The sequence below is a fragment of the Kitasatospora sp. NPDC056731 genome, from assembly GCF_040687675.1.
Lineage (GTDB): Bacteria > Actinomycetota > Actinomycetes > Streptomycetales > Streptomycetaceae > Kitasatospora.
The window spans coordinates 1-57,671 of sequence record NZ_JBFBNR010000035.1 but is presented as its reverse complement, the minus strand read 5'-3'; the positions used below and the strand labels follow the sequence as shown (position 1 = coordinate 57,671).

Here is a 57,671-nt window from a genome sequence, read left to right as displayed (position 1 = left end):
CACCGGCGCCGCCTCCGGCATCGGCCGGGCCACCGCCGCACTGCTGGCCGAACTCGGCGCGGCCGTCGTCCTCGCCGACCTCGACGCCGACCGCGGCGAGCAGGCCGCCAAGGAGACCGGCGGCACCTTCGTCCGCTGCGACGTCTCCCAACGCGCCGACTGCGAACGGGCCGTGCGCACCGCCGTCGACCTGCACGGCGGCGTCGACGTGCTGTTCAACAACGCCGGGATCATCCGTCGGTCCACCGTCTGCGACATCACCGACGACGACTGGGACCTGGTGATGGCCGTCAACGTCCGCTCCGTCATGCTGCTCAGCGGGCTGGTCGTGCCGCTGATGGCCGCGAACGGCGGCGGCAGCATCATCAACACCGGCTCCGGCTGGGGCATCCGGGGCGGCGGCCGGGCCGTCTCCTACTGCGCCTCCAAGGGCGCCGTCGTCAACATGACCCGGGCCATGGCCATCGACCACGGCCCCGACAACATCCGCGTCAACTGCGTGTGCCCCGGCGACACCAACACCGGTATGCTCGCCGAGGAGGCCCGCCAGCTCGGCGAGAGCCCGGACGCCTTCTACGCCGACGCCGCCGACCGACCGCTCGGCCGCATCGGCCAGCCTCGGGACATCGCCCAGACGGTCGCCTTCCTCGCCAGTGACGCCTCCACGTTCGTCAGCGGCGCGATCATCGCCGTGGACGGCGCCGGGACCGCCTGACCAGTCGCCCGGCCGGTACGCTACGGACCGAGGAAGAAGGGAAAGCCCGATGGCGATCGAGCGGCGTCCGCTGCGCGAACAGGTGAAGGACGAACTCCTGGAGCGGCTGGGCCACGGCCGGTTCACCCCCGGCGAGTCGATCAACGAGGTCCACCTCGCGGAGGAACTGGGCGTCAGCCGCACCCCGTTGCGCGAGGCGCTGATCAGTCTGGAGCGCGAGGGCATCATCACCAGCGAGCGCGGCAAGGGCTTTCGCTTCGCACCCACCGGCCGACAGGAGTTCCTCGACCTCACGGCCATCCTGATCGCCCTGGAGTCGCTGGCGCTGCGGACCTCCGACCGCGCGCACCTCTCGGCCATCGCGCCCCGGCTGCTGGCGGAGGCCCGCGCCTTCTCCGCACCCCAGGCCCCGCACGGCACCATAGAGCGCTACGACGACGCCTGGCACGCGCTGTTGCTCTCCGGCTGCTCCAACGCCCGGCTGCGCGAGCTGATCGACTCGCTCAAACTCACCCTCCACCGCTACGAGCGGGTGGTCGTCGGCGACCACGAGATCCTCGAACGCGCCGCCGAGGAGCACGAGCGGATCGCCCAGTGCCTCCTCGACGACGACATGGAGCAGGCCGTCGCCGCCCTGGAGGCGAACTGGACCAGTGGCATGGAACGGATCATGGAGCGCCTGCCGGCCCTCGGCGTCCGCTGACGCGCGCTCCCCCGCGGCCGGGACGTCACTCCTCGTCGGACCGGCCGCGGACGCAGGTCAGCACTCCGGCCACGGCCGCGAGCTGCGCGGTGAGCCCACCGGCGTCGCCCTGCCCCTGCACCGACAGGGCGACCTCGACGGGCTTCTCGGAGACCTCGCCGGGGAGTTCCCCGTCCGTGCCGGACAGCGTGCGCAGCTCGAAGACGGCGAATCCGGCCCGGGTGCACTGGTCCAGCACGTCCCGCAGCACCCCCCTGCCGGGACGGTAGACGATGCGGTACGAGACCGCGGGCCGGTGCAGCGCGGGCAGGCGGTTGAGCAACGGCCTGATCGCGTAGGACGCGAGGAAGTACGCCGCGACGGTCAGCGCCGCGAGCAGCGGCAGGCCCGCGGCCGCGGCGGAGCCCACCGCCGCGGTGAGCCAGATCGTGGCCGCCGTCGTCAGCCCCTGCACCCAGCCCCGGTGCACGAAGATCACCCCGGCGCCGATGAAGCCCAGCCCCGACACGATCTGCGCGGCCATCCGCGACGGGTCCAGCACGACGGTGCCCTCGCGCATCACGTCGGCGAAACCGTACTTGCTCACCAGGGTGAACAGCGCCGCGCCGCTGCCCACCGTCGTGTACGTCCGCAGGCCCGCGGACTTCTGGCGGATCTGCCGCTCGACCCCGATCAGGCCGGAGAGCAGGAAGGCGAACAGGAACTCCAGTACCTGGACCGACCCCTGACCGGACGGCCCGACCGCCCATTGAACCGCTGCCATAGCCCTGACGCCTCTTCTCCGCCGCACCGCCGGCCCCGGACGTGGTGAACCATGCTAGGGCCCGGTGCCCGGCGGCGTGGCCTCCTCCCGGAAGGCGCGGGGTCGATTCCACGTCAATTCCCGCCGGTTCCCCACCCGTCGGCGCGCGCGGACGGCCTGGGCCGGACCGAGGCGAGCAGGGCGGCCGGGTCGGGGTTCTTCTGGAGGCCCGGCAGCAACAGTTCCCACAGGTCGCACAGGCGCTCCTCGATGGTGCGCCGTCCGTCGATCGCGTCGGAGACGGTGTGCAGCCCGAAGAAGGCGCAGATCACGCCGTGGGCCGTGGTCGACGGGTCGACCCGGGCGGCGAGCTCGCCCTCGCTGCCCGCCCGTTCGAGCAGGACGCGGACGGTGTCGATCCACCCCACGAACGGCACCGGGAGGTCGGCGTCGATGGCCGCGCGCTCGGACCAGAGCCGGGCGCCGGCCCTGACCACGACGTCGTCGCGGAAGGCCCGCGCCACCGCGAAGCTCAGCCGGACGAGTTGCTCCAGCGCCGGCACCGGCGTGCGGGTGTGGCGCGCGACGAGCTCCGGCCAGGTGGCGAAGTGCGCTTCGATCACGGCGCGGGCCAGGTTCTCCTTGCTGGTGTAGTGGAAGTAGATGGCCCCGCTCGTCCTGCCGGAGGCCGCGCTGATGTCGCTGATGCTGGTGCCCGCGTACCCGCGTTCGTCGAACAATCGCGCAGCTGATTCGAGGACTGACCTCCGTGTCGTCTCCGCCCGATTCTGCACGCGCCTCTGCCTTTTCAAGATCACCCCGGCTTTTCGCACGCACTGTAGTGATCTGCGGGCCGGAGCGCCAACTGACGACATGCGAAACCAAGGAGATTGATATTTTCTGTAAATATGAAGATGCTGGATTTCCTCCCCTCCTCGGCGGCCCGGCATCCTGCCCGACCGCTCAGCTGGTCCCGCACGGTCCCCCGTGAACTGGTCCACCGCGCCGCCGTGGCGGAGGTGCTGCTGACCGACGTCCGGGCCCGAGGCGGCGACCGCTTCGAGGCGGCGGCCCAGTGGCCCCGCTCCCACCCCACCTTCCCGCGCGGACGCGGGGAGCGGCACGACCCGCTGATCGCCGTGGAGACCGCCCGCCAGCTGGGCATCTACCTGCCGCTGCGCCACTACGGGGTGCCGGCCGACACGCACCTGCTGATCACCGACGTGTCCTGCCGGGTCGACCCGGCGGCCGAGCCGCGCGGCGACGGCCCGGCGGCGGTCCTCTGCCGGGCCCAGGTGCACGGCCTGCGGACCTCGGCCGAAAACCACCGGCCCACCGGCATGCGGCTGCGGGTCGACTGCTCCGCGCGGGGAGTGGTGTTCGCCCGGATCGAGGGCGGCACACGCTTCGTCGAACGGCCTGCCTACCCGGCCCTGCGCGGCACCGCGCTGGCCGGGGATCCCGCGGATTCCGGCCCGCCCCCCGACCCCCCGTCACCGGCGGAGGTCGGCGTCGCCCTGCCCTCCGACGTGCTGGTGACGCGCGCGGGCAGCGGTTCGCGGGCGAGTGATGGTTCGCGGGCGGACGACGCGCTCCTGATCTGCCCGGCCGACCCGGCGCACCCGTTCTTCTTCGACCACTCGTCCGATCACATGCCCGGCATGGTGCTGCTGGAGGCGGCCCGACAGGCCGCGGCACTGCGGAGCGCGGGGCGGCTGTCGCACCCCGTCGACTACCGGATGAAGGCGGTGCGGTTCACCGAGTTCGCCCCCCTCCCGGAAGTCGACATCACCGAGTACGAGCATTTGTGCGTTTTTCATATTCGTCAGAACGGTCATATCACCGCCGTGGGGTCGCTGGGCTATTGAAGTAAAGACCCGGCAAATCTAGGGCCGCCAAGTTTGACCGCGAAACATATCGATCGTAACGTTGCGATCGTTATGTTCCGGGTCGTTTTCTCCGATCCGGACGCCGAGGCGCGTCGTTCCGCCGCACTCCAGATTCCGGCCCCGGACAGGTCGGCAAAAGCGGCCACGGCCCAGGTCATGGTCGGCCCCCCTCGTCCCGACGCGCACTCCGGCGAATCCCACAGAGCCAATCCCACCTGAAGGGCGTAGGCATGACCGTGGAGAGAATCAACGACTGGACCCCTGCAGCGGTCGTCTTCGACTGCGACGGCACGCTGATGGACAGCGAGTCGCACTGGCACCAGGCCCGTGCGGAGGTGCTGCGAGGCTACGGACTCACGGCCGGACCGGAGTTCACGGCGCGCGCGGCCGGGTTGCACTACTCGGACTGCGGGCGGCTGATGGCCGAGACCGCCGGCGACCCCTCGCTGGCGCCGGAGCTGACCGACCGGCTGCTGGTGAGCTTCCGGGCGCTCGTCGACGCCGACCCGGTCCCGATGCCGGGCGCGGCCGAACTGGTCGGCCGGCTCAGCGGGTTCGTCCCGCTGGCGGTCGCCAGCAACTGCCCGCGCGACGTGATCGAGGCCGGACTCGGCGGCGCCGGACTGCTCGAACACTTCGAGCACATCGTGGTCCCGGCCGAGGGGATCGGGCCCAAGCCGGCGCCGGACGTCTACCTGACCGCCGCCCGGCTCTGCGGCGCCGAGCCCACCGACTGCCTCGCCGTGGAGGACACCTTCTGCGGCATCCGCTCGGCCGTCCTGGCGGGGCTGCGGGTGATCGGTGTCGGGCCGAACCCGTCGGCCGAGGCGCGGGAGGCGGTCGACCTGTGGGTCGCCACCCTGGGCGAGCCGGGACTGCTCGACTGGGTCCGGCGCCGGAGCGCTCTCGCCCTCACCAGCTGAGCAGCCCCCGGCGGGGCGGCCCCTGACCGAACAGCCCCCGGCCGAACAACCCCTGGCCGAGCAGCGCCCGGCGGAGCGCAAGCCGGCTGGGGAGCCGGCTGGGCGCCGCCCGGCCGGGGCCGGGCGGTCACGGGCCGGCGGGGGCCGGCTCGGGGCCGCACAGCGGATCGGGCCCGCCGAACGCGGTGTCGGTGGACGCGGTGTCGGTCGGCGCGGTGTCGGCGGACGCACTGTCAGCAGCGCTGTCGTCGAGCAGCACGCCGTCCAGCGTCCGCGGCACCGCGTGCGCGGAGGCGAACAGCAGCGCGATGCCCACGGCGCCCGGGTCGGGCACTCCCGAGGCCCGTTCGCCGAGGTAGCTGGCCCGGCCGCGGCGGGCCCGCAGGGCCCTGGTCCGGCGGACGCCCGCCGCGGCGGCGGCGGCGGCCGCGGCGAGGCAGTCGTCCGGGCGGGCATCGGGAGTGCAGCCGCGCAGGGCCAGTGCGGCCGGGTGCAGGGCGTCGACGAGCGTCTTGTCACCCGGCCGCGCCTCCCCCACCCGCTGGACGGCCTCCAGCGCCGCCGTCGCTCCCCGGGCGAGGGCCGGGCCGGTCAGCGGGCCGGCGCCGACGGCCGCCGCCAGCTCCTGGAGCACCAGGCCGAAGAGCGGCCCGCTCGTCCCGCCGACCTCGTCCAGGAAAGCGCCCGCCGCCGCGCCCAGCGGTACCGCCGCGGCCTGGCGCCCCGGCGGCAGCCGGTCCAGCGCGGCCAGGGCGCACCGCACGCCGGTGAGCAGGTTGACGCCGAAGTCGCCGTCCCCGGCGGCCTGGTCGAGCCGGGTGAGCTCCTCCTCGGTGGCCGCGACGGTCTCGGCGAACCGTCGCATCCAGCCCGCCGTGAAGAGGCCGTCGAAGGCCTTCGTGCCCGTCATCTCCTGACCTCCTGGTGACCGGGGGCCGGCGCCGATTGCGCGACCGGCCAGGCCGCCGTGTACGCGGGGGCGTCGAGCAGCGCGAGCGTCTGCTCGTCGGCGGCGAGCAGGGTGATCGAGAACCCCCGCATGTCGAGGGCGGTGACGTAGTCGCCGACCAGGCTGCGCGCCAGGCGGCGCCCGCCGGCGTCCAGGACGGCGGCCAGTTCGTACAGGACCGCGTACAGCTCCAGGCCGGTGGTCGCGCCCAGCCCGTTGACCAGCGCGACCAGGGGGGCGCGGGCCGGGCGCAGCGCCTCCAGCAGGCGCAGCGCCATCCGGCCCACCAGGACGGCCAGCGGTTCGCACTCCAGGGAGAGTTCGGCCCGTTCGCCGTGGATGCCGACCCCGAACTCGACCGTCCGGTCCGACACCTCGAAGGCCGGCCGGCCGGTGGCCGGGGAGGTGTGTGCGGCGCCGGCCACCGCGATGCTGCGGCAGCGCCCGGCCAACTCGGCTCCCAGCAGGGAGAGTTCCGCCAGTCCGAGCCCGAGGTCGGCGGCCGCTCCGAGGATCTTCTGCACCAGGACGGTGGCCGCCGTCCCGCGCCGGCCGGCGGCGACGGACTCGGACTCGGAGGCGAGGTCGTCGTCCACCAGGACCCTGGCGCACGGTATGCCCTGGCGGTGCAGCCGTTCGGCCGCGATGCCGAAGTTGATCCGGTCGCCGGTGTAGTTCTTCACGATGTGCAGGACGCCGTCCTCGCCGGCGACCGCGCGCGAGGCCTCGAAGATCTGCCGGTTGTGCGGTGAGGCGAAGATCCGGCCCGGGCAGGCGGCGTCGAGCATGCCCCGGCCGACGAATCCGACGTGCAGGGGCTCGTGCCCGGAGCCGCCGCCGGAGAGCAGTCCGACCCGACGCCCGGGGGCCCGGTCACGGGCGCGGACGAATCCGAGGTCGGGGTCGTGGACGACGAGCGATGGGTGGGCCCGGGCGAATCCGGCGAGTGCGCTCGCCACCAGGGCGTCCTGATCGGTTTCGAGGTAAGGGGCCACGTCCGGCTCCGCTCGGTAGGGCGGCCGCGCTGCGCGCGATCGCCGATCACGTTCACCCATGCTTGGGCAGGCGCCCGCGCGCGGCAACCCGCAGACGGAAGTGCGCGAGGGCCCGGGACGGCCGCCCGGCGGGCGGTTCGGGGCCTTCGGGGCGCCGGCGCTTCGCAGGGGCGCGGCACCCACTCGGGTGATGTCGCGCCCGCCGGTCCGGCGGGCCCGGGCCCCGGGTTTCCCCCCGCTTCCGCACGGTCTCCCGGTGTCCGGGCCGTAATCCGTTCCCGGAGTTCCGGTGGCGGCCGGATGGTATCCGGAGTTTTGACATTCCGCTTAAAGTCATACAGTCTTCTCGGCATGTCTGACCGTCACCCGATCGAGTGCGCCGCCATCGAGCTGGCGCTGATCGGCGTGGCCGCGCACTGCGTTTCCGACAATCTCTGTCGCTGAATCCGCCTGTCCCGACGCGTAGCGGTGATCGCCGCCCCGGGACGTCGCCCCTCCCTGCGGGCGCGGTGCCGCTCACTCTCCTCACGGCCTCACTGTCGCCCGCCTTCCTCCGTACACCATCGGTAGCGAAAGGCCCCCTTTCCGATGTCTCGAACCACCTTCACCCCCCGCCGCCTCGCCGCGGCGACCGTCACCGTCGCCCTGGCCGTCGGAGTCGCGGCGTGCGGACCGAAGGGCGACGGCGGTGGAAGCACCGGCAAGGACGCCGCGCCGCAGCAGGGCGGCACCCTCACCGTCCTCAACCAGAACCCGCAGGACCAGTTCGACCCCGCACGGCTCTACACCTCCGGCGGCGGCAACGTGCCCTCCCTGGTCTTCCGCACCCTCACCACCCGCAACCGGGCCGACGGCGCGGCCGGCACCAAGGTCGTCCCCGACCTCGCCACCGACACCGGCACCCCCTCGGACGGCGCGACGGTGTGGACGTACCACCTCAAGGACGGCCTGAAGTACGAGGACGGCTCGGCGATCACCACCGCCGATATCAAGTACGGCATCGAAAGGTCATTCGCCCCCGAACTCTCCGGCGGGGCGCCATTCCTGAGGGACTGGCTGGTCGGCGCCGCCGACTACCAGGGCCCGTACAAGGACGGCCGCGCTCTGGACGCGATCGAGACCCCGGACGAGAAGACCATCACCTTCCGCCTCAACAAGCCCGAGGGCGACTTCCCGTACCTGGCCACCCAGACGCAGTTCGCCCCCGTCCCGAAGGCCAAGGACACCGGCACGAAGTACCAGGAACACCCCGTCTCCTCCGGCCCCTACCAGGTCGTCAAGAACGAGAACGACGGCGCGCACCTCGTCCTCAAGCGCAACCCCAACTGGTCCGCGGCCAACGACGAGCAGCGCAAGGCGTACCCGGACACCGTCGACGTGCAGTCCGGGCTCGACCCGGCGGTGATCAACCAGCGGCTCTCCGCCGGCACCGGCGCCGACGCGGCCGCCGTCACCACCGACACCAACCTCGGCCCCTCCGAGCTCGCCCAGGTGAAGGACGACAAGGCCCTCGCCGCCCGCGTCGGCACCGGCCACTTCGGCTACGTCAACTACCTGGCGTTCAACCCCAAGGTCAAGCCCTTCGACAACCCCAAGGTCCGGCAGGCCGTCGCCTACGCGCTCAACCGCACCTCGGTCGTCAACGCCGCCGGCGGCTCCTCGCTCGCCGAGGCCGCCACCACCTACCTGCCCACCCAGGAGACCTTCGGGTACACGCCGTACGACCCGTTCCCGGCCGGCGCCACCGGCAACCCGGAGAAGGCCAAGGAGCTGCTGAAGGAGGCCGGCTACCCGGACGGCCTGACCATCACGCTCACCCACTCCACCGAATCGGGCAAGGGCTACGGCCCGAACCTGGCCACCGCCGTCCAGGACGGCCTGAAGGCGGCCGGGATCACCGTCCAGCTCGACGCCCTGGACTCCACCAGGTACTCCAAGACGATCCACACCGTCAGCACCGAACCCGGCCTGTTCCTCTCCGGCTGGGGCGCCGACTGGCCCTCCGGCGGCCCGTTCCTCGCGCCGATCTTCGACGGCCGGCAGATCGTCACCGACGGCTACAACTTCAACTCCGCGCAGCTGGACGACCCGTCGGTGAACGACGAGATCGACCAGATCAACAAGATCACCGACCACGCCGAGGCCGCCAAGCGCTGGGGCGCCCTGGACAAGCGGATCGGCGACCAGGCCCTCACCGTCCCGCTGTTCCACCCCGTCTACAAGCGGCTGTCGGGCAAGGACGTCCGCAACATCGTCATCAGCGACTGGACCGGCGTGCTCGACATCTCCCAGGTCGCGGTCAAGTAGCGGGCGGGATCGGACGGATCGGTCAGACAACCATGGCTCCACAGGAACCCCAGGCCGGGGAGGCCCTCGCGGCCTCCCCGGCCGCCGGGGGCCGGACGGTGTGGCGGCGGCTGCTCGCGCGGCGCGCCGTCCTCGCCGCCGGCCTCGTCATCGCCCTGCTCGCCCTGATCGCGGCAGCGGCACCGCTGCTCAGCGCGATCGAGGGCCAGGACCCCACCAGCTACCACAACGACCTGCTCGACTCGGCGGCCGGCGGGGTGCCCACCGGCTCCTTCGGCGGCGTCAGCGCCGAGCACTGGCTCGGCGTCGAACCCGGCACCGGGCGCGACGTGTTCGCCCGACTGGTCCACGGCGCCCGGATCTCACTGCTCGTCGCCGTCGGCGCCACCCTCGTCCAGGTCACCATCGGCGTCCTGCTCGGCCTCGCCGCGGGCCTCGGCAGCCGGCTGCTCGACCAGCTGATCGGCAACACCACCGAGGTCATGCTCGCGCTGCCCTCGCTGGTCTTCGCCATCTCGCTGATGGCCGTCGTGCCCTCCGACTTCCCCCGCCCGCTCCTGCTGACCCTGGTCATCGGGCTGCTCGGCTGGGCCGGCACCGCCCGGCTGGTCCGGGCGCAGACGCTCAGCCTCCGCCAGCTCGACTACGTGGCCGCGGCCCGGCTCGCCGGCGCCACCCGCTGGCGGATCGCCCGCCGGGAGCTGCTGCCGTCCCTGGCCGCGCCCGTCATCACCTACGCCGCGGTGCTGCTGCCGTCCAACGTGATCGCCGAGGCCGGGCTGTCCTTCCTCGGCGTGGGCGTCAAGCCGCCGACCTCGTCGTGGGGCCAGATGCTCTCCGGCGCGACCACCTGGTTCCGCGCCGACCCGATGTACGTGCTGCTCCCGTCCGCGCTGCTGTTCGCCACGGTGCTCGCCTTCACCGTGCTCGGCGACGCCGTCCGCACCGAGCTCGACCCCCGCGCGGCCTCCCGGCTGCGGGTCGGAACGGCGCGCGACGCCGGCTCGTCGGGCAGCGGTTCGTCGGGCAGCGGTTCGTCGGACCCCGCCCGCCCCGGACCGTCGGCCGCCGCCGCCGAGGAGGCCACCGCATGACCCGCTTCCTGTTCCGCAGGGCCATCGGCATGGTCGGCGTCCTGCTCGCCATCTCGCTGATCGTCTACGCGGTCTTCTACATCGCCCCCGGCGACCCCGCCCAGCTGGCCTGCGGCGAGAAGTGCAGCCCCGCCCAGGTCCTCCAGGTGCGCGAACGCCTCGGCCTCGACGCACCGGTCTACCTCCAGTACGCCCACTTCCTCCAGGGCGTCGTCGCCGGCCGCGACTTCAGCGCCGGAACGGGCCTGCTGCACTGCCCGGCGCCGTGCCTGGGCGTCTCCTACCGCAGCGGCGAGCAGGTCACCGACATGATCGCCGCCCGGCTCCCGGTGACGGCCTCACTCGCGCTCGGCGCGATGGTGCTCTGGCTGGCCCTCGGGGTCGGCACCGGGCTGCTCTCCGCGCTGCGCCGGGGCCGCCTCAGCGAGCGGCTGCTGACCGCGCTGACGCTGGCCGGCAACTCCATCCCGGTCTTCGTCATCGGCCTGGTGCTGCTCATCGTCCTGTGCGCCCAGCTCCAGTGGCTGCCGTTCCCGAGCTACGTACCGCTCACCGAGGACCCGCAGCAGTGGTTCTGGGGCCTGCTGCTGCCCTGGGTCTCGCTCGCGCTCATCGAGTCCGCCAAGTACGCCCGGCTGACCCGCTCGTCCATGCTGGAGACCCTCGCCGACGACCACATCCGGACCTTCCGGGCGTACGGCGTCAGCGAGCGGCGCCTGGTGACCAGGCATGCGCTGCGCGGCGCGCTCACCCCGGTGATCGCGCTCACCGCCATGGACCTCGGGACGATGTTCGGGTCCGCCGTGCTGACGGAGTCGCTGTTCGGGCTCCCGGGGCTCGGCAAGCTGCTGGTCAGCTCGGTCAGCCTGATCGACCTGCCGACCGTCGTCGGCCTCACCCTCGTCACCGGGTTCGCCGTGGTCCTCGCCAACGTCGTCGCGGACGTGCTCTACGCGGTGACCGATCGAAGGGTGGTCCTGACGTGAGCGCCGAACCCCTGGCTCCTCCCCTGGTTTCCCCCCTGGTCGACGTCCGGGACCTGGTCGTCGACTTCCCGGTCGGCGACGGGCACGTCCGCGCCGTCGACGGCGTGGGCTTCACCCTGGAGGCCGGGCAGGCGCTCGGCATCGTCGGCGAGTCCGGGTCCGGCAAGAGCACCGTCGCCTACGGGCTGCTCGGCCTGCACCGCGGCACCGGCGCCCGGGTCGGCGGCTCCGTCCGGGTCGCCGGCGTCGACGCCGTCACCGCCGAGGGCGACGAACTGCGGCGGCTGCGCGGCGGGTTGGCGGCCATGGTGTTCCAGGACCCGCTCTCCGCCCTCGACCCGTACTACGCGGTGGGCGACCAGATCGCCGAGGTCGTACGCGTCCACCGGGCCGTCTCCCGCCGGGCCGCCAGGGCCCGGGCCGTCGAGGTGCTCGGCCGCGTCGGCATCCCCGATCCGGCGCGGCGCTCGCGGTCGCGCCCGCACGAGTTCAGCGGCGGCATGCGCCAGCGGGTGCTGATCGCGATGGCGCTGGCCTGCGAGCCGCGGCTGCTGGTCGCCGACGAGCCCACGACCGCGCTGGACGTCACCGTCCAGGCCCAGATCCTCGACCTGCTGCACGAGTTGCGGGCCGAGACCGGGGCCGGGCTGGTCCTGGTCACCCACGACCTCGGGGTGGTCGCCGGGAGCGTCGACCGGGTGCTGGTGATGAAGGACGGCCGGGCGGTGGAACACGGCCCGGTCACCGAGGTGCTGGGCGCGCCGCGCGAGCCGTACACCCGCGCGCTGCTGTCGGCGGTGCCCCGGGTCGACGCTCCGGGCGTTCCTGGCGCTGCTGGCGCTGCACACACCGGGCCTGCCGGGCCTGCCGGAGGCGCCGCCGACGACGGAGCCGCCGGGCGCACCGGGGGCGACGTCCTGCTCGAAGCCACCGACCTGCGCCGGGAGTTCGCCACCCGCGGCGGCCTCACCCGGCGCGCGGCCCCCGTGGCCGCCGTGGACGGCGTCTCGCTCACCGTGCGCGCGGGCGAGACGCTGGGCATCGTCGGCGAGTCCGGCTCCGGCAAGACCACACTCGGGCGGATGCTGGTCCGGCTGCTGGAGCCGACCGGCGGCCGGCTCCACTACCGCGGCCGGGACATCGGAGCGCTCGGGGAGAAGGAACTGCGCCCGCTCCGGCGGGAGTTGCAGATGGTCTTCCAGGACCCGGTGTCCTCGCTCAACCCGCGCCGCAGCATCGGGGAGTCCATCGCCGACCCGCTGCGCATCGCCGGTGAGAGCGACGAGCGCCGCATCCGCGCCCGGGTCGGCGAGCTCCTCGAACGCGTGGGCCTCGACGCCGACTGGTACCACCGCTACCCGCACGAGTTCTCCGGCGGACAGCGCCAGCGGGTCGGCATCGCGCGGGCGCTCGCGCCGCAGCCGCGACTGATCGTCTGCGACGAACCGGTCTCCGCACTGGACGTCACCACCCAGGCCCAGGTGGTCGCGTTGCTGGGTGAGTTGCAGCGCGACCTCGGCCTCGCGCTGGTCTTCATCGCCCACGACCTGGCCGTGGTCCGGCAGGTGAGCGACCGGGTCGCGGTGATGCGGGCCGGGCGGATCGTCGAGCAGGGCGACGCCGACGCCGTGTACGACTCCCCCCAGCACGCGTACACCAAGGGCCTGCTGGCGGCCGTGCCGGTGCTGGACCCCGTCGAGGCGACCGCCCGGCGCACCGCCCGGCTGGCATCCGCCGGGGCCTGACCGGCCTCCCTGACCGATCCCCTGACCGGCTCCCGGCCGGGGCCCGCACCTCACCGGTGCGGGCCCCGGCCGGAGTGCTCAGCTCAGGCAGCCGACGTGCGCCAGGGCCCGCTTGAGCAGCGCCCCCTGACCGCCGGGCATGTCCTGCTGCACCAGCGGGGAGGCGGCCTCCTGCGGGCTGAACCAGACCAGGTCGAGCGCGTCCTGGCGCGGCCGGCAGTCGCCGACCACCGGCACGACGTACGCCAGCGACACCGCGTGCTGGCGCGGGTCGTGGAACTCGGTGATCCCCAGGGTCGGGAAGTACTCGGCGACCGTGAACGGTTGCAGCGAGGCGGGGATCCGGGGCAGCGCCACCGGGCCGAGGTCCTTCTCCAGGTGCCGCAGCAGGGCGTCGCGGATCCGCTCGTGGTGCAGCACCCGGCCGGAGACCAGCGTGCGGCTGACCGTCCCGTCCGGTCCGATCCGCAGCAGGAGACCGACCTGGGTGACCTCGCCGGCGTCGTCGACGCGGACCGGCACGGCCTCGACGTACAGGATCGGCATCTTGGCGCGGGTGGTCTCCAGCTCCTCGGGGGCGAGCCAGCCTGGCGTGGTTTCCGTCATGTCAGCCATTCGCCGATGGTACGTTCCCGGGCCCCGTCCGCGCCGGGCGCCCCGCCCGTCACACCGTCGAGCGCCGACCCGCCTCGCCGACCCGCCGCGTCGCTCTGCCGCACCGGTCTGCCCGGAGGCCCCACCAGAGCGCCCGGAACCGCGCTCGACGGGCACTTGAGGAATCCGGCCCCCGCCCCTCGGCCCAACTAGGGTGCGACGCGTCCGCCCCACCATTCCGTCGACCCGAACAAGCAGCCGAATGACGCCCACCCGAGCGGACGCTCCGCGCCCGAGAGGAGAACCGCCATGCACCTCAAGGTCCTCGGCCCCCTCACCGCCGACCTCAACGGCATCTCCGTCGTCCCCACCGCCGCCAAGCAGCGCCAGATCCTGGCCCTCCTCGCGCTCTACCCGAACCGCATCCTGCCCACCGCCACCCTGATCGAGGAGATCTGGGGCGACGACCCGCCCAGACAGGCGCTCACCACCATGCAGACGTACATCCTGCAACTGCGCCGCCGGATCACCCACGGCCTCGGGCCGACCCCGCACATCACCGCCAAGGACATCCTGACCACCCGGCACGGCGGCTACCAGCTCACCACCCACCCGGACAACCTCGACGTCCACACCTACAGCCTGCTCACCACCCAGGGGCAGCACGCCTTCAACCACGGCCACGACCACCAGGCCGCCACCCACTTCCGGCAGGCCCTCGCGCTCTGGCACGGCCCGGCCCTGGTCGACGTGCGGCCCGGGCCGATCCTCGCCATCGAGATCATGCGCCTGGAGGAGAGCCGCCTGATCACCCTGGAACGCCGCATCGACACCGACCTGCGGCTCGGCCGGCACAACGAGCTCATCCCCGAACTCACCCACCTCACCCACCAGCACCCGCACCACGAGGGCCTGCACGCCCAGGCCATGGTCGCGCTCTACCGGGCCGGCCGGCAGACCACCGCCCTCGCCACCTACCACCACCTGCGGCACCGTCTCACCACCGAGCTCGGCATCCAACCCTCCCCGCACCTGCAACACGTGCACCACGCGATCCTCACCCTCGACCCCACCCTCAACACCCCGACCACGGCCCACCCGACCACCTACAACCTCTACCCGGCCTGAGCTCCCGCCCCGACCACCCCACCGACCCCCGACCACCGACCACCCACCACCGGCCCGAGCTCCCAGCCCGCCCTCACCCCCAGGACCCGCCATGACCACCGCACCCGAGCAACCCCTCGCCCTGATCACCGGCGGCACCCGCGGGATCGGCCTCGCCATCGCCCGCGAGCTCGGCAGCCGCGGCCACCGCCTCTTCATCTGCGCCCGCACCGGCCCGCACATCACCGAGGCGCTGGCCACCCTGCGCGGCGAGGGCCACCAGGCCGACGGCACCACCTGCGACGTGCGCGACCCCACCCAGGTCAGCGCGCTGATCCGGCACGTGGTGGCCGAGCACGGTCCGATCACCGTGCTGGTCAACAACGCCGGCCGCACCGGCGGCGGGCCGATCGCCACCACCACGGACGACCTCTGGTACGACGTCATCGACACCAACCTCAACGCCGTCTTCCTCGTCACCCGGGAGACCCTCAAACACGGCCACCTCACCGGCACCGCGCACCCGCGGATCATCAACATCGCCTCCACCGCCGGGAAGCAGGCCGTCACCCTCGGCGCCCCGTACACCGCGAGCAAGCACGCCGTGATCGGCTTCACCCGGGCACTCGCCAAGGAACTGGCCCCGACCGGCACCACCGTCAACGCCATCTGCCCGGGCTACGTGAACACCCCGCACACCACCCGGATCCACCACGAGTACGCCACCGCCTACAACACCACCCCCGAGACCATCCACCAGCACTTCCAGACGCACATCCCGCTCGGCCGCTACACCACCCCGGAGGAGGTCGCCTCGCTGGCCGGCTACCTCACCTCCCCGACCGCCGCCAGCATCACCGCCCAGGCGCTGAACGTCTGCGGCGGCCTCGCCACCCAGTAACCCCGGCGCAACCCTGGCCGGCCCACGGGAAGGAACCGGGCTCCGGTGCCCGCTGATCAGCGATGACGAACCGTCACTTCTCCAGCGCACCCGTCACCCTGCTGGTGGCCGGCGCCCCGTCGCCCGAGCCCTGCCTGCCCGCCACCCGCCCGCCGAGACGGCTCGACACCAGCGCGGTCAACGCCGCGCTGGCCCGCACCGCCACCCGCCGGTGGCGGCCGCCACAGCCGCGCGGGGCCGGCCGGCCCCCGGAGTTCCTGCTGGTCGAACTGCAGCAGACGTACGAGGCCGACGTGCTGCGCGCCGCCCTGCGCGCCGTCGCACCGGAAGGCCGGGCAGCAGACGGGGCCCGTCCCACGCCCCAGGGCCGGTCGGACGCGCTCTGGGAGCGCACGGTGGACGGCCCCGACGGGCTCGACCGGGTCCTGGCCGACCTCGGACGCGCCCTCGCCGGCGGGGCACGGCTGCGCGCCGTCCTGGTCGAGGACCGCCAGGGCGGCCTCCGGCGCCTGTTCGTCGGCATCGCCGCCGGACCGTCCGCGCGCGCCGCCGCACTCGTCGAGCGGCTGCGGGAGGCGCTGGCGCACCCGCCGGAGCCCGTCACGGTGCCGACCAGCGCGCTGCAACGGGAGATGCTGCGCCAGGTGATCGGGCGCGCCGACCACGGCGGGCGGCACGTCGAACAGCTGTCCTGGAACTGGCACGGGCCGCTGGACACCGACCGGTTCACCGCCGCCTGGCAGTCCGTGTTCGACCACGAGACGGTGCTGCGCGCCGCCTTCGACTGGGACGACACCGCCGGCGACCCCTGGATGGTGCTGCACGAACGCGCCGTCCCCGACGTCACCCGGCACCCGCACGGCGCGATCGGCTGGGACGACCTGCTGGAAGCCGACCGGCACCGCGGCTTCGACCTGCGCCGCCCCGCCCTGCTGCGCGCCACCCTGCTCGACTCCGGCCCGCAGGACCAGGACGACGGACCGGCCACCCGGGTCCTGCTCACCTACCACCACGCGATGCTCGACGGCTGGAGCGTGCGGCTGCTCCTCCAGGCCTTCTACCGCGCCTACCTGACCGGCGGCGTCCTGCCCGGCGGCGAGCGCCGCCCCGACGTCCGCGACCACGCCCGCTGGCTCGACGCCCAGGAAAGCGACGCCGCCCGGCAGTTCTGGGCCACCCGGACCGCCGCCAGCGCCGTCCTCCCGCTCGCCCCCGACCCGACCCGGCGCGGCAGCGGACGCGCCCGGCGCCGGCTCACCCCGTACGAGGCGGTCCGGCTGCGCGGCTGGGCGGCCGCCTGGGGGGCGGGCGAGAGCAGCGCCCTCCAGGCCGCCTGGGCGCTGCTGCTCTACCGCGCGGCGCAGTCCCACGAGCAGCGCCCACCGGCCCGGGCGGTACGGGTCGGCTTCGCCGTGACGGTCTCCGGGCGGGGCATCCCGCTGGACGGCATCGACCGGCTGCCCGGCGCGCTGCGCAACCCGCTGCCGATCTCCGTCCGGGTCCACCCGAGCACGACGGTGCCGCAACTGCTCGCCGCCCTGCGCGACGACGTGCTCGACCTCGCCGCCTACGAGTGGGTCTCACCCGGACAGGCCCACCGCTGGAGCGCCACCCCGCGCGGGCAGCGGCCGCACAGCCTGGTCGTCCTGGAACACCAGCCGACCGCCCCGCACCACCTGCGGCTGGAGACCGACCTGGCCGCGCACGGCATCCACGTGGAGAACCCCGTACCGGCCAGCACCTTCACCTCGTACCCGATCACCCTCGCCGCCCACTACGACGCCACCGGCGGACTCGTCCTCACCACCACCCACGACCGCGCCCTGCTCGCCGACCGGGACGCCGTCGAACTCCTCAGCCAGAGCGCCCACCTGCTGCGCGCCTTCCCCGACCTGCCGAGCGGCCTCAGCACCTCCGAAGTGCTGCGCTCCACCCTCGCCGGACACCCGGCGCCCCGGCCCGGCGGGCCCGCCGACCACCCGCCGGGCCCGGACACGCCGGCGGACGGCCCGACGGACGGCCCGGCCGTCCGGCTGGAGGTGCTGCGCCGGGCCGCCCGCCCCGGCGCGGGCTGGGTGCTGCTGCTGCCCCCGCCCGACGCCCCGCACACCCGCTACCCCGGCACCGCGCGCGGCTGGCCGGGGCCGCAGGCCCTCGGCGTGCTCCGCCCGGCCGCCGGCCCGCCGTCACCGGCCGCCTACCGCCCGGTCCTCGCCCCGCTGCTGGAGTCCCCGGCCCCGGTCGCCCTGGTCGCCGCGCCCGGCAGCGGCGTCACCGCCTACGAGGTCGCCCGGCTCGGCCCGCCGGCCCGCCCCCCGCTGGTCGTCCTGCTCCCCGACGACGCCGCCCCGTCCGACCTGTTCGCCCTGGCCCCCCTCCTCGCCGGCCCGCCCCCGCCGTGACGCCCTGCCCGCAGTCGTACCGTGAGGCATGGCCCGCTTCGTCCTGACCCGCCGTTCGCCCCTGCCCCCGGCCGTCTGCTGGGAGCGGCTGACCGCCTGGCCCCGGCACGGGGACCGGGTGCCGTTCACCCTGGTCACCGTGGTGCGGGGCGGCGGTGGGCGGGCGGGGGACGCCATCCTGGCCCGGACGGTCATCGGGCCGTTCCGGTTCGACGACCCGATGGAGATCGTCGGCCTGACCGCCCCCTCGGCCGGGCGCGACGGGCTGTGCCGGCTGGAGAAGCGGGGCCGACTGGTGCTCGGCTGGGCCGAACTGCGCGTGCGGGCCCCCGGCCAGGGCGCCGGACAGGCCGGGGAGACCGGGGAGGCCGCCTGGTCCGAGGTGACCTGGACGGAGGAACTCCGGGTCGCGCGCCTGCCCGCGCTGCTCGACCCGCTCGTGGCCCGCGCCGGGCGCCTGGTCTTCGGCCGGGTGCTGGACCAGCTGCTGGAGCCGGGGGCGGCGGCTACGGCCTGACGTCCCGCCAGAGCCGGTCCTGCCAGCGTACGTACCCGCGCGGGTCGTCGTCGACCGTGACGCGGTCGTGCTCCGCCGGCGTTCAGTGCCGGGCCCGGCCAGTGGCGTCGGGTCGGCCGGTGGCGTCGGGTCGGCCAGTGGCGTCGGGCCTGCCGCCTACGCCGACAGGATCCGCCGCAGGACCTCCCGCAACTCGGCGTCGCCGGCGGGCGGGTGGGGCGCCTGCCAGGCGATGTGGCCGTCGGGACGGGTGAGGAGCGCACCGGTGGCGGGGAGGCCGGAGAGGCCGGGCCAGTCGGCGGCGGGCAGTGGCCGCAGCGCGACGGGCAGGCCTGCCGCTGCGGCGGTGTCGGCCTGGCGTTGCCAGGCGGGGTCGCCGCTGGGTGTGAGCAGGGTGAAGCCGGGGCCGACGAGGTCGAGCGTCGACGCCGCCCCGGTGAGTCCGGCCGGGCGCAGGTGCGGGAGGCGGCCGCCGGGCCCGCCGTCGGGGTGCTCGCGGTCCGGGTCCAGCGGCGGGCGGGCGGGTGCGTCGGGGTCGGTGTGGACGGCGGTGGAGCGGTAGGCCGCGGTGAGCAGCAGTTCGTCGTCGATCCGGTAGCCGGTGCGGGCACGGGAGTTGGCGAGGGACAGGTCGATGACCTGGCGGGCGACGGGGCGGCGCTCGGCCTGATAGGTGTCCAGCAGCGCTTCACCGGCCGACCCGGCCACGACCGCGGCGAGCTTCCAGGCCAGGTTGTCGGCGTCGCCGATGCCGGTGTTCATGCCGTGCCCGCCGGTGGGGGGCGTCACATGGGCCGCGTCGCCCGCGATCAGGACCCGTGACCGGCGGTAGGTGTCGGCGAGTCGGGCGTCCAGCCGCCAGGTCTGGGTGTCCCGGACGGTGACGTCGAGGTCGGGCAGTCCGGCGGCGTCACGCACCAGCCGGGCCAGCTGCCGGTGGTCGGCGAGGTCGTCGCGCCCGGGGTCGTAGGGGTGCTGGTAGATCCAGTGCCGGTCGTTGTCCACGGCCAGGAAGCCGCCGCGGCCGGGCTCGGTGAGGAAGTAGGAGGCGCTGGCCCGGTCGGCGACGACCTCGCCGAGCGGCGCCTCGAAGCGGATGCTGAGGAAGTGGCCGAGGCCGGTCGGCCCCGCCATGGCGATCCCGGCGCCGGTGCGGACGGTGCTCGCTGCACCGTCGCAGCCGATCAGCCAGTCGGCGCACACGGTGTGCCGGTCTCCGGTGGCCCGGTCCTCCAGCACCGCGTGCACGCCCTCGCCGCCGCCTGCGGATGCGGATGCGCTGGCAGCGCCAGCAGCGGCGGGTTCGGTGAAGGAGAGCAGCCGGGTGGCGAACCTGGCCCCGTCCGGCGCGAGTTCACGGGCTCGGCGCAGCAGCACGGCCTCCAGGGCGTCCTGCGAGCAGATGAGTCCCGGCGACGGGGTGCGCTCGGCGCCGCCGTCCGGGGCGGCGGCCACGCCGGTGCGTACGAAGTCCGGGTCGACGAGGTCGCGACCGCGGTAGAAGAAGACGTGCGAGGCCGGGAGCCCGGCCTGCCGGATGTCCGCCTCCAGGCCGATCCTGCGGTAGATCTCCATCGAACGCGCGGACACGCCACGGGCCTTGGGGTGGCGGGAGGTGCCCTGGTGCGCCTCGACGAGCAGGTGCGGCACGCCGTGTCCGGACAGCAGGAGCGACATGGTCAGGCCGACCGGGCCTGCGCCGACGATCAGGACGGGCGTCGTTGCCGGGAATCGCATGCCACTCCTTCGTAACGCCTAATCTTTCATTTCGACGTTACCATGGGGGTGCGCAAACGATCGGAAGGGGCGCACCCCATGACCCAGGACCACGACGGCGGCAACCCCCGCGGCCTCCTCTTCGTCACCGAGCTCGCGAACACCGTCCGCGCCGACCCCGAGGCGCGCGCCGCCGACCTGCAAGCCCTCCTGGAACGCCACGGAGGCCCGCCCTTCCGCCTCACCGACGCCGACGCCCGCGAGCTGCGCGAGGCCACCGCCCCGCTGATCGGCATCCTCGCCCTCCACGACGAGGACGAGGCCGCCGAAGCGATCAACACCCTGCTCGACCGCTACCCGGCCCGCCCCCGCCTCGTCCGCCTCCCCGGCCGCCCCTGGTCGATGCACACCCAGGCACCCCCGGCCGCCGGCCTCACCCACTGGCTGCTCTCCACCTCCGCCCTGGCCCTCGGCCTGTGGCTCAGCGAGCGCGGCACCTGCGCCTGGGGCGAGTGCGCCGCCCCCGACTGCGACCGGTTCTTCATCGACACCGGCCGCCGCACCCCGCAGCGCTTCTGCACCCCGCGCTGCGCCACCCGGGTGCGGGTCGCCGCCCACCGGGCCCAGCGCGCCACCGGCTGACGGCCCGCCAGCCCGCCCCTCCCCCACCGTTCAGCCGGCCGGGGCAGCCTCCCAGGCCGCGTAGCCACCGAGCAGGTCGTAGGCCTCGGCGTGGCCGTGGTGGCGCAGCAGGCTCGCAGCGACGGAAGAACGGAGACCACCGGCGCAGTGGAGGACGAGGCGCCGGTCGGCGGGCAGGTCGCCGTGGCGCGCCGGGAGTTCGGCGAGCGGGAGGTGCAGCGAGCCGGGGATGGCTCCGGCCTCGCGTTCGGCGGCTCCCCGGACGTCGATGACGAGCGGCGGCCTCGGCTCGTCCAGGGCCTCGCGCAGGGCGTGGACGGTGAGCCGCCGGGCCCGGCCCATCAGCTCGGGGTGGGCTCGGAAGACCGCCTCCGGGTCGGCGAGGTGGCCGGCGGCGCGGTCGAAGCCGATGCGGGCGAGGCGGGTGACGAGTTCCTCGCCGCGCCCGTCCGGGGCGATGACCAGGATCTCCCGCCCCGGCCCGAACACCGTGCCGGACAGCTCGGCGAACCGGCCGTCGGCGGGGAGGTTGACGGACTCCGCCAGGTGTCCGGCGGCGAACTCCAGCGGGTCACGGGCGTCCAGGACGACGGCGCCCTCGGCGCGGCGGCGCAGGAAGTCGGCAGCGGCGAGGGCCCGGACGGCGGCCGGGTCGAAGAGTCCGCGTTCGCGGCGGTTGAGGTCGGCGTCGTAGCCGAAGTACCCGGGGGCGGAGGGCTGCCCGGCGGAGACCAGGGCGACGAAGGCCACCTGGTCCATGGGCTGGCAGGCGTAGTTGGTAGCGCGCTCGCGGCCGATGGTGGACCGGCGGTCGGACGCGATCCGATGGCGGTGGTGCCGGCAGCTGGATCCGGCCCGGACCGGGCGGTGCCAAGGGAAGCCCTGCCAAAACGATCACCGGTGTGGTTGGCTCATCTCGACATAGGCAGACATAAGAAAAAGGGGCGGGACATGGCAGACCTGGAGCAGGAAACGAAGGCGGCCTTCGCCCAGAACGTGGCGAACCTCATGACGGACCCGCTCACCGTCGAGGATGCCCGGGACCTCCTCGTGGGTATCGCCAAGCAGGCGGGCCACTACAAGCAGGCGGCCTTGGAGGCCCTCAAGGGCGTAGCGGAGCGGGCCGACACGGACGGGGACGGCATGGTCAGCGCTGAGGAACTCAAGCAGGCCATCCTCTCGATGTGACGCACGCCAGCCGCGGCTGGATGGGACAGCAGTCACGGCACGGGGGAGGGGCGGACGGGCCACGACGGCCCGACCGCCCCTTCCTGCTTCCACGTGTCGGCCGTGCGCACGGATTGGAAGCGCCGCGGCCACAGCAGTACCTGATCGTTCACGTAACCACGGTCAGAGCCTGGAATATGGCGCACTTGGAATGACGCTCCCCGCCAGTCCCAAGAGAACTGAGTTCAGGCTCCGGGGTGGGTGAGGGTGTGCCAGGCGTTGTAGCCGCCGAGGAGGTCGGAGACGTCGGTGTGGCCGTGGTGGCGCAGCAGGCTCGCGGCGATGGAGGAGCGGTGGCCGCTGGCGCAATGGACGACCAGGGGGTGGTCGGTGGGGATCTCGTTCAGGCGGCCGGGGAGTTCGGTCAGGGGGATGTGCAGGGATCTTTCGATGGAGCCGGTTTCGCGTTCGCCACAAGTACGGACGTCCAGGACGGTGGGGGGCTGCTCGTCGGCGAGTGCGGTGCGGAGCTGGTCGGCGGTGAGGCGGCTGGCGGGGGTGAGGTCGTCGGCGAGGGCGGGCAGGGCGTTGTCGGGGTTGCTCAGGTAGCCGGCGATGTGATCGAAGCCGATGCGGGCGAGGCGGGTGACGACCTCGCCCTCGCGGTCCTGCGGGGCGATGATCGCGATGGTGCTGTCGGGGGTGAGGACGGTGCCGGCCTGTTCGGCGAAACGGCCGTCGAGGGGGACGTTGAGGGCGCCACGGACGTGTCCCGCGCCGAAGTCCTGGGGGCTGCGGGCGTCGAGGACGACGGCGCCTGCGGTACGGGCCTCCTTGAAGCCTCCGGGGCACAGCGGGCGGGCGGGGTTGGTGCGGTCGAGCAGCGGGTGGTCCTGCCGGTTGAGGGCGGCGTCGTGGCCGAAGTAGGCGGGGGCGGCGGACTGGCCGGCGGTGACGATGCGGACGAAGGTGTCCTGGTCCATGGGCTGGCAGGCGTAGTTGGTGCGGCGCTGGGTGCCGATGGTGGAGCGCTTCTCGGTGGAGAGGTTCTTGCCGCAGGCGGAGCCGGCGCCGTGGGCGGGGAAGACGAGGGTCTCGTCGGGCAGGCCCATCAGCTTGTGGTGGACGCTGTCGTAGAGCATGGCGCCGAGTTCGTCTGCGGTGACGCCGGCGGAGGCGAGCAGGTCGGGGCGGCCGACGTCGCCGACGAACAGGGCGTCGCCGGTGAGCACGCCGTACGGGACGGTGTCGTCGGGCTGCTCGAAGACCAGGATGCTGATCGACTCGGGGGTGTGCCCGGGGGTCTCCATGATCTGGAGGGTGACGTCGCCCAGGACGATCCGTTCGCCGTCGGCGAGTTTGCGGATGGGGTACTCGGTCTCCGCCCGGCGGCCGTAGCCGATCCAGGCGCCGGTGCGGTCGGCCAGTTCGAGGTGGCCGGCCAGGAAGTCGGCATGGAAGTGGGTGTTGATGACCCCGACAACGGTCAGGCCGCGCGCCTCGACGTCGGCAACGTACTCGTCGACGTCGCGGCGGGGGTCGACCACGACGGCGCGGCCGGTGCGCTCGTCGGCGATCAGGTACGAGGCCTGGGAGAGGCAGTCGAGGTAGAACTGGGCGAAGTACACGGGGAACCTCCTGGGCGGCGTCGGGCGCCTTGGCATGATCTCAATACCCCCACCGGTATATGCGCCAGCATACGACCCCACGGTCGATACGGGGCGGGGTATCACCGGGACGAGGTCGATGATACCCCCAGGGGTACTATGGTGGACATTGCGCGGGCCCGGTCGTCGCCACCGGAGACGGGTGGCACCGAGGAGGCGCCCACGCCTTCGCCCTTTCGGCGGCCCGTCCCACACACCACACCAGACCATCGGAGAACCGCATGCCCCCGCTGCCGCCCAACCCCGGGCAGACCACCCCCTCCCAGGCCCACCAGCTCGCCCGCGCCGGCGCAGCCGTTCTGCTCGACGTCCGGGAGCGTGGCGAGTTCACGGCCGGCCACGCCCCCGGCGCCCTCCACCTGCCGCTGATCGCCCTGGCCGCCCGCGAACCGCTGCCGCCCGAGGCGGACGGACGGCTCGTCCTGGCGATCTGCCACTCGGGCAACCGCTCCGCACGAGCGGCGCAGCTGCTCGCCGAGCGCGGCGTCGAGGTACTGAACGTCGTCGGCGGCATGGCCGCCTGGGCGCAGGCCGGGCTGCCGGTCACCACGCCGGGCGGCAGCAGCGGCGGCGGCAGCGGCAGCGGCAGCGGCAGCAGCGATGGCGCCGGGAACTCCAGGGACGCCGGGGACGCGATATGACCGCGCTGCTCCTGGCGCTGGCCGCCGGGGCCGTGGTCGGCCTCGCCCTCGGCGGCCTCGGCGGGGGCGGCAGCATGCTCGCCGTCCCCGCGCTGGTCTACCTGCTCGGCTTCAGCCCGGCCCTGGCCACCACCGCCGCCCTGGTGATCGTCGCCGCGACCTCGCTGACCGGCCTGCTCGCGCACGCCCGGGCGGGCCGGGTCCGGTGGCGCACCGGCGCGCTGTTCGCCGCCGCCGGACTTCCCGCCGCCACGGCCGCCGGGGCGCTCTCCGCGCACCTGCCCGGGGCGCTGCTGACCGGCGCGTTCGCCGTGCTGGCCGGGTTGGCCGCCTGGCGGATGCTGGTGCCGCCGAAGGCCGCCCCGCAGGAACGTTCCGCCGCCGGGTGGGGCCGCTCGACGGCGACCGGCGCCGGACTCGGCGCGGTCACCGGGCTGCTGGGGGTCGGGGGCGGGTTCCTCGCCGTCCCCGCGCTGGTCTCGGTGCTCGCCTTCACCATGGCCGAGGCGGTGGGCACCAGTCTGCTGGTGATCACCGCCAACGCACTGGCCGCGCTGCTGCCCCGCCTCGGCGCGACCGGCGCGATCGACTGGGCCGTGGCTGCCCCCTTCACCGGGGCCGCGATCCTCGGCGCCTGGGACGGCAAGCGGCTCGCCGACCGGCTCAGCGGGCGCACCCTGCAACGGGCCTTCGCGTTCGCCCTGCTCGGCGTGGCCGCGCTGATGCTGGTCACCGCCCTGCGCTGATGCCGGTCACCGCCCTGCACTGATGCCGGTCGCCACCCTGCACTGACGCCGGGCGGGCCCCGGCTCCCGGCGCGCGAACCCGGAGAACGAGCGAGGACGAGCCAGGAGGGCGGCAGCCGACCGTGCGCCGGCCGTTGACGTGGCTCGGATAGGCATGTGACATTGCACATGTCACCCGACGCCGCTCAAGGGATTTGAACGTTCAAACCCCTGCCCGCGCACGCCGCCCCGCCCCTGACGCACCGCCAGCCGTCCGACAGGAGAGCCCCCATGCCCCCCACCCGCGCCCCGCGCCGCCGACCGGTCCGCGCCCTGCCCCCGGGCTCAGCGGTCCTGGCTGCCCTGGCCGTCCTCGCCGTCCAGGCCGTCGGCGCGGGACCGGCCCGAGCCGACGGCGCGGCCCCGCTGGTCGACGGCGGCGGCTACGTCCTCGGCTCCGCCCTGGACGGCAGCTGCCTCGGCCCGCAGTACGCGCAGCCGGCGGCCGGCACGCCCGTCGTCGGCACGGCCTGCCAGGGGCTGCTCAGCCAGCGCTGGCAGCTGCACCGCACCACCGACGGCTACCGGCTGGTCAACGCCGCGAGCGGACGCTGCCTGATCCTCGACGGCACCGGGCGGCACCCCGGCACGGCCGACTGCGGCACCGATCCCGCCGCCGAGACCTTCGCCATCTCCCCGGCGCCGGGCGGGAGTCACACCCTGGCCGCACACGGCGCCTGCCTCACCATGGCAGGCGACCACGAGCAGGACGGCGCAGCCGACCGCGAGCAGAGCAACGCCGCCGACCGCCGCCGTTGCGACGCCCGGCCCGCCCACCGCTGGACCCTCACCCGCAGCGAACCGCTCACCCTCACCGACCCCGGCTTCGAACAGGGCACGGACGGCTGGACGTTCACCGACCACACCGGCGTCGCCACCAACAACCCGCACGGCGGCACCCGCCTCGCCTACCTCGACGCCGGCTCCGGCCACCGGATCGCCCAGCAAGTCACCGCCGTCACCGCGGGCAGCTACGACCTGTCCGTCTGGATCGCCACCGGCGGCGCCGGCGGCACCTTCTCCGTCAGCGTCAACGGCGCCGTGGTCCGCTCGCTGACCCTGCCCGAGCAGCCCGTCTACGCGAAGTACACCCTGCCCCGGGTGCACGTCGCGGCCGGCGATCGGCTCACCCTCGGCATCGGCTCCTCCCCCACCGGCTGGGTCAACGCGGACGACGCCGCCGTCGCCCCGTCCGCCCCCGGCGACCCGAGGATCAGCTCCTCGGACCCGGAGGTCGTCGCCCTGTTCGACTGGGCCAAGACCAAGGCCAACAGCTGGGTGCAGCAGGCCGGCACCACCGGCGTGCTCAACCAGGACGAGAACAACCCCGGCGGCACCGGCACCACCACCTACGACACCACCTACTGGGCCGGCTACCCGTTCCGCTCCGACTTCTACAGCCGCGACTTCGCCCACCAGCTGGTCGGCGCCCACCTGCTCGGCCTGGACGCCGAGAACAAGACCATGCTGCGCGGCTTCGCCGCCTCCGCCACCGAGACCAACAAGCTCTACCCGGTCTGGGCGCTCAACTTCGACGCCAGGACGTACGGCAGCATCGACTACCGGAGCCCCGACCGCTTCGTGCGCGAGCTGCCCGCGCCGTTCGAGCTGGTCGAGAAGGCCGGCGAGGCCTACCGGTGGACCGGGGACCGCGACTACGCCGACGACCCCGCGCTGAGCGGCTACGTCCGCAACACCCTCGGCCCCTTCATCGCCCAGCACCCCGGCCCGGTCGACAACGGCGGCGCGCCCATCCCGCAGGCCACCAGCCGCAGCATCTTCGCCGGCACCGCGAGCTACGCCGAGAACGCCACCAGCACCTACGCCGAGGCCGGCGACGCGATCGGCGCCCAGTACCAGGCGTACCTCGCCGCCGCGACCCTGGCCACCGCCAAGGGCGACACCGCCGCCGCCACCGGCTACCGGCAGGCCGCCACCGCGCTGCGCGACTACGTCAACACCACCTGGAGCGTGGACCGGCAGCAGCCCGGCGAGGTCGTGCACGGCTACGACACCACCGGCAAGCCGGTGACCGGCTGGGGCTACGAGTCCAGCGTGCTGATGCCGGTCAAGCAGCTGCTCGACCCCGGCCCGCGCCGGGACGCCCTCCTCGCCGCCATCGACGCCGCCGACTCCGGCCCGCAGCGCTCGACCAACCTGGAGGCCTACACCTACCTGCCCGACGCCTTCTTCGCCAACCATGACGGCGACACCGCCTGGAAGTGGATGCGGCAGGTCTACCAGGGCGTCGACCAGCTCCACGCCACCGGACGGCTGCTCAACGGCGACTACCCCGAGGTCCCGTTCACGCTGCTGAGCCAGACCGTGCAGGGCCTGCTCGGCGTCGAACCCGACGCCGCCGCGCACACCCTCGTGACCGCCTCCCGGCTGCCCGCCTCGATGGGCTGGCTGGAGGTCGCCGACATCCCGGTCGGCGCGGGCTCGGTCACCGTCCGGCACGACGGCCACCGCAGCAGCACCGTCACCAACACCGGCCGTACGCCGCTCACCTGGGAGGCCCGCTTCGCCGGCCCGCACGGCGGGATCACCGTCGACGGCAAGGCCCGGCCCACCCGCACCAGGACCGTCGACGGCGTGAGCTACACCTACGCCACCGTCACCGTCGCCCCCGGGCGCACCGCGAGCGCCGCCGTCACGGACTGACCCCCACCGCACCACCCTCCCGGCCGACCGGCCCCCAACCGGTCGGCCGCGCACCCCGATCCACCTGACGCACCGTCACCTCCCCCACACCCTCAGGAGCGCGCATGCGCCACATCCCCCACCGCCTCGCGGCACCCGTGCTCGCGCTGGCCCTCGCCGCCACCGGCCTCGGCGCCCTCACGCTCGGCACGGCCGCCCCCGCCGCCGCTCTGGGCAACGGCAACGCCCTCACCCCGCCCATGGGGTGGAACTCCTGGAACTCCCTCGGCACCGAGGTCACCGAGGACCAGGTCGTCCAGACCATCGACTTCATGGCCGCCAACGGCCTGGTGGCGGCCGGCTACGACACCGTCACCATCGACGACGGCTGGTCGCTCTGGCACCGCGACGGCCAGACCACCGACCTGGTCCGCAACGCCGACGGCGGCCTCCAGCTGCACGACGCCGCCGGGAACCCCGTCAGCGGCACCGACGGCACCGGCAACGACCCCACCTCCGGCCACCTCCTCCCCCGCCCGGACCACTTCCCCGCGCAGACCGTCAACGGGCGGACCGTCAACGGCATCGAGTACCTCGCCCAGTACGCGCACGGCAAGGGCATGAAGTTCGGGCTCTACGCCACCGACACCTACCTCACCTGCCAGATGCACCCCGGCAGCCTCGGCCACGAGAGCACCGACGCGAGCGACTTCGTCTCCTGGGGCGTCGACTACGTCAAGTACGACGACTGCCCCTACGGCCCGCAGATCACCGGCCCGGACGGTCACAACTACTTCACCCAGGGCGAGGGAAAGGAGCTCACCCGCTCCGTCTACGCCCGCGTCCAGACCTTCCAACGCGCCCTCGACGCCGCCTCCGCCGCGCAGGGCCGGCCCAAGGTCACCCTCAGCGTCTCCGCCCAGCCCGCCCACACCGGCGTCCCGTACCTGCTCGCCGCCGACGACCCGGCGCGCACCGACCCGGTCGTACAGGCCGCCGGCACCGCGCCGTTCCAGGCACCCGGCTACGCGCCGACCGGCGTCTGGTGCGGCCAGGTCGCCAACCTCTGCCGGATCGGCGGCGACCGCGACAGCGAGCTCGACGGGGTGCTCTGGAACGGGCAGTTGCAGACCGCGCTGCAGTACCCCGGCAACGTGCGCCCGGGCAGCTGGAACGACCTCGACATGATGTTCACCGGCTGGCAGGACGTCTACGGCGCCTGGGGCTCCACCGACACCTGCACCTGCCACAAGCCGTTCACCGACGACGAGTCCCGCACCGAGACCTCCGTCCTCGCGATGCTCGCCGCCCCGCTGGTCTCCGGCGCCGACCTGCGCACCGCCGCGCAGTCCCAGCACAGCGCGGACGGCCACACCTGGTCCACCGGGATCGACGCCGCGAGCCTGGCGGTCCTGAAGAACCGCGACGTCATAGCGATCGACCAGGACGCGCTGGCCAAGCCCGCCACCCTGGTCGGCGCCAAGCCCGCGAACGCCACCGCGCCGGTCGTCCTCCAGCGGCGGCTGGCGAACGGCGACACCGCCGTGCTGCTCGTCAACCAGGACCCGGCCGCGAGCCGCACGGTGAGCACCAGCCTCGGCGAGCTCGGCCTCACCGGGCCCGGCTACACCGCCAAGGAGCTGTGGACGGGCGCGAGTTCGACCGTCACCGGCACGCTCGGCGCCTCGGTGGCCCCGCACGGCGTGGCGCTGTACCGGCTCAGCGCCCGGCCGGCCACCGGGCCGGCCGCGGTGGTCGACGACGGTCGCTACCACGCGATCGGCGCCGGCGGCAGTAGCGGCCTGGTGCTGGAAGTGGCGGGGACCTGCAGCTCGCCGCTCGGCGCCGTCGCCGACGTCAACACCTGGTGGCCCACGCACACCTCCGAGCAGTGGACCTTCACCAGCAACCCGGACGGCACCGTGCGGATCGCCGACGACTGCGCCACCGCCACCCACGCGCACACCGTGCTCGCCGCCGGCACCGACCCCGGCAACAGCGCCTACCTGCTCGACTACTCGCCCGGCAACCGCTGGCAGGAGTGGCGGGTCACCCAGGATGGCGCCACCGGCACGCTCACCATCACCAACGCCGCCACCGGCCTGGTCCTCAACGCCCGCACCGGCACGGCGGGTTCGACCGTGACCACGGACGCGGCCGACGGCGCCGCCCCCGGACAGGGCTGGGGCGTCGTGTCCTGACCTCGCCGGCGCCCAGGCCCTGATCGCGTCTCCCGCTCACGCCCCCGGGCGCTCCTCCACCACGACGCCGACGCCCGGCCAGTGGCGTGCCAGGTCGGCGAAGAAGCGCTCGGCGTCGATCGCCGCCTCGGGCGGGTGGACGCCCGGGGCGCGGACGCCGCTGTCCACGAGCTGGGCGAGGCCGAGGGCCGCCGGCACACCGGTGCTCTCGGCCATGTCGCCGAGCAGGGCCTCGGCGCCGGTGAGCCGGGCGAGGACGGTGACCGGCCGGCCCTCGCGGCTGCCGGTGGCGGCGGCGAAGAAGCCGGGGAGGCTGCCGGGGCCGGGGAAGCGGGCCGCCCGGGCGGCGGCCCGCAGGGTGCGGCGCAGCGTGGGGCGGTCGAGGTCGACGGCGGCGGTCTCGTTGCCGAGGCGCCCGGCGTCGAGGTCGTCCCGCAGGACGTCCAGGTAGGCGGCCGTCCTGGCGGTGACGACCATGAGGTTGGCGACCGCGCCGCCGGGCCGCAGGCTGCGGTGCAGGGTGACCGGTTCGGGGTGGCCGACGGTGTACGCGGTGCCGCGGTGGCCGCCGGGCAGGTCGAGGGCGACCGGCCGCAGCGGGGGCCGCTGGACGATCCGGCCGCCGTCGACCACCGCGACCGTGCCGCTGATCTGCTGCATCCAGTGCACGGCGGCCGCCAGCGGGGCACCGTCCGGTCCGAGCAGGGAGGTGTCGTCGGGTTCGGCGCCCGCGTCGACGGGCCAGGCGGTGTAGAGGTCGGTCAGGGTGTCGAGGCGGGCGGCGGCCCGGACGGCGAGCAGGTTGCTGACGCCGGGGCTGGCGCCCATGCCGATCACGGCGCGGACGCCGGCGGCGCGCGCCTCGCCGTCGAGTTCCAGCATGGCGACGGTGGGTTCCCAGTCGTCGCAGATGTCCAGGTAGTGGGTGCCGGTGCGGATCGCCGCGCGCAGCACGCCCAGGCCGAAGCGGTAGTACGGGCCGACGGTGTTGAGGACGGCGTCGGCTTCCGCGAGGGCGGCGTGCAGCTGCGCCCCGTCGGTGACGTCGACCTGGCGGGCCCGGACCGGTACCGGGCCGCCGGCGAGGGCGGCGGCGGTACGGCGGGCGGCGTCCGGGTCGCGGTCGGCGATCACGAGTTCGCGGACGCCGGGCAGTCGGGCGGCGACCCGGGCGGCGACGCGGCCCATCGCTCCCGCTCCGCCGAGGGCGAGCACTCTCATCGTCGTTTCTCCTTTCGCCGGCTGCGTCCACCGGCTTTGCGGCTGGGCCGTCAGCGCTGCCCGAGCGAGGTCAGGAAGCTAGCGAGGTCAGGAAGCTGCGGTGCTCGTCGAGGTAGCCGGGGCTGAAGAGCGAGCGGGGTGCGGCGATCGCGAGGAAGGTGCTCTCCAGTTCCGAGTCCTCGACGGATTCGGGGACGATGTTGTGCGTGGCGTCCGGGTAGCGCTTGACCCGGAGCTGGCCGGGCGCGGTGAGGATCCTGCGGTAGCCGGCCTCGGTGTCGTCGCTGTCGACGTTGATGTCGCGCCCGCCGAGGAAGAGCAGGACCGGCACCCGGAGGGCGGCGAGGTCGTCGCTGGCGTCGGAGGTGTGGTTGCGGCGGTTGAAGTCCCAGCGCTGCGGGGTGAGGCCGTCGACGTCGCCGCCGCCGGCCCGGTACTGCTCGAAGGTCTGGCCGGCCCGGAGGGCGGCGAGGTTCCGGTCGCTGCGCGCGATGGCGGCCGCGGTCTCGGCCGGGGTGGCGTGCTTCTTCCTGAGTTCGGCGAGCAGGTTGTAGCGGCCCTGCTGGAGCCAGTTGACGGCGGGGGCGACGGCGATCACGAACTTGACGTCCGAGGACTGCCGGGCGGCCTTGGGCATCACCCAGCCGGCCTGGCTGGCGCCCCAGAGGCCGATCCGGGCGGGGTCGATGCCGGGCTGCTTCTTTGCCCAGTCGATCGCGGCGACGGTCTCGTCGGCGCGGTCCTGGATGCTCTGGTCGAGCCAGTTGCCGGGGGCGCCGTCGACGCCGGGCTTGTCCCAGGAGAGGGAGGCGTAGCCGGCCTTGGCGATGGCCTCCCAGATCGGCCGGTAGAAGGTGTCGTGGGTGGCGTTGGTGGGGCCGTCCCCGTGGACGAAGACGACCAGGCCGGCGGGGGTGCGGCCGCCGGTCGGGCGGGCGAGGACGCCGTGCAGCGGCTGTTTGCCGCCGGTGATGGTGACGCGTTCCTCCTTGAGGTCGTACTCGTTCTGGTACACCACCCAGCCGCCCGCGCCGAGCAGGAGCACCACCACGGACAGCAGTGATCCCCAGAGCAACCATCGCCTGCGCATCTTCATTCACCAATCTCTCGTTCTCAAAACGAACGTATCAGATCTGAACGCATTAGGATGGTCGCCATGGTGGAGATTCCGACCCGGGTGCTGGTCGAGGCGATGGTCCGTACGGACGGCACGGTCGACTGCGGCGACCTGTACGCCGTGGCCGGCCTGCTCGGGATGACCGACCAGCAGGTCCGGCTGACCGTCAAGCGCCTCACCGACGACGGGCGGTTCGTCCAGGAGGGGCGCGGCCGCCGGGCCCTGCTGCGGGCCACCGCCGAGACCCGGCGCTCGATCGACCCCGACGTCGAGTACGTGGCACTGATGTACGCCCAGGACCGCGGCCGGGCCCCCTGGGACGGCGTCTGGCACCTCGCGGGATTCGCCGTCCCCGAGCACGCCCGGCCCGCCCGCGACGCGCTGCGCGAGGCGATCCTCCGGCTCGGCGGCGCCCCGGTGCAGAACGGCCTCTACGTCTCGCCGCACCCCTGGGAGGAGGACGTCCTGGCCGAGGCCGCCGCCCTCGACGTGCGCGGCCACCTCACCCTCCTCACCAGCCGCGACCTTCGCACCGGCGAGACCGACGACCCCCGCGCGCTCGCCCGGCGCTGGTGGCCGCTGGACCAGGTCGCCGAGGGCCACCAGCGGCTCGCCGAGGTCGCGGCCGACCGCCTCGCCCGGCTGGAGAAGGGCCTCACCGGCTCCGAACTGCTCACCGTCGCCCTGGAGTTGGCCGCCGCCTTCACCGAGGCCATGGAGCCCGACCCGCTGCTGCCGCCGGAACTCCTGCCACAGCCCTGGCCCGGCACCGCGGCCCGCGAACTCGTCGCCCGCTGCTGGGCGCTGCTGCTCGCCGACCCCGGGCCGGGCACGCCCCGGCTGTTCGACGCCTACGCCGAGGTCGTCGCGGCCGTCACCGCGTAGCCGCCGGACCCGGCTCGGGCGCGGCCGCGCCAAAGGCTGCGGGCGCGACCGGCTCCGACAGGGTGCGGAACAGCAGCCAGCTCAGCACCGGCATCAGCACCAGCGGCAGCAGGGCGGTGCGCAGCGACGTCGCGTCGGCGAGGCCGCCGATCACCGGGCTCGCCAGGCCGCCGATGCTGACGGTCAGGCCCAGCGTGATCCCGCTGGCGGTGCCGATCCGCGACGGCAGGTAGTCCTGCCCCAGCGTGACCTGCAACGAGAACGGCACGTACAGGCCCGCCGAGGTCAACGCCACGAAGACGTACAGCGCCGGGCCCGGCACCAGCACCACGCCCGCCACGGCCACCGCCGCCACCAGGTACGACCAGCGCGCCACCGCGACCCGGCCCCAGCGGTCCGCCAGCGCGCCGCCCAGCACCGAACCCACCGCGCCGCCCGCGTACAGCACCACCAGCGCCGCGGTGCCCGCCGCCGTACCGCCGCCGACCCGCTGGGTGGCGAACAGCGCGAGGAAGGTGCTCAGGCCGGTGAAGGCGATCGAACGGCACACCACGGCCAGCGACAGCCGCACGAACGAGGCCCGGTCGTCGGCCCCGGCCACCGGCGCCGAAGCCGCCCCGGCAGCCCGCCGGCGCTCCAGTTCGCGCAGCACCGGCAGGCACAGGACGGCGCCCGCGAGCGCCGGCAGCACCAGCAGCGGGGTCAGCCGCAGGCCGCCGCCCGAGACCACCACGGAGACCAGCAGCGGGGCCGCCGCGAAGCCCAGGTTGCCGCCCAGCGAGAACCAGGCCATCCCCCGGTGGCCGTCCCGCGCGGCCAGCCGGGCCACCCGGGCGGACTCCGGGTGGTACGCGGCCACCCCGACCCCGGACAGCGCCACAAAGACCAGCGTCAGCGGGTACGAGCCGCTCACCCCGCTGAGCGCGATGCCCACGCCGCCCACCAACGTGCTGACCGGCAGCAGCCAGGGCAGCGGGCGGCGGTCGGTGATCGCGCCGAACAGCGGCTGCGCCACCGAGGAGAGCAGCGAGGCGGCGAGCACCACGCCCGAGACGGCGGCGTAGCCGTAGCCGCGCTCGGCCACGAAGAACGGGACCAGGGCGGCCACCGCGCCCTGGTAGACGTCCACGCAGGCGTGCCCGAGGGACAGCAGGGTGATCGAGGAGTCCCGTTTGCCGGGTGTGCTCTTCGGATTGTCAGGCGTACTGGATGTATTGGACGCACTGGGCGTAGTGATCGGGAGATTGTCCGGCGTTGTCTTCGGCATGCCGACATGCTCGGCGCAGCGGCACCTGTCGGGCTTCCGATAATCTGCCAGGTGATGCCGAACATCCGCCACGACCCCGTCGCCCCGACCCGCGCCCAGCGGCTGGCCTCCGGCGCCGGGATCGACGCCCACCGCCACGACGACCACCAGATCGCCTACGCGGCCAGCGGCGTGCTCGCCATCACCACCGACGCCGGCTCCTGGGTCGCCCCCGGCACCCGCGCCATCTGGGTCCCGGCCGGCACCGTGCACGCCCACCAGGCCCACGGCGAACTGGACCTCCACCTGGTCGGGCTGCCCGCCACCGAGAACCCGCTCGGCCTGGACCGGCCGACCGTGCTCGCCGTCGGGCCGCTGCTGCGCGAACTGATCGTCGCCTACACCCGCACCCCCGAGGACGACAGCCCCGAACGGGCCCGGCTGCGCGCCGTCCTGCTCGACCAGCTGCGCGCCTCCCCGCAGCAGCCACTGCACCTGCCCGCCCCCGCCACACCGCTGCTGCGCGCGGTCTGCGACCGGCTGCGGGCCGACCCGGCCGACCAGCGCACCCTCGCCGAACTGGGCCCGGCGGTCGGCGCCAGCGACCGCACGCTCTCCCGGCTCTTCCGCGCCGACCTCGGCATGACCTTCCCCCAGTGGCGCACCCAGCTGCGGCTGCACCACGCACTGGTGCTGCTCGCCGAGGGCCTGCCCGTCACGGCGGTCGCGCACCGCTGCGGCTGGTCCTCCGCGAGCGCCTTCATCGACGTCTTCCGCCGCACCTTCGGCCACACCCCGGGCAGCCACCCCACCTACTGACCCGGAATTGTCCGCCGCTGGTGGCAGGGTGGGGGCATGTGCGGTCGCTTCGTCTCCACCACCACGCCCCAGGACCTCGTCGCCCTGCTCGGGGAACTGCGCTGGGATCCGGCCGAGTCGTTCGCGCCGAGCTGGAACGTGGCGCCCACCGACCCGGTGCCCGCCGTCCTGGAACGCGTCGACCGGGAGAGCGGCGAGCTGCTGCGGCAACTGCGCCCGCTGCGCTGGGGCCTGGTGCCGTCCTGGTCCAAGGACCCCTCCGGCGGCGCCCGCATGATCAACGCCCGCTCGGAGACCGTCCATCTCAAGCCCGCCTTCCGCAAGGCCTTCACCACCCGGCGCTGCGTCATCCCCGCCGACGGCTACTTCGAGTGGCGCGAGGTGCCCGCCGCCGCCGACCGGAAGAAATACAAGCAGCCGTACTTCCTCAGCACCGGCTCGGTCATGCTGATGGCCGGCCTGTACGAGTTCTGGCGCGACCGCACCCGGCCCGAGGACGACCCGGCGGCCTGGCTCGCCACCGCCACCGTCATCACCACCGACGCCACCGACAGCGCCGGGCGCGTCCACGACCGGATGCCGCTCACCATCGCCCCCGCCGACCTGGCCGCCTGGCTCGCCCCCGACCTCACGGACTCCGACGAACTCCACCACCTGCTGCGCCGCCCCGCCGACGGCGCCCTGCGGGTGCGGGCCGTCTCCCCCGCCGTCAACAGCGTCCGCTCCAACGGGCCGGAACTGCTCGCCCCCGCCCCGGACCCGCTGGGGCTGGCGGACTGACGTCCGACCGGCCGTCAGGCGATCCGGCCGGCCGGCCAGCCCGGGGCGAGGACCAGGACGCCTCCGGGCCACCCGTCCCGGTGGCGTGCCAGGTGGGGGCGGTGTGCATGATCATCCGGGTACGCTACCGTCCGGTACCGACAGTGGTGCGCCCGGCTCCGGGTGACCGGCGGAATCCGGTGACACGGCGCCCGCCCGCGACTACGGTGGGCGGGCGGAACCGTACGTGGGGGTGAGGGCGCCGAAGTGTTGATGTCCAGGACGACGCATGTCCGGCCCGAGGGCGGCCTGCCCGACCACGAGGCCTTCGACCAGCGCCGCCGCCCGGTCTCACCCGCCACCGCCGGGAACCCGCATGCCGAGCAGCGGGCGGCCGTGCTGCCGCCCGAGGCGGCGCGGGCCGCGCTGACCGTCGAGGCGAGCGCCCCCGCTCCCAACCTGCCGCCCCGTGCCGCGGACCGACTCGTGGGCCGCGACGGCGCGTTGCGGGCGATCGCCGAGGCGCTGTCGGACGGCGACGGCAGCGGGCTGGTCACCCAGGCCACCACGCTGCACGGCCTCGGCGGGGTCGGCAAGACCACCGTCGCGCTGCACTACGCCTACGCCGAGGCCGCGCACTACCGGCTGATCTGGTGGATCACCGCCGAGTCCGAGGAGCAGCTCGCCGAGGCCTTCGCCGACCTCGCCGTCCACCTCCACCCCACCTGGGCCCTCACCGCCCAGCCCGGCCAGCAGGTCGAGTGGGCGCTCGCCTGGCTGCGCGCCCACGACCGCTGGCTGCTCGTCTACGACAACGCCGAGGACCCGGTCCACCTCACCCCCTATCTCGGCCGCCTGCTCGGCCGCGGCCACCAGTTGGTCACCAGCCGCCGCGCCGGCGGCTGGCACCCCGGCATCCGCCCGGTGCGGATCGACGTCCTCGACGCCCCCGAGGCCACCCGGCTGCTCTGCGGCGCCGCCTACCCCGGGGCGCGGGCCGAACAGGCCGAGGTGCTCGCCCTGGCCGACGAACTCGGTCACCTGCCGCTCGCCCTCGCCCAGGCCGGCGCCTACGTGCAGCAGACCGGCACGACCTTCGCCGCCTACCGCGAGCTGCTGCGCACCAGCAGCCCGGCCGGCCCTGACGCCGACTCCGGCTCCGACTCCGGCACCGATTCCGGCACCGGCTCCGGCGCGGTGGCCACCGTCTCCCGGCTCTGGCACACCACCCTGCGCACCGTCCAGGCCACCACCCCGTTCGCCGTCGAGCTGCTGCGCACGCTCGCCTGGTACGCCCCCGAGGCGCTGCCGCGCGAAGCCCTGACGCCCTTCGGCGCGCGCCGCCCGGCCGAGGTCGACTCCGCGCTGCGGCTGCTCGCCGACTACAACCTGATCACCCTCGGCGACACCGTCACCGTGCACCGCCTGCTCCAGGGCGTGCTGCGCCGTTCCGACGGCGCCCGCCCGCTGCGCCGGCGCGCCGAACAGCAGCTCGCCGAGGCCGCCGCCCGGCTCTGGCCGACCGCCGGGCCCCGGCTGCGCCGGGCGCTGCTGCCGCACATCCGCGAGCTGGCCGCCGGCGGCCCGTCCGAGCAGCCCACCCCGCAGACCGTCGCGCTGTACCGGCTGGCCGCCGGCGAGCTGACCGACCGGGCCCAGCGGGTGTTCGCCATCCCGCTGGTCACCGCGATGGCCGACGGCCAGACCCGCCTGCTGGGCGCCGACCACCCCGACACCCTGGCCACCCGGGGCCGGCTCGCCGAACTCCACACCCGGGCCGGCGATCCGGCCCGGGCCGTCGCGCTCTGCCGGGCGGTGGTGGCCGACCGCACCCGCCTCCAGGGCCACGGCCACCCGGCCACCCTCGCCGACCGCGGCACCCTCGCCCACGCCTACCGCAAGGCGGGTGAACACCAGTGCGCCGTCGAGGAGTTCCGCACGGTGGTGGCCGACCGGGCGCGGGTGCTCGGCGCCGACAGCCGGGAGACCCTCACCAGCCGCGCGGGCCTGGCCTACGCCCTCCAGGTGGCCGGTCAACACCAGGCGGCGGTGGCGGAGTTCGAGCGGCTACTGACCGACGCCGGCCGGGTCCTGGACGACCCCGACCACCCGGACATCCTGGCCCACCGCAACGGGCTCGCGTACGCCCAACTCACCGCCGGCCAGCATCGGTTGGCCATCACCCTGTACGAGCAGGCGGTGGCCGACCGGGCCCGGGTGCTCGGCGCCGACCACCCCGACACCCTCACCAGCCGCGACTGGCTCGCGGCCGCCCACGTCGTCGCGGGCGACCACCGGGCCGCGGTCGCCGGGTACGAGGCGCTGGTCGCCGACCACGTCCGGGTGCAGGGTCCGGACCATCCGCAGACCCTCTTCGCACGCGGCCGACTGGCAACGGCCCACTGCGAGGCCGGGCACCCGGCCTCGGCGGTCACCCGGTTCACCGATCTGGTCCGCGACTACACCCGCGTCCTCGGGCCCGACCACCCCCACACGCTGGACGCGCGCAGCGGTCTCGCCCACGCCCACCGCGAGGCGGGCCAACTCCGGACGGCGGTGGACGAACACCGGGCGCTGGTCCGCGTCCGCTCCCGTGTCCAGGGGGCGGACCACCCCGGCACGCTGGAGGAGCGCAGCGACCTCGCCTACGCGCTGCGCGTCGCGGGCCAAACCGACCGCGAACTGGCCGAGTTCGAAGGCCTGGTGGCCCACCGCGCCCGCGTCCAGGGCCCGGACCACCCGGACACCCTGGACGAACGGTCCAACCTCACCCGCACCCTGCTGCTGGCCGGGCGCCCCCGCGCGGCGCTCGCCCAATGCCAGCGGCTCCTCGCCGACCGCGAGCGGGTCCACGGCCCCGACCACCACGAGACCTTCGAGGCGCGGCTGAGCCTGGCCCGGGCCTTCGGCGACGCCGGCGACCACCGACAGGCGGCGGAGCTGTGCGACCGGCTCGTCGCCGACCGGCTGCGGGTGCTCGGCGCCGACCACCCCGCCGTCCTCCACACCCGCGGCTGGCAGGCCTGGCTGCACGGCGCGGCGGAGCACCACCGGCAGGCCGTGGAACTGCGCACACGGCTGGTGGCCGACTACGGCCGGGTCCACGGCCCCGACCACCCGCAGACCCTCAACGCCCGCACCGGCCTGGCCTACGCCCTCCAGTGCGCGGGGCGGATCCGGGAGGCGCTCGCCGAACGCGAACGGGTGCTGGCCGACCTGACCCTGGCGCTCGGCGCCGGGCACCCCACCACCCTCAGCGCCCGCCTCCAGCTGGCGCGGACCCACGACGAGAGCGGCGACCACCCGCGCGCCGTGGAGCTGTACGCGGAACTGGTCGCCGACTGCGTCCTGCTGTACGGCGAGGAGCACCCCCGCACCCTCAGCGCCCGGTGGTGGCTCGCCTCCGCGCACGGGGACGCCGGGGAGCACCAGCGCGCGGCGCAACTGTACGAAGCGCTGGCGGCCGACCGCGCCCGGCTCCAGGGCCCCGACCACCCGGAGACGCTCAACACCCGCTGGTGGCACGCCGACAGCTGCCGGGAGGCGGGCGACCACCGGCAGGCCGTCACGCTGTCCGAAGCCCTGGTGGCCGACCACGCCCGCGTCCACGGACCGGAACACCCCGACACCCTGGGCGCCCGTCTGGCGCTGGCGCAGGCACTCACCGCCGCCGGCCGGCACCGCCGGGCGCTGGAGCTCCACCAGGAGCTCGTCGCGGACCGGGCCCGGCTCCAGGGCCCCGACCACCCGGACACCCTCAATGCCCGCTGGTGGCTGGCACACGACTGCCAGCAGGCCGGCGACCACCGCCGCGCGGTGGAGCTGTACGACGCACTGGCGGCCGATCGCGGCCGGATCCTCGGCGCCGACCACCCCCAGACCCTCACCGCCCGCTGGTGGCAGGCGAACGGCCACCAGCGGGCCGGCCACCACCGCCGCGCGGTGGAGCTGTTCGACGTACTGGTGGCCGACGACACCCGGATCCGCGGTGCCGACCACACCGAGACCCTGGCCACGCGCGCCGGACTGGCCTGGGCCACCTCCGCCGCGAAGGACCACCGCCTCGCCATCGCCCGCTACGAGGCCCTGACCGCCGACCGCACCCGGATCCACGGCGCCGACCACCCACTCGTCCTGGACGCCCGCGGCTCCCTGGCCTGGGCGCACGGCGAGGCGGGCGAGCACCGCCGCGCCGCAGAGCTGCACTCCGCGCTGGTGGCCGACCGCACCCGGCTCCAGGGCCCCGACCACCCCGAGACCCTCGACACCCGGCGCTCGCAGGCGGCGGGCCACCGCGAGGTCGGCGAACTCGACCGCGCCCTGGAGCTGTACGAGGCACTGGTCGCGGACCTGGCCCGGGTCCTGGGCGCCGATCACCCCTCCACCCTGGACGCCCGGCTCAGCCTGGCCCGGACCTGCGGCGACGCGGCCGAGCACGACCGCTCGGTGGACCTGTTCCGGGCCCTGGTCGCCGACTACGAACGGGTGCTCGGAGCGGACCACCCCGACACCCTCGACGCGCGGCTCGGCCTCGCACGGTCGGTGGTGGCGGCGGGCGACCACCCCGCCGCCGCCGAGCTGTACACGGCGCTGCTGGCCGACCAGGAGCGGGCGCAGGGCCCGGACCACCCGGACACGCTCACCACCCGGTGGTGGCAGGCCGCCGCCCACCGCGACGCGGACGACCAGCGCCGCGCGGCCGAGGCCTTCGGCGCCGTCGCCGCCGACCGGGCCCGGGTGCTCGGCGCCGACCACCCGGACACCCTCAACGCCCGCTGGTGGCAGGCGTCCTCGTACCGCGCGGGCTACGACCTCCAACGCGCGCTCGACCTGGCCGTGCCCCTGGTCGCCGACACCGAGCGGGTGCTCGGACCGGACCACCCCGACACCCTCGGCGTCCGGTTCCTGCTGGCCTGGACGTACCGGTCGGGCGGCGACCACCGCCCCGCGACGGAACTCGACGAGGCGCTGCTGCGGGACCGGATCCGGCTCCAGGGCCCGGACCACCCCGGCACCCTCGCCTGTCGCGGCAGCCTCGCCCAGGACCGCCGACTCGCGGGCCTCCTGCACCAGGCCGAGGCCGAACGGGAGGCGCTGGCCGCCGACCGTGCGCGCATCCACGGCCCCGACCACCCGGACACCCTCCACCAGCTCTCCCAACTCGCCGAGACCGTCCTCGCCACCGGCGAACTCGACCGCGCCACAGCCCTGTTCACCGAGCTGATCGCCCACCGGAGCCGGGTCCAGGGCGCGGACCACCCGGACACCCTCGGCGAACGCTCCGGCCTCGCCTCCACCCACGCCCGCGCCGGCCGGCAGCGGCAGGAGATCGTCGAACGGCTGATGCTGCTCGCCGACCACGAGCGCGTACACGGCCAGGACCACCCCGACGCCCTCACCGCGCGCGCCGACCTCGCCCACGCCCACCGCCGCCGCTGGGAGCACGACCGCGCCGACGCGCTCTACCGCGCCGTGCTGGCCGACCGCACCCGGATCCTCGGTGCCGAACACCCCGACGCCCCCGACGCCCTCGGCAGTCTCGACACCCTCGACGACCTGGACAGCATCGCGCTCAACCTCGTCGAGGCCGGCCGGTACGCGGAGGGCGCCGACTGCTACCGGGAGGCGCTGGCCGCCGCCGAATCGGCCCTCGGCCCGGAGCACCTCCTCGCCCACTCCGTGCGGTACGGCCTCGCCCAGGCCCTGCTGCTCGCCGGGGACCACGAGGGCGCGATCGCCGAACTGTCGCCGCTGACGGCGGACTGGACCAGACCCGCAGGCCCCGCCCTGCCCGGCCTCGTCCGCTCCGGGTGCGTCCTCGCCCTCGCCCGCCACCTCAACGGGGAGCACGACGCGGCGGTGCGCCTGGCCGCCACCCTCGCCGCCTGCGCGGACGACGCCCTCGGCAGCACCGACGACGCCACCCTCACCGCCCGCGAGGCCCACGCGCTGCTGCTGGCCTGCGGCCCGCGGCCGCTGCGCGCCGTCGTCCGGCTGGAGGAACTCGCCGAGGAGTGCGCCGCGAGCCACGGCCCCCGCAACTCCCTCACCCTGAGCATCCGCCAGAGCCTCGCCCACGCGCGGCTGCGGGCCGGCGACGCCGTCGGGGCGGTGCGGGTGTACGAAGGCATCGTCGCCGACCGGATCCCGGCCGGGGCACTGCTGACCGGACACCGGCAGGCCGACGACGTCGCCGTCAGCCTCGGCACCCTGCGCCCCGGGCTGCTCCCGGTGTTCCCCACGCTGGCCGTCGGCCTGGCCGCCGCGCTCGCCGCGAGCGGGCGCCGGGCCGCCGCCCAGGGCCTGCTGGCGGCCGTCCACACCGCGCGCCGGACCCTGATGGGCCCCGGCCATCCGCTGGCGGTGGAGAGCCGGACGGCCCTGGCCCGACTCGACGGCGGCGCAGCCGAGTCGCCGGCCCGACTCGACGGCGGCGCGGCGGAGTCGCTGCCGGCCGCACCCGTCCGCACGGAGCTCGGCCCGGAACCGTCCGAGCCGGCCGCGCTGATCCGGCGCTCGCGCGGATCGCGGCACCGCCCCCCGGCGCCCGCGCCGGCCAGGACGGCCTGGCGGCCCCGGCTCACCCTGCTCGACGAGCCGGCGGTGGGGGCCACCGTGCACCTGGAACTGCGGCTGGAACCCGAGGTGCCGCAGAGCGACCCCGGCGAGCTGCCGGGCCTGCGCCTGGTGGCCGTCGCCGCCTCGGACGCCGTGCTCGATCCGCCCGTCGCCGACTACAGCCCCGCCGGGGAGCCCGTCCGCTTCGCGCTGACCCCGTCCGTGCCGGGGCCGCACACCGTCCGGATCACTGTCTACGACCGGGGGCACGGCGCCGTGCTCCAGGACCTGTGCGCCGTCGTCGACGTCCCGCCCGGCCCGCAGGCCGCCACCGTCGCCCAAGCCATCACCGTCGCCGACACCGCCCAGGACGAGGAGTAATCGCGTGGCCCGGGACCTCCTCGTCGAGATCCGCCAGAACCCCTCCGCCGACTTCACCCGGCTCCCCCGGCAGCAGGCACCGGACGCCCCGCAGGCCAAGGAGCCGGCCCCGCTGGACCTCGTGGTCTCGCTGCGCCGCCACCGCGACGACCTGTTCGTCTCCGCCTTCCGGCCCGGCGAGCGCACGCCCTGGTCCCGCCCCCACCGCGCGGAGCTGAAGGTGTCCGCCCCCGCCCTGCTCGCCCGGGCCTCCCGGCTGCGGACCGTCTGGCGCGACCGCCTGGTCCAGTACGACCCCGAGCCGATCGGCGGCTACCCCTTCGCCCAGGCCGTCGACTTCAACCGGCTGGCCGGCGTCGCCGAGCGGCAGGTCGCCGAACTGGCCGAGGAGGGACGGTACTTCCTGGAGGTGATGTTCGACGGGCCGGAGCGCGAGCTCACCGTCTTCCGCGAGTACCTCACCCGGACACTCACCGAGCACGGCTCGCTGCGGATCAGCTTCGACTCCGACCTCCACCTGCCCTGGCCGATGCTCGCCGTCGACGGCGGCCACGCCGACCCGTGGGCGGACTTCCTCGGCCACCGCCACCAGGTCGAGCAGACCGGCGCCGGCTATCCGCCGATCCAGCCGCCGTACCCGGCCCGCACCAGGCCCGTCACCAGCCTCAACACCGACGACCAGCTCACCGACGTCGGCCGGGCCCCCGAGGTCCGCAAGCTCCTGGAGGACCGCTCCCAGCTGACCGTGCGCACCGAGTCCGAGCCGCTGCTCAAGGCGCTGTCCTCCGCCGTGCTGGACGAGGACGTCATGTACTTCTGGTGCCACGGCCAGTTCGTCGCCGGCGACTCCCCGTACGAGCAGCTCGCCGTCCGGCTCTCCGACGACCGCCAGATCGACGCCGACCTGGTGCGCCGCCACCGCCGCCGGCACGCCGAGGCGCCGGACGCCATGTTCCGGCCGTTCGTGCTGCTGAACGCCTGCCACACCGGGCAGTCCACGGCCGCCGAACTGGAGCACCTCGGCCGGGCGCTGGTCGACCTCGGCGCCAACGGCGTGCTCGGCCCGCAGATCGAGATCCCGCAGGTCTTCGCCGCCGAGTACGCCTTCGCCTTCCTCGACCTCTACCTGACCGGGGAGTTCACGGCGGGCGAGATCACCCAGCAGCTGGTCCGGCGGTTCGCCCGCGAGTACCGCAACCCGCTGGCGCTCACCTACTCCCTGCACTGCGGCCTCGACAGCATCCTGGAGCTGACCCCGTGACGGCGCCCACGCCCATCGCCACCGCCACCGTCGACCTGGACGAGGAGGGCCGGCTGCTCGTCCCCGGCACCCGCACGCCGGTGCCCGAGGCCCGGATCGCCCAACACCTCGCCCGGCACCTGCGCATCCCCCCGCGGGCGACCGACGTCTACGTCTACGTCCACGGCTGGCAGACCAGCCCCGCCGCCGCCGACCGCTCGGCCGCCGCCCTGCTCACCGAGGCCGCCGCCCTGCACCGGTCCGCGCCGACCGCCTACCCCGGGCTGACCAGGGGGTTCCGCCCGTGGTGCGTGGTGGTGCGCTGGCCGTCCTCCAGCCTGCCGTCGCCGGCCGGCTACCGCCGGATCCGGGCCCGGGCGCACGCCATGAGCGCCCAGGGGCAGGCCGGGCGCGTCCTGGGCCACCTGCTCGGCTACCTGGACGCCGACCGCGGCGACCCGGCCTCGCCCCGCGTCCTGGCCAACCGCAACGGCCAGTACCTGCACCTGGTCGGCCACTCCTTCGGCGGCCGCTTCCTCTGCGAGGCCGTCCAGTACGCGGCCGACCGGCCCGCCGGGCCGCCGGTGCTGGGCTGGAGCCGGCCGGGCGACCCCACCCGGCCGTTCACCGTCGACAGCGCGCTGGTCTTCCAGATGGCCGCGCCCCGCGACGCCTTCACCCACCTCTTCCCCCGGCTGTTCCTCGGCCCCGGCCGCCCCGGCGCCCCGCTGCGCGGCCCGCTGGTGCTCACCCACTCCCGCTGGGACCGCGCCACCGGCTTCTGGCACCTGCGCGCCGAGGGCCGCCCGGGCATCGGCCACTCCGGCACCGGCGTCGCCCCCGTCCCCCAGTTCAGCACCCGGCTGCGCCCCACCGCCTCCCCGTACCCGCGCACCGAGTTGGACCACCCGATCGTCAACATCGACGCCGCCCGGGTCTACCGCGGCGGCCTGGCCACCCGCCTCAACCCGGCGGGCGCCCACTCCGACTTCCACCACCCCGAATCCGCCCACCTGCTGCTCAGCCTCGCCGCCCACTCCCGCTGACCGCCCGGGTGCCCGAGGCCGCGCGCTGATCCGACCCGAGGCGTCAGACCCGCCCCAGCGGCAGCAGGTACTGCACGGGCTCGTCCAGGTCGTCCAGGCCGAGGAGTTCGTGGGCGAGGTCGTCGTGGACCCCGCCGAGGGGAATCGTGCCGAGGCCGAAGGCCGTGGCGGCGAGCAGCAGGTTCTGGGTCAGGTGGCCGGCCTCCAGCAGGCCCAGGCGCAGCGCCCGCAGGCCGTAGCGGCTGCGCAGCAGGGCGAGGTCGACGTAGACCGCGAGGACCGCGGGGGCCTCGTCGATGCCGACGGCGTCCGGATCCGCGGCCGGGCGGGAGAGGTAGGAGGAGAGGGCCTTGAGGTCGTCGAGGGCGGGGGCCGGGCCGATCGGGCGCAGCGCGCGGCGCTCCGGCAGGCACTGGTAGGTGCCGGCGGGCAGGCCGTCCACGGCGAGGGCGAGCAGGCGCAGACGGACGCTGTACAGCGCGCCCGCGCTCGGGTACGGGCGGTGGCCGTGGGCGGGGGCGGTGCCGTCGGCGATCGGCCGGCGCGGTTCCGGGCCCGGTGCGCACGCGGACCAGAGCACCCCGCCGAGGGTGGCGGTGGTGAGCGGGCCGGTCAGCGGGCCGCGGGCGGAGCGACGGGTGCGCAGGGCGTCGGCGAGGGTGAGCTCCGGCAGGGGCTCGGCGGGCAGCCGGACGTCGTCGGGCTGTTCCCGCGGGGCCGGGCGGGGCGCCAGGTCGCGCAGTGCGGTGTCCTCGCTGCGGCCGACCTGGAACTTGCTGCGCTCCAGGTACTGGTAGTCGGGGGCGTGCCGGTCGGCGGGGAAGAAGGCGAACGGCCGGTCGGTCTCCAGCAGCGTGCGGGCGGCGAGCCGGCAGACCGCGCGCTCCTCGTCGGGACCGACGCCGAGGCGGTTGAACAGCATGTGCAGCTGGGAGGCCCAGGCCCAGGACAGCCGCTCGGCGGCCTCGGGCGGCGAGGCCGCGCGCATCCGGTCGGCCGCGGCCGTCACCTGCCCGGCCCAGTCGGTCAGCCAAGGTGCGGCGGCGCCGGTGTCGAGTGCCTCGCGCAGGGCCCGGGCACGCCGGGCCAGCGCGTCCCGCTGCCGGGCGAACACGGTGTTGACCCTGGTGTGGACGGCCGCGCCGGGCAGCGGCCGGTACTCGGTGACCCAGCGCCAGGAGGCGGCGTGGCGGCGCAGCCAGCGGGCGGCGGAGAGGTCGTCGAGGCCGAGCGCGTGGGCGGTGGTGTGGGCGAGGTCGAGGGCGAGCGGCAGGCGGGCGGCGGTTGCGGAGGCGGCCCGCAGGGCACGGACGGCCGTACGGGAGGAGTGGCCGAAGAGGTCCTCGGCGATCGGCAGCAGGGCCGGGCCGCCGTAGCGTTCGGTCTCGGGCCGGTAGGGCACCGCCGTCACCTCGCCGTGGCGGGGCGCCCAGGGGCCGGCGGGCGGGGTGCGGCGGGCGGCGAGGCGGGCGAGGTCGGCGGCGACTCCTTCGGCCTGCTCCGGCGCGCCCGGGCCGTGGAAGCGGATCCGCAGGTGGGGGCCGCCCTCGCCGTAGCGGATGAAGAACCAGTCGGCGTCCGGATCCGTCGTCAGCCCGTCCATCAGGGGGGCGAGGTCGTCGGTGACGAAGGCGTCGGCGTCCCGGGCGGTCAGGGGAAGCGCGAGGTGCAGGCTCTGCCAGGGGGTGGTCGGCCGGTGGTGGGTGGTCATCGGGTCCTCGGGGAGGGGGTCGGGGCCGTCACGGGAACGGGTGCGGGTGGAGGGCCAGGTCGTCGTGGTGCAGCGGGCGGGGGCTGCGGCCGAGCCGGTGCGGGACGGCCAGCAGGCGGGGCAGGCCGCGGGTGCGGCGGTTGACGTGCCCGAAGGTCATCGGGAGGGTCCCGGGGATGACGACCTTGGCGCAGTGCAGGCCGAGCCGTTCGCGGACCCCGGGCTCGTCCTGGGTGACCACCACGACGTCGAGGCCCTCCTCGGCGAGCCGGGCCACCGTCCGCTCCAGCAGCAGGGTCAGGTCGGTGACCGGCTCGGGGGCGCCGGGCCAGCGTTCGGGCCAGGGCACCGGGGGTGGGCCGGCGAAGAGGAAGTCCAGGCGGGGCTGCGCCTCGGGCAGGGTGTTGAGGCCGACGTGGTCCTCCAGGCCGACCACCAGCTCGGGGCGTTCCAGCATCGGCCGCAGCCGGTCCGGGTCGCGCGGCCCGCCCGGGGCGGCCGGGCGGTGCGCCGCCTCCTGCACGTTGGTGACCACTTCGGCGACGGCCGAGCGGATCGCCGCCCGCGGGTCGTGGTGGGCGCCGGCCGCCAGGAAGGTGCGCGGGGCGTCCGGGTGGCTCCCCCGGTAGCGGCAGAGGGCGATCACGGCGGGAACGCCGAGGTCGTTGGTGGCGTCGAGCAGGGTGAGCCGGTAGCCGAGCAGGCGCGCGCGGTCGGCGAGGTCGGCGACGGCCGGGTCCTCGACGGGGACGGCGACGCCGGGCAGCGGGGTCCGCGCGTACCAGGCCATCAGGAAGGCGTCCCGCTCGGCGACCTCGAACAGCCCGTAGAGGGCGGCCTCCTGGGGGCTGTTGCCGAGCCCGCAGCCGTTCGAGGACTCGTAGACCACCCTGGGGCGGTCCCGGTCCGGGAGCTCCCAGTAGGCGACGTGCTCCGGTACGGCGAGCGGGCGCGCGTGGGTGAGGGACCAGCCGTGGACCCAGTCCAGCACGAGGTCGGGGGTGTACGGGACGGTGGCCCGGTTCGGGTGCCCGTGGTGCGCGGGATCGGGCAGCCCCAGCCGGACGGGGTCGAGGACGGCCTCCGGCCCCAGGTCGCGCGCGAGCTCGCCGTAGGAACCCCGCAGGACGGTCCTGCGACCGAGCGGCCGCATGCCCGCGAAGCGCTCGACGCTCTCGAACAGCGCCACCCGCTCGCTGGACCGGAAGTCCACGGCCCGCCCGTAGCCGCCGTCGTCGAGCAGCCGGCCGTCGGTGACCCAGGCGGTGGTGAGGGCGAACGCCGAGTCCTCGGTGCGGAACAGGCGCCGGACCGGGCCGAACCGCTCGTCGTACAGCTCGGCACGCAGCCGGTCGTTGGCCCTGCCGTCGGTGCCCGTCAGGTCGTTCGCGCCGCGCAGCACGGCCGGATCGGGCAGCGGACGGGGTGTCAGGGGCAGCCGGGCGGCGGCGGGCGAGTCGGCGGGCAGCGGGCGGCAGACCGGGCAGCCGCCGACGGGGCGGACCAGGTGGGTGGACCAGGTGGCGCGGTCGCCGTGGACGAGGTGGACGGTGGCGTGCGGCCCGGACTCCGCCCGGTCGGCGGCGAGGTCGGCGGCGAGCGCGGCGACCGCCTCGGTGAAGGCCGGGGTGCCGGTGCCCGCGAGCGCCAGGGCGGGGCTGTGCCAGGGCACCCGGCCGCCCGCGGTGGCCAGGCGCTGGTACTCGGTGCAGCTCAGACAGGCCGACGCCCCCGGCTCCAGGACCGGCCCGACGACCGTCAGCGCGCCGTCCTCCCGTACCGGCACCAGTCGCACCGGGTGCTCCAGCGCGTGGCGGCTGAGTCGGGCGGCCAGGTCGAGGGTCCAGCTGGTGAGGTGGACGACGGCGGTTCCGCTCGTGGTCGCCAGCGCCCGCTCGGGGTCGAGGACCGGCAGGTCGGTAGCGGTGGTCATGGGTGGCCTCCGGTGGTCACGAGAACCGTGAAGCCGCAGCCGTCCAGGGCGTTCGCCAGGGGGCGGGCGGCGGCGGTGGCGGGCTGCCAGGGGTCGGCGCGCAGCCCGGTCAGGCGGCCCAGGGAGTCGCGCAACGCCGCTTCCCGGCCCGCGAGTTCGGTGATCCAGCGGTCCGTCCAGCCCTCGTCCGTCCAGCCCGGGTCCGTCCAGCCTGGCTCCGGGCGGCCTGGGTCCGGGCGGCCTGGGTCCGGGCGGCCGGGCGGCTGCCGCCGGGCGGCGAGCGGGGCGGCGGCGCCGGTGAGGGTGGTGTGGTGGGCGGCGGACAGGCCGTGGCCGACGGCCATGAGACGGGTCAGGGCGGACAGGGCGGCGACGGCGACCGCATCGGCGGGGGTGGCCTCGACGGCCCGGCCGAGGACGGTACCGGCGCCGGCCACGACGGCCAGGAAGGCCTGCTCGTCGGCCAGTTGGCCGAGTTCCAGCTCGGGAGCGTGGCCGAGGCGCCGGGCCAGCGCCGCCCACCAGTGCGCCGCCTGGGGGTGCTCCCGCCAGGCGGCCCACGCGAGGGGGCGGCCCTCGGACGGGCAGGCGTGGGCCGCGCGGCGCAGGGCCCGGCCGAGTGCGTGGTCCGGGTCGGCGCCCACGACCGGGGCGGTCGGGTCCAGTGCGGCCAGCCCGAGTTCGGCGGCCCGGCAGGCGGCGGCCAGCCGGGCCAGGTCCGTCCGGGCCGCACCCACCACCAGAGTGCCGGCGGGTGTGCGGCAGGAGACCAGGGCCGCCGGCAGTTGCGGCAGGCCACCGGGCGAGGGCGCGTCGAGTACGCCGAGGCGCGGATCGCCGAGTGCGGTGACCCTGCGCAGGGCCTCCGCCAGTCCGTCGGGCGGCCCGGCGGTACGGCCCGGGCCCGCCGCCCACGGATGGTAGTCGGCGCGCGGCGGGCGGGCCTCGGCCAGCAGCACCGCCGGGCGGCCGACGAGCAGCCGCGGATCGCCGTCCGGATCACCCGGGTCCGGCAGGCCGGCGACCGCGCAGAGCAGCCGCTGCGCCGTCGCGGCCGCGAGCAGGGCGGGGAGCGTCGCGGGTGGTGGACCTGCACCCGCCGGCGTGGCGTCCGCCCGCAGGCGGGCCGAGACGGCGGCGGCGTCCGCGCGGACGCGGGCCGGGTCGGCGGGCGCGGTCACGAAGCCGCCGTCCGCGTCGCACTGCATGGCGACCGCCACCGGCGGATCGCTCACGGCGGCCACCACCCGCCCGACGGGCAGGCCGGCCTCGGCGAGGACGGTCGGCTCCGCCCCGCCCCGGGCGAGGGCCCGCGCCACCGCCCGGGCACCCGGCCCGTCGGGGTCCGCGGCGGACACCACCGGGCGGGCCGCCGCCAGGGCCGCCGCGGCTGCCGCGGGCCGGGCGGCCACCGAGGCGGGCCACGGCGGGAGTTCGCGGCCGTCGGGGCGGCCCGGCGGGTCGGCGTTCCCGGGGCGGCCCGGCTGGTCGACCAGCAGGTCGTACTCGCGCAGGCGTGCGGTCACCGTGGCGAGCGCCGCCTCCACCCGGGCCGGAACGGCCTCCGGGTGCCCGTCCGCCTCGGGGCCCAGCCGGGCCTCCAGCAGCTTCCACAGGGCCGGCAGCGCCCGGCTGCCCTCCAGGGTGAGGCTGGTGCCGCGCCCGCGCAGATGCAGCCCGTCGCGCAGCGGCGTCACCGCCACGCCCGGGCGCAGCCTGGGACGGGGCTCCGGGGCCGTCACGCCGCCCCCTCGACCACGGCGATCACCTCGTCGACCCGGTCCCGCCACTGGTGCCCGGTGAGCTCCGGCACGCTGCGCACCACCAGGTGGGCGGCGAGGTAGCGTTCCACCGGCCGGACGTCACAGATCGCGAGCAGCCTGTACAGGCCGTTGGTGCAGGCCCGGTAGATCAGGTAGTCGGGGCGGCTCCACATCGTGCCCGCAGGGTCCGACCGGTGCAGCAGCTGGTGGAACTCGCTGTAGACGGTGCGCAGTTCGGGGTTCCACCGTTCGGCGGTGGCCCGGTCCCCGAGCGCGGCGGCGCGGTCCCGGTACTCCGACCGGTCGCCGCCGAGGTCGGCCCCGGCCGCCAGCAGTTCCTCCGCCCGGCGCCAGGCCGTCGCCGACCAGCGCGCCCAGTCCCGCTCCCAGCCCGTCGCCCCGCCGTCGACGATCCGGCCGACCAGTGCCGTGACGGCCCGGCCGCTCCCCTCCCAGTGCCGCTCGAACGCGTCCCGCAGCCGCCCGTCCGGATCCTCGTGGACGAGGAAGTCCTCCAGGTGCGAGAGGAAGGAGTAGTGACCGCCGATCAGCCCGTCCGGGTGGGCGGCCGCGTGCGCCGCCAGCGCCGCCGCCACCAGCTGGACCCTGGCCTGCGGCGTGTCGCCGTGCGACCCGAGGAAGTCGCAGGCGGAGCCGACGGCGGGCAGTCCGAGTCGCAGCAGTTCGTCCCGCAGGACCGCAGCGTCGGACCCGAGCAGCGCGTCCAGGGAGGCCGCGGCCCCGGCCTCGACGGGCTCCACCCGGACGGTGTTGTCCGGCACCAGCGGACCGTAGGGCGGCGCGACCAGCTCGACCCGCCCGGCGACGGCCGCCTCCGCCAGCACCTGGGCGTCGGTCCGGTCCGCGACGGACGGATGGGCGGCCGTCCACGCCCGCAGCGCCGCCGCGGAACGCTCGGCCGCGGCGGCCACCCGGGCGGCCGGGCCGGACAGCCGCAGGCGCAGGTGCGGTCCGAACCGCCAGTGCCGCTCGACGTGCACGTCCAGGCCGTCCCCCGCCGCCTGCCGGGCCAACGGCAGCACGGCCTCGCGCAACGCCCGGGCTTTGGTGGGCTGGTAGTAGTACAGGACCACGTCACACGCCGTCACGGCCCGCGGGCCACCGGCCGGATCACTCATCGAACGCCTCCTCGACGCTGCACGGATGGACCTCTACGGATGGGCCTCTACGGATGGGACTTCGTCTCCACTGCGGCCCCGGTGCGGCGGCCGCTCACCACTGGCTGCCGCCGGGCCCTGTCCGGGCGGTCACCCCACGCCCCGCCGGGACGGCGGTGGGCCGGGCAGGGCGGTACGTCTCGGCGACGAGTTCCACGGCCCCGGTCGGCCGGGGCCGGCCACCGAGCGCCGGCAGGGCCTCTTCGAGGACGACGCCGCGGGGGTGGCGGGTGAGCCATTTGGCGAGGTGGTGCAGGTGGAGGGGGTTGCCGAGGTCGACCGGCTGCGGTTTGGGGGCGCGCAGCCGGGCGATGAAGGCGTCGACGGCGTGACCCTCTGCGGGGCCGGCTGCGGGGCCGTCCGGCACGGGGTGCAGGAACAACTGCTCGGGGAGGTCGAGGAGGGCCCGCCAGCGGGCGGCGGTGGCCGCGGGCACGTCGCCGGGGCCGGTCTCGGCGGCGAGGTCGGCGCGCAGGGCGTCGAGGACGGCCGCGGGCAGGTGCCAGCGGCGGCGGGCGAGGACGACGTGGCGGTGGCGCAACCGGGGTGTGCGGGTGACGGTGCCGCCGGGAGCGGGCAGGGTGGTGCGGGGCAGCAGCGGGCGGAAGTCGACGATGCCGTTGGGGTGGTCGGCGAGGAGGGGTGCGAGCCGTTGCGGCAGCATGATCGGCGCGAGGAAGCCCAGGTAGAGCACGTCGAGGGCTTCACCGGTGGTGCGCAGCCGGAACCGCAGCTGATCGGTGGCGGGGTCGTGGACGAGGTCGAGGTCCGGTTCGGCGAGGTTGGTCCAGCGGCGGTCGGGGCCGATCTCGTCGGCGAGCAGCCGGGGGTGGAGGTTGGCGTTGAAGCCGCCGACCGGGCGGATCTGGGCGGCGCGGGCGCCGTCGCCGAGGCCGCGGCGGATCTGCCGGGCGACGTCGGCGGCCTGTGGCGTGCCGGCGTCGAGGAAGCGGCTGGTGAAGCGCCCCCAACCACCGTAGACGTGGTTGACGCACAACAGGCCGTCGGCGAGGTCGTGTTGGACGAACCAGGAGTAGCTGAGCGGCCGGGCGGCGGTCCAGTCCGGCAGGCGGGCGGCTAGGGCGCGGATCCGGTCGGCGGGCAGCAGCAGCTCGCCGTCGACCACGGGTGTGGAGGTGAACTCCTCCCGCAGGAGGCGCAGTTCCGGCGGTCCGGCGGTCCGTCCGGCATCGGCCCAGGCTTCGCCGGCATCGGCGCCGAACTCCCACGGGGTGGCGCAGACGCCGCCGACGCCGTAGCGGGCGACGAAGCGGTCCCGGGCCGCCCGGCGCATCAGGTGGCCGAGGTCGAACAGCTCTGCCAGGGCGGTGAGTTCGCCGAGCGCGGCCCGGTCGGCGCCGTCCAGGTCGTGTCCGGTCGACCGCGGGCCGGGCGGGATCGGCCGGGCAGGCCCCAGCCGGGGCCGCGGCGGCGCTGCGGCGTGGACGTCCTCGGCGAGCACCGTGAGGGGCGCGGCGTGGACGTCCTCGGTGAGCACCGTGAGGGGCGCGGCGTCGGGCGGGACGGGCTGACCGGCGTCGGCGAGCAGCCGGCGCCAGTCGGCGGCGAGAGCGGCGAGCAGTGCCGGGCGCCGCTCCGCCTGGGCCGTATGGAACTGGGCTGTGTGATCAGCGAGTTGGTGGAGGAGCCGGCTCAGTTCGGCGTCCTCGGGCCACTGCCGCAGCCAGTCGCCGAGGCGTCGCAGCGGGTCCTGGTCCTGCGGATCGACGGGGTCGGCGGGCACGAGCAGCCGGGCGTCGAGGAGTTGTCCGACGAACCGGTGCACGGCCGGGTCGCCGTCGGCGCGGCCGAGGGCGGCGGTGAGGCGCTCGGTGAGCCGGGCCGGAGTGTCCGGGGTGTCGGAGAGCGCGCCGAGGAGCGCCAGTTCGGGGCGGGCCGCGAGTTCGACCTCCTCCTCGCGGGTGACCAGGTAGCGGCCGCCGGCGAACACCACCCGGGTGCGGGCGTAGCGGGCGCGGTCACCGTCGATCCGGGCGGCGCTGGCCATCCGGTGCGGCAGGGTGCGACTGCGACGGGGTTCGTCGAGCAGGGCCTGGACGAGGGCTCCGACCAGCGTCCGGTTCTCCTTGACGACCGCGCGCGGGGCGGTGTCGCCACCCGCCGCCCAGCCGACGGCGGTGAACCAGGAGAGCGGGCTGGTCTTGCTGGTGGCCCGCAGGGCGTGGCGCAGCACCGCGGCCTCCTCCTTGCGCGCCCGGCCCCGCCGCTCCCCCGCCGCACCGCCGTCGCGCGCCGTGTTGCCGACTGCGCGCAGCAGGTCGGCGCTGGTGAGGGCGACGGCACGGGTGAACGCGGGTGAGCGGCAGAGTTCGGCGAGGGCGGCGCGTTCGGCGGCCAGTGCGGGCGTGACGGCGGCGGCGAGGTCGTCGAGCAGGCTGGTGCGCCGCGCGCGCAGCTCCAGCCACTCGGCGAGGCGCGGGGTTCGGGCGGGGAGGTCGGCGAGCCGGGCGAGCAGGGCGGCGCGCGGCGGGCGCCCGTTGTGCAGGTCGCGGCGCAAGGGGAGCACGACCTGCCGGTGGAACGCTTCGCCGTGGCCGGCGCGGCCGGCGTGGAGGTCGTCGCAGAGGGCGGGCCGCAGGGCGGCGTCCGCGGCTTCGACGGCGGTGAGCCGGGCCAGCAGGGCCCGGACGACGGCGGCCGGGGCCGACTGGGCGGGGCGGGCGAGGACGGTGGCGCGCACCAGGGTGTACGGCGCGGTGCTGACGGGTGGCGGCGCCGGGGCCTCCTGCGGCCGGGCGGGGTGGGTCAGGGCTCGGTGCGGCATGGCGGGCTCCCTCCGACGGACCCGTGGGGCGGACAGACCTGGGTACTGCTCGTCTCTGCCGTGGCGTGCGGCCGCCCCGGGTGGGGGCGGCCGCACGCCGACACGCGCTGTTCAACGGGGACTTGGCGACGCCGGGCTCAGAAGGTCCGGGTCGGCGGGTGCGGAGCGGCGCAGGAGGACGATCCGCAGGAGCTGGAGCTGGGTGCCCCGGAGGCGCCCGTCTCGGGCAGGGCGACGGTGTCGCGCAGCGCGGTGACGGTCAGCTCGCCGAGGTCGAGGTCGTCGAGGGCGAGGACGTCCTCGAAGTGGTCCGACATGTGGTCTCCCGGATGTTCGAGATGAATTGACGGATGGTCAGAACGAGTCCGCGCCGGGCAGGTTCGGCTGGGCGCAGGAGGACGAGGCCTGGCAGGAGCAGGACCCCCAGGACCCGCCGTTCTCCGGCAGGGCGACGGTGTCGCGCAGCGCGGTGACGGTCAGCTCGCTGAGGTCCAGGTCCTGGAGGTCGAGGCCCGGGGTGGATGTGGACGCGGACATGGCGATGTCGGACATATCGGACTCCTTTGGGGTGGCGGACGAGGCCGAGGTGCGCCAGGTCCTGTCCGACCGATCTTGCCGGGCCCGCGACGCCGGGCATCCCGCCTGGACGCACGCCCGAATCGCCCAAGTACGGCCCAGTACGAGGACGATCCGGGCGCACGCCCAGCCGGGCGCCCAACGCCGCGGGCTGATCCGCCAAGACCGGCCGGACAGGACCTTGCGGCGTGGGGGCCGAGGGGTGTGCCGGCCCCCGGGGTGCGGCGGCGCACGCGGATCGTCCTGACCCCGGCGTCGCACCGCCCACCGGCGACTCTAGGCCGCGGCCGGCCGCGCCGGACCCGGGCGCTCGGCACATTGGCCGGATGCCCACCTCACCGGGCGCAACACCGGCTCCTGCCTCAGCCGCACTTGAGCGAGCCGTGACCGGCGCTCCGGTGCACCGCCCCCATGGCGGCCGGGGCCCGCCGTCCGCTCGGGCGCCCCGGCCGATCCGCTGCGGTCAGTCCTGCGGGGTGAACGACTCCAGGTAGGCGGCCGCCTTCGCGGGGTCGAGGAACCACTGCTCCAGGTCGGCCGGGTCGTTGAAGGCGTTGGCGAACCGGTCGGCGACGGGCGGGAGTTGACCGGCGGCGCCGAGCAGGTGCAGGACGTGCTCGGGCGGCGGCGCGAGCATCGCGTTGCTCCAGACGGTGCTGGGGCGCGCGGTCTGCCAGAAGCGGTCGAAGGCGGCCCGCATGAAGTCGCGGTCGAACGGCTTGTCGCCGTGGGCGAGGATCGCGTCGAGGTAGCCGGCCGCGCACCGGGCGGCGTTGTTGGAGCCCTGGCCGGTGATCGGGTCGTTGAGGACGACGACGTCCGCGACGCCCAGCACCGCTCCGCCGCCGGGCAGTTCGCCGACCGGGTGGCGGACGGCGGGGGTGAAGCGCCCGGCGAGGGTGGCGCCGGCGTCGGTGAGTTCGATTCCGGCCCGGGCGCGGTCGTACTCCCAAGGAGTGAAGGCCTTCATCAGGTCGAGCGTCACCCGCAGGTGTTCGGCCGGGTCGCGGACCCCGTCGAAGGCGTCCGCCGGGCCGCCCGGGGCGGCCTCCCAGAGCAGGATGTCGCACGGGCCGGCCGCGGTCAGCGCCGGCATCACGAACAGTTCGCCGATGCCCGGCACCACGTCGCAGCGGACGGCGGGGAAGTCGTGCTCGGGGCGCGGGCCGAGCCCGTACACGTAGCTGGCGGCCAGCGCGCGCTGCGGCCGGTCGTACCGGGAGCGCTCGTGGTCGCGCTCGAACATCGCGGCCAGATCACCCTTTCCGGCCGCGACCAGGACCAGGTCGTAGGAGCCGGAGAGGTGTTCGAGGTCGCCGACGGTCACCGGGCGGATCACCACCCGGCCGCCGCGCCCGGCGAAGGTCTCCAGCCAGGCGGGCATCTTCAGCCGCTGGTCGACGGACTGCGCGGGCGCGTCCAGGCGCCCGACCCAGTCGATCACCCGCGCGGACTCCGGCCCGGCGACGGAGACTCCGAGGCCCTCGATCCGGGGTGCGGCGTCCGCCCAGAGGTCCAGGCCGAGGTCGCGTTCGGTCCGCAGCGCGGCGTCGAACATGCACTGGGTGGACAGCACCCGACCGCTGCGGACCGCGTCCGCGTCGCGGTCGGTCATCACCGTCACGTCGTAGCCGTGGGCCTGGAGCCCCAGGGCCAGTTGGAGGCCGGCCTGCCCGGCGCCGACGATCAGAACTCTGCGCATCGTCTCCGCTTTCCTGGTTGTACGTCCCGGCCCGGCCTCAACACCCGTCCGTCCGTGGGCTGGTGAGCCCGCAGGGGGCGGTGGGCGCCGGCCGGCCGCCGGTCGCGCTGCCAGTGGCCTGGATACCAGTCATCGGGCACCGGCGTCCACGGCCCGCGCGCGCCCTGCCGGGAACGTCACCGTCCGCGGTCGGATGCCCTCGAACAAGCGATTTGAAAAATTCTTCAACTTCATACATGCTGGCGAGCCGCCGACCCCCGGCCCGACCTGAGAGGACAGCCCGCGCGCATGAGCGACCACCTCCCCCCGTGCCCGTCGTGCTCCAGCGAGTACACCTATGAGATGAACGCCCTCATGGTCTGCCCGGAGTGCGGCCACGAGTGGATGCCCGCGACAGGCGGCGCCGCCGAACCGGCCGGCCCGGGCGAGCGGGTGATCCGGGACGCGGTCGGCAACGTGCTCAGCGACGGCGACACCGTGACCGTCGTCAAGGCCCTCAAGGTCAAGGGCAGCGTCTCCGGCATCAAGGCGGGCACCAAGGTCCGCAACATCCGCCTGGTCGACGGCGTCGACGGCCACGACATCGACTGCCGGATCGAGGGGTTCGGCGCGATGCAGCTCAAGTCGAGCGTGGTCAAGAAGGCCTGACCGGGCCCGCGCCCGGCGCGAAACGGCGGCGGCCGCGCGCCACCGAAACCGGAGCCCCGCTCTACCGCACCC

General features: G+C 75.2%; 44 protein-coding genes and 1 pseudogene (1 of these 45 running past the window's edge). 26 read left to right on the top strand and 19 right to left on the bottom strand.

The features are described 5' to 3' along the window. Positions 1-715 carry the 3' portion of a glucose 1-dehydrogenase gene (locus AB0R04_RS29080; protein ID WP_063345842.1) on the top strand. It extends 32 nt beyond the left edge of the window, so the window shows 715 of its 747 coding nt (coding positions 33-747); its start codon lies off the left edge, out of view; the stop codon is at positions 713-715. A 49-nt stretch (positions 716-764) separates the two neighbouring features. Then, positions 765-1,418, top strand: a complete 654-nt coding sequence (locus tag AB0R04_RS29075) for a GntR family transcriptional regulator (protein ID WP_063345843.1) — start codon at positions 765-767, stop codon at positions 1,416-1,418. A gap of 25 nt (positions 1,419-1,443) precedes the next feature. Here the strand turns inward: AB0R04_RS29075 and AB0R04_RS29070 are convergent, their stop codons facing one another. Together AB0R04_RS29070 and AB0R04_RS29065 are read right to left on the bottom strand one after the other, a co-directional pair. Further along, a complete protein-coding gene (locus tag AB0R04_RS29070) occupies positions 1,444-2,181 on the bottom strand; it encodes an MgtC/SapB family protein (protein ID WP_363376435.1) in 738 nt (245 codons plus the stop codon). Positions 2,182-2,294: 113 nt separating this feature from the next. Beyond that, positions 2,295-2,954 carry a ScbR family autoregulator-binding transcription factor gene (locus AB0R04_RS29065; protein ID WP_363376432.1) on the bottom strand — a complete coding sequence of 220 codons (660 nt, stop codon included), beginning with the start codon at positions 2,952-2,954 and terminating at the stop codon, positions 2,295-2,297. Between the two features lie 114 nt (positions 2,955-3,068). On the opposite strand from AB0R04_RS29065, the gene AB0R04_RS29060 reads away from it, so the two are divergent. Further along, complete coding sequence (locus AB0R04_RS29060; protein ID WP_363376430.1) at positions 3,069-4,028, top strand: ScbA/BarX family gamma-butyrolactone biosynthesis protein; 960 nt, start codon at positions 3,069-3,071, stop codon at positions 4,026-4,028. A 251-nt stretch (positions 4,029-4,279) separates the two neighbouring features. Beyond that, positions 4,280-4,972 carry an HAD family phosphatase gene (locus AB0R04_RS29055; protein WP_063345846.1) on the top strand — a complete coding sequence of 231 codons (693 nt, stop codon included), beginning with the start codon at positions 4,280-4,282 and terminating at the stop codon, positions 4,970-4,972. Positions 4,973-5,258: 286 nt separating this feature from the next. Here AB0R04_RS29055 and dhaL read toward each other — a convergent pair. Together dhaL and AB0R04_RS29045 are read right to left on the bottom strand one after the other, a co-directional pair. Further along, positions 5,259-5,882: pseudogene (dhaL, locus tag AB0R04_RS29050) on the bottom strand (dihydroxyacetone kinase subunit DhaL); the annotation flags it as partial. Beyond that, positions 5,879-6,916, bottom strand: a complete 1,038-nt coding sequence (locus AB0R04_RS29045) for a dihydroxyacetone kinase subunit DhaK (protein WP_063345848.1) — start codon at positions 6,914-6,916, stop codon at positions 5,879-5,881. The gene AB0R04_RS29045 and the pseudogene dhaL, both read right to left, overlap by 4 nt. Positions 6,917-7,267: 351 nt before the next feature. On the opposite strand from AB0R04_RS29045, the gene AB0R04_RS29040 reads away from it, so the two are divergent. From AB0R04_RS29040 to AB0R04_RS29020, 5 genes are all read left to right on the top strand, one after another. After that, positions 7,268-7,360 (top strand): Ms4533A family Cys-rich leader peptide, encoded by a 93-nt coding sequence (locus AB0R04_RS29040; RefSeq protein WP_317620150.1) that lies wholly within the window; start codon positions 7,268-7,270, stop codon positions 7,358-7,360. Positions 7,361-7,504: 144 nt separating this feature from the next. After that, a complete protein-coding gene (locus AB0R04_RS29035; protein ID WP_363376425.1) occupies positions 7,505-9,223 on the top strand; it encodes an ABC transporter substrate-binding protein in 1,719 nt (572 codons plus the stop codon). Positions 9,224-9,255: 32 nt separating this feature from the next. Further along, positions 9,256-10,317: an ABC transporter permease gene (locus tag AB0R04_RS29030; protein WP_363376422.1), complete on the top strand. Its 1,062-nt coding sequence runs from the start codon at positions 9,256-9,258 to the stop codon at positions 10,315-10,317. After that, positions 10,314-11,303, top strand: coding sequence for an ABC transporter permease (locus AB0R04_RS29025; RefSeq protein ID WP_063345850.1), 990 nt, complete (start codon positions 10,314-10,316; stop codon positions 11,301-11,303). Before AB0R04_RS29030 ends, AB0R04_RS29025 begins: the two co-directional genes overlap by 4 nt. Positions 11,304-11,326: 23 nt before the next feature. Beyond that, positions 11,327-13,048, top strand: a complete 1,722-nt coding sequence (locus AB0R04_RS29020) for an ABC transporter ATP-binding protein (protein WP_363376467.1) — start codon at positions 11,327-11,329, stop codon at positions 13,046-13,048. A gap of 78 nt (positions 13,049-13,126) precedes the next feature. Here AB0R04_RS29020 and AB0R04_RS29015 read toward each other — a convergent pair whose 3' ends face one another. Beyond that, complete coding sequence (locus AB0R04_RS29015) at positions 13,127-13,654, bottom strand: NUDIX hydrolase family protein (protein WP_063345851.1); 528 nt, start codon at positions 13,652-13,654, stop codon at positions 13,127-13,129. A 297-nt stretch (positions 13,655-13,951) separates the two neighbouring features. Between AB0R04_RS29015 and AB0R04_RS29010 the strand changes: the two genes are divergently transcribed. From AB0R04_RS29010 to AB0R04_RS28995, 4 genes are all read left to right on the top strand, one after another. Next, entirely contained in the window at positions 13,952-14,770 is an 819-nt protein-coding gene (locus tag AB0R04_RS29010; RefSeq protein ID WP_063345852.1) for an AfsR/SARP family transcriptional regulator, read from the top strand. A 91-nt stretch (positions 14,771-14,861) separates the two neighbouring features. After that, complete coding sequence (locus tag AB0R04_RS29005) at positions 14,862-15,650, top strand: SDR family NAD(P)-dependent oxidoreductase (RefSeq protein ID WP_063345853.1); 789 nt, start codon at positions 14,862-14,864, stop codon at positions 15,648-15,650. Between the two features lie 62 nt (positions 15,651-15,712). Next, positions 15,713-18,052, top strand: coding sequence for a condensation domain-containing protein (locus AB0R04_RS29000; RefSeq protein ID WP_363376418.1), 2,340 nt, complete (start codon positions 15,713-15,715; stop codon positions 18,050-18,052). A gap of 28 nt (positions 18,053-18,080) precedes the next feature. Beyond that, entirely contained in the window at positions 18,081-18,569 is a 489-nt protein-coding gene (locus AB0R04_RS28995; RefSeq protein ID WP_363376415.1) for an SRPBCC family protein, read from the top strand. Positions 18,570-18,725: 156 nt separating this feature from the next. Here the strand turns inward: AB0R04_RS28995 and AB0R04_RS28990 are convergent, their stop codons facing one another. Then, a complete protein-coding gene (locus AB0R04_RS28990; protein WP_363376413.1) occupies positions 18,726-20,306 on the bottom strand; it encodes an FAD-dependent monooxygenase in 1,581 nt (526 codons plus the stop codon). Between the two features lie 78 nt (positions 20,307-20,384). Between AB0R04_RS28990 and AB0R04_RS28985 the strand changes: the two genes are divergently transcribed. Continuing rightward, entirely contained in the window at positions 20,385-20,927 is a 543-nt protein-coding gene (locus tag AB0R04_RS28985; protein ID WP_363376410.1) for a CGNR zinc finger domain-containing protein, read from the top strand. Between the two features lie 30 nt (positions 20,928-20,957). Here the strand turns inward: AB0R04_RS28985 and AB0R04_RS28980 are convergent, their stop codons facing one another. Then, positions 20,958-21,686 carry a rhodanese-like domain-containing protein gene (locus tag AB0R04_RS28980; RefSeq protein WP_363376409.1) on the bottom strand — a complete coding sequence of 243 codons (729 nt, stop codon included), beginning with the start codon at positions 21,684-21,686 and terminating at the stop codon, positions 20,958-20,960. 192 nt (positions 21,687-21,878) lie between these two features. Between AB0R04_RS28980 and AB0R04_RS28975 the strand changes: the two genes are divergently transcribed. Continuing rightward, positions 21,879-22,115, top strand: a complete 237-nt coding sequence (locus tag AB0R04_RS28975) for a hypothetical protein (RefSeq protein WP_363376406.1) — start codon at positions 21,879-21,881, stop codon at positions 22,113-22,115. 224 nt (positions 22,116-22,339) lie between these two features. Here the strand turns inward: AB0R04_RS28975 and AB0R04_RS28970 are convergent, their stop codons facing one another. Further along, positions 22,340-23,722 (bottom strand): MBL fold metallo-hydrolase, encoded by a 1,383-nt coding sequence (locus AB0R04_RS28970; RefSeq protein ID WP_363376403.1) that lies wholly within the window; start codon positions 23,720-23,722, stop codon positions 22,340-22,342. 260 nt (positions 23,723-23,982) lie between these two features. Here AB0R04_RS28970 and AB0R04_RS28965 point away from each other — a divergent pair, with 260 nt between their 5' ends. The 4 genes from AB0R04_RS28965 (at position 23,983) to AB0R04_RS28950 (ending at position 30,031) form a co-directional block, all read left to right on the top strand. Next, positions 23,983-24,402 (top strand): rhodanese-like domain-containing protein, encoded by a 420-nt coding sequence (locus AB0R04_RS28965; protein ID WP_363376400.1) that lies wholly within the window; start codon positions 23,983-23,985, stop codon positions 24,400-24,402. Next, on the top strand, positions 24,399-25,148 hold the full coding sequence (locus AB0R04_RS28960) for a sulfite exporter TauE/SafE family protein (RefSeq protein ID WP_363376397.1): 750 nt from the start codon (positions 24,399-24,401) through the stop codon (positions 25,146-25,148). Before AB0R04_RS28965 ends, AB0R04_RS28960 begins: the two co-directional genes overlap by 4 nt. A 270-nt stretch (positions 25,149-25,418) precedes the next feature. Continuing rightward, entirely contained in the window at positions 25,419-27,851 is a 2,433-nt protein-coding gene (locus AB0R04_RS28955) for an RICIN domain-containing protein (RefSeq protein WP_363376395.1), read from the top strand. Between the two features lie 104 nt (positions 27,852-27,955). After that, positions 27,956-30,031: a hypothetical protein gene (locus AB0R04_RS28950; protein ID WP_363376392.1), complete on the top strand. Its 2,076-nt coding sequence runs from the start codon at positions 27,956-27,958 to the stop codon at positions 30,029-30,031. 36 nt (positions 30,032-30,067) lie between these two features. Here AB0R04_RS28950 and AB0R04_RS28945 read toward each other — a convergent pair whose 3' ends face one another. Both AB0R04_RS28945 and AB0R04_RS28940 read right to left on the bottom strand, forming a co-directional pair. Beyond that, complete coding sequence (locus tag AB0R04_RS28945; RefSeq protein ID WP_363376389.1) at positions 30,068-31,252, bottom strand: saccharopine dehydrogenase NADP-binding domain-containing protein; 1,185 nt, start codon at positions 31,250-31,252, stop codon at positions 30,068-30,070. Positions 31,253-31,322: 70 nt separating this feature from the next. After that, positions 31,323-32,342, bottom strand: coding sequence for an alpha/beta hydrolase (locus tag AB0R04_RS28940; protein ID WP_363376387.1), 1,020 nt, complete (start codon positions 32,340-32,342; stop codon positions 31,323-31,325). Between the two features lie 66 nt (positions 32,343-32,408). On the opposite strand from AB0R04_RS28940, the gene AB0R04_RS28935 reads away from it, so the two are divergent. Then, complete coding sequence (locus tag AB0R04_RS28935; RefSeq protein WP_363376385.1) at positions 32,409-33,254, top strand: PaaX family transcriptional regulator C-terminal domain-containing protein; 846 nt, start codon at positions 32,409-32,411, stop codon at positions 33,252-33,254. Here AB0R04_RS28935 and AB0R04_RS28930 read toward each other — a convergent pair. After that, positions 33,244-34,521, bottom strand: a complete 1,278-nt coding sequence (locus tag AB0R04_RS28930; RefSeq protein WP_363376382.1) for an MFS transporter — start codon at positions 34,519-34,521, stop codon at positions 33,244-33,246. The two genes, AB0R04_RS28935 and AB0R04_RS28930, sit on opposite strands and share 11 nt — an antisense overlap. 54 nt (positions 34,522-34,575) lie before the next feature. On the opposite strand from AB0R04_RS28930, the gene AB0R04_RS28925 reads away from it, so the two are divergent. The 5 genes from AB0R04_RS28925 to AB0R04_RS28905 all read left to right on the top strand — a co-directional run bounded on the left by AB0R04_RS28925 (position 34,576) and on the right by AB0R04_RS28905 (position 45,303). Then, the gene (locus AB0R04_RS28925; protein ID WP_363376465.1) at positions 34,576-35,319 is read left to right on the top strand and encodes a helix-turn-helix transcriptional regulator; all 744 of its coding nucleotides are present in this window, start codon (positions 34,576-34,578) and stop codon (positions 35,317-35,319) included. 36 nt (positions 35,320-35,355) lie between these two features. Further along, complete coding sequence (locus AB0R04_RS28920) at positions 35,356-36,099, top strand: SOS response-associated peptidase (protein WP_363376379.1); 744 nt, start codon at positions 35,356-35,358, stop codon at positions 36,097-36,099. Positions 36,100-36,351: 252 nt separating this feature from the next. Then, the gene (fxsT, locus tag AB0R04_RS28915) at positions 36,352-43,017 is read left to right on the top strand and encodes an FxSxx-COOH system tetratricopeptide repeat protein (RefSeq protein WP_363376377.1); all 6,666 of its coding nucleotides are present in this window, start codon (positions 36,352-36,354) and stop codon (positions 43,015-43,017) included. 4 nt (positions 43,018-43,021) lie between these two features. Then, a complete protein-coding gene (locus AB0R04_RS28910) occupies positions 43,022-44,278 on the top strand; it encodes a CHAT domain-containing protein (RefSeq protein WP_363376375.1) in 1,257 nt (418 codons plus the stop codon). Continuing rightward, positions 44,275-45,303, top strand: a complete 1,029-nt coding sequence (locus AB0R04_RS28905; protein ID WP_363376373.1) for a hypothetical protein — start codon at positions 44,275-44,277, stop codon at positions 45,301-45,303. Before AB0R04_RS28910 ends, AB0R04_RS28905 begins: the two co-directional genes overlap by 4 nt. A gap of 43 nt (positions 45,304-45,346) precedes the next feature. Here the strand turns inward: AB0R04_RS28905 and AB0R04_RS28900 are convergent, their stop codons facing one another. The 8 genes from AB0R04_RS28900 to AB0R04_RS28865 all read right to left on the bottom strand — a co-directional run bounded on the left by AB0R04_RS28900 (position 45,347) and on the right by AB0R04_RS28865 (position 56,951). Continuing rightward, entirely contained in the window at positions 45,347-47,014 is a 1,668-nt protein-coding gene (locus tag AB0R04_RS28900) for a thiopeptide-type bacteriocin biosynthesis protein (protein ID WP_363376370.1), read from the bottom strand. A gap of 28 nt (positions 47,015-47,042) precedes the next feature. Continuing rightward, complete coding sequence (locus tag AB0R04_RS28895) at positions 47,043-48,947, bottom strand: TOMM precursor leader peptide-binding protein (RefSeq protein ID WP_363376367.1); 1,905 nt, start codon at positions 48,945-48,947, stop codon at positions 47,043-47,045. Continuing rightward, positions 48,944-50,689: a hypothetical protein gene (locus tag AB0R04_RS28890; protein WP_363376366.1), complete on the bottom strand. Its 1,746-nt coding sequence runs from the start codon at positions 50,687-50,689 to the stop codon at positions 48,944-48,946. The genes AB0R04_RS28895 and AB0R04_RS28890 overlap by 4 nt, the downstream gene beginning before the upstream one ends. Next, positions 50,686-51,849 (bottom strand): lantibiotic dehydratase C-terminal domain-containing protein, encoded by a 1,164-nt coding sequence (locus tag AB0R04_RS28885; RefSeq protein WP_363376363.1) that lies wholly within the window; start codon positions 51,847-51,849, stop codon positions 50,686-50,688. The genes AB0R04_RS28890 and AB0R04_RS28885 overlap by 4 nt, the downstream gene beginning before the upstream one ends. Before the next feature lie 94 nt (positions 51,850-51,943). Next, entirely contained in the window at positions 51,944-54,673 is a 2,730-nt protein-coding gene (locus tag AB0R04_RS28880; RefSeq protein ID WP_363376359.1) for a lantibiotic dehydratase, read from the bottom strand. Between the two features lie 137 nt (positions 54,674-54,810). After that, complete coding sequence (locus AB0R04_RS28875) at positions 54,811-54,990, bottom strand: thiazolylpeptide-type bacteriocin (protein WP_363376356.1); 180 nt, start codon at positions 54,988-54,990, stop codon at positions 54,811-54,813. 37 nt (positions 54,991-55,027) lie between these two features. Continuing rightward, entirely contained in the window at positions 55,028-55,225 is a 198-nt protein-coding gene (locus AB0R04_RS28870; protein ID WP_244293239.1) for a thiazolylpeptide-type bacteriocin, read from the bottom strand. A gap of 487 nt (positions 55,226-55,712) precedes the next feature. After that, positions 55,713-56,951 (bottom strand): styrene monooxygenase/indole monooxygenase family protein, encoded by a 1,239-nt coding sequence (locus tag AB0R04_RS28865; protein ID WP_363376354.1) that lies wholly within the window; start codon positions 56,949-56,951, stop codon positions 55,713-55,715. Between the two features lie 288 nt (positions 56,952-57,239). On the opposite strand from AB0R04_RS28865, the gene AB0R04_RS28860 reads away from it, so the two are divergent. After that, positions 57,240-57,599: a zinc ribbon domain-containing protein YjdM gene (locus tag AB0R04_RS28860; protein ID WP_363376352.1), complete on the top strand. Its 360-nt coding sequence runs from the start codon at positions 57,240-57,242 to the stop codon at positions 57,597-57,599. Positions 57,600-57,671 lie beyond the last annotated feature (72 nt).

Excerpts from the sequence above, each read along its gene's own strand:
- AB0R04_RS28945 (WP_363376389.1), bottom strand. The coding sequence starts at position 31,252 with ATGAGAGTGCTCGCCCTCGGCGGAGCGGGAGCGATGGGCCGCGTCGCC.
- AB0R04_RS28865 (WP_363376354.1), bottom strand. The coding sequence starts at position 56,951 with ATGCGCAGAGTTCTGATCGTCGGCGCCGGGCAGGCCGGCCTCCAACTG.
- AB0R04_RS28930 (WP_363376382.1), bottom strand. The coding sequence starts at position 34,521 with ATGCCGAAGACAACGCCGGACAATCTCCCGATCACTACGCCCAGTGCG.
- AB0R04_RS28975 (WP_363376406.1), top strand. The coding sequence starts at position 21,879 with ATGGCAGACCTGGAGCAGGAAACGAAGGCGGCCTTCGCCCAGAACGTG.
- AB0R04_RS28895 (WP_363376367.1), bottom strand. The coding sequence starts at position 48,947 with ATGACCACCGCTACCGACCTGCCGGTCCTCGACCCCGAGCGGGCGCTG.
- AB0R04_RS28900 (WP_363376370.1), bottom strand. The coding sequence starts at position 47,014 with ATGACCACCCACCACCGGCCGACCACCCCCTGGCAGAGCCTGCACCTC.
- AB0R04_RS29005 (WP_063345853.1), top strand. The coding sequence starts at position 14,862 with ATGACCACCGCACCCGAGCAACCCCTCGCCCTGATCACCGGCGGCACC.
- AB0R04_RS28985 (WP_363376410.1), top strand. The coding sequence starts at position 20,385 with ATGACCCAGGACCACGACGGCGGCAACCCCCGCGGCCTCCTCTTCGTC.
- AB0R04_RS29055 (WP_063345846.1), top strand. The coding sequence starts at position 4,280 with ATGACCGTGGAGAGAATCAACGACTGGACCCCTGCAGCGGTCGTCTTC.
- AB0R04_RS29000 (WP_363376418.1), top strand. The coding sequence starts at position 15,713 with ATGACGAACCGTCACTTCTCCAGCGCACCCGTCACCCTGCTGGTGGCC.
- AB0R04_RS28860 (WP_363376352.1), top strand. The coding sequence starts at position 57,240 with ATGAGCGACCACCTCCCCCCGTGCCCGTCGTGCTCCAGCGAGTACACC.
- AB0R04_RS28960 (WP_363376397.1), top strand. The coding sequence starts at position 24,399 with ATGACCGCGCTGCTCCTGGCGCTGGCCGCCGGGGCCGTGGTCGGCCTC.
- AB0R04_RS29015 (WP_063345851.1), bottom strand. The coding sequence starts at position 13,654 with ATGACGGAAACCACGCCAGGCTGGCTCGCCCCCGAGGAGCTGGAGACC.
- AB0R04_RS28925 (WP_363376465.1), top strand. The coding sequence starts at position 34,576 with ATGCCGAACATCCGCCACGACCCCGTCGCCCCGACCCGCGCCCAGCGG.
- AB0R04_RS28950 (WP_363376392.1), top strand. The coding sequence starts at position 27,956 with ATGCGCCACATCCCCCACCGCCTCGCGGCACCCGTGCTCGCGCTGGCC.
- AB0R04_RS28965 (WP_363376400.1), top strand. The coding sequence starts at position 23,983 with ATGCCCCCGCTGCCGCCCAACCCCGGGCAGACCACCCCCTCCCAGGCC.
- AB0R04_RS28870 (WP_244293239.1), bottom strand. The coding sequence starts at position 55,225 with ATGTCCGACATCGCCATGTCCGCGTCCACATCCACCCCGGGCCTCGAC.
- AB0R04_RS29075 (WP_063345843.1), top strand. The coding sequence starts at position 765 with ATGGCGATCGAGCGGCGTCCGCTGCGCGAACAGGTGAAGGACGAACTC.
- AB0R04_RS28880 (WP_363376359.1), bottom strand. The coding sequence starts at position 54,673 with ATGCCGCACCGAGCCCTGACCCACCCCGCCCGGCCGCAGGAGGCCCCG.
- AB0R04_RS28875 (WP_363376356.1), bottom strand. The coding sequence starts at position 54,990 with ATGTCGGACCACTTCGAGGACGTCCTCGCCCTCGACGACCTCGACCTC.
- AB0R04_RS29070 (WP_363376435.1), bottom strand. The coding sequence starts at position 2,181 with ATGGCAGCGGTTCAATGGGCGGTCGGGCCGTCCGGTCAGGGGTCGGTC.
- AB0R04_RS28955 (WP_363376395.1), top strand. The coding sequence starts at position 25,419 with ATGCCCCCCACCCGCGCCCCGCGCCGCCGACCGGTCCGCGCCCTGCCC.
- AB0R04_RS28920 (WP_363376379.1), top strand. The coding sequence starts at position 35,356 with ATGTGCGGTCGCTTCGTCTCCACCACCACGCCCCAGGACCTCGTCGCC.
- AB0R04_RS28935 (WP_363376385.1), top strand. The coding sequence starts at position 32,409 with ATGGTGGAGATTCCGACCCGGGTGCTGGTCGAGGCGATGGTCCGTACG.
- AB0R04_RS28990 (WP_363376413.1), bottom strand. The coding sequence starts at position 20,306 with ATGCGATTCCCGGCAACGACGCCCGTCCTGATCGTCGGCGCAGGCCCG.
- AB0R04_RS29030 (WP_363376422.1), top strand. The coding sequence starts at position 9,256 with ATGGCTCCACAGGAACCCCAGGCCGGGGAGGCCCTCGCGGCCTCCCCG.
- AB0R04_RS28885 (WP_363376363.1), bottom strand. The coding sequence starts at position 51,849 with ATGAGTGATCCGGCCGGTGGCCCGCGGGCCGTGACGGCGTGTGACGTG.
- AB0R04_RS29010 (WP_063345852.1), top strand. The coding sequence starts at position 13,952 with ATGCACCTCAAGGTCCTCGGCCCCCTCACCGCCGACCTCAACGGCATC.
- AB0R04_RS29035 (WP_363376425.1), top strand. The coding sequence starts at position 7,505 with ATGTCTCGAACCACCTTCACCCCCCGCCGCCTCGCCGCGGCGACCGTC.
- AB0R04_RS29025 (WP_063345850.1), top strand. The coding sequence starts at position 10,314 with ATGACCCGCTTCCTGTTCCGCAGGGCCATCGGCATGGTCGGCGTCCTG.
- fxsT (WP_363376377.1), top strand. The coding sequence starts at position 36,352 with ATGTCCAGGACGACGCATGTCCGGCCCGAGGGCGGCCTGCCCGACCAC.
- AB0R04_RS29040 (WP_317620150.1), top strand. The coding sequence starts at position 7,268 with ATGTCTGACCGTCACCCGATCGAGTGCGCCGCCATCGAGCTGGCGCTG.
- AB0R04_RS28940 (WP_363376387.1), bottom strand. The coding sequence starts at position 32,342 with ATGCGCAGGCGATGGTTGCTCTGGGGATCACTGCTGTCCGTGGTGGTG.
- AB0R04_RS29060 (WP_363376430.1), top strand. The coding sequence starts at position 3,069 with ATGAAGATGCTGGATTTCCTCCCCTCCTCGGCGGCCCGGCATCCTGCC.
- AB0R04_RS28995 (WP_363376415.1), top strand. The coding sequence starts at position 18,081 with ATGGCCCGCTTCGTCCTGACCCGCCGTTCGCCCCTGCCCCCGGCCGTC.
- AB0R04_RS28980 (WP_363376409.1), bottom strand. The coding sequence starts at position 21,686 with ATGGACCAGGTGGCCTTCGTCGCCCTGGTCTCCGCCGGGCAGCCCTCC.